A 57671-nucleotide genomic window follows, 5' to 3' on the forward strand; every position below is an offset into this window, starting at 1 on the left:
CAGTTATAGTCGTATAAAAATTGTCCCGCTGTTCCAAGTTTGAACTCCGGATCATAGCAATGGCATATCTCAACAGAATTCCAGGTTTTTTCCTGGTATGGGTGGTTATGAGAGTTATAAACAACTACCTCATAACCTTTTTTGGCCAAGCCAACGGCAAGGTACTCAGCGCATTGTTCAAAACCGCCGTAATGGTTTGGAATACCCCTGGTTCCAATGATAGCTATACGCATAATAATATATTTTTAATATTTTCATCAATAATTTATCAATATTTTAGGGTCATGGCCATCAGCTATATCTTCTGATAGAACCATGTATAATTATACGTAGAAACACAGGTAAAAGCTTCGTCAAAAGCCGATGTGAACAAACAGATTGTTGAAAAAATGAATGAATAAAATAAACAGAAAAGTATAGGTAATTATGAAAAAACATTATACTTTTTAATAAAGAATTATTATACTTATGTGTATAAAACCCCTAAATAATAATTAAACAATGATCAAAGTATTCAAATTTCTGAGCAGGATCAATTTAAAGAGCATCATTTTTAACTTCAGATATTTCCCTTTTAAAACCGCCATCAAATTCCCGGTATTAATATCACGTAACGTGTTTCTGCACAAAACAAAAGGCAGGGTAATTATCAACGCGCCCATCAGAACCGCCCTGATACAAATTGGTTACGGCGCTATTGGAATTACCGACTTTAAAAGATCAAGAGCAGTATGGGAAGTAGACGGGGATGTTGTTTTTAATGGCAGGGCATTTATTATGCATGGCTGCAAAATCAACGTTTTTAAAAATGCCGAGCTTATTTTTGGCGATGATTTTAACATGAGCACCGAGTGTGCCATTGTTGCTGCCAAAAAAATAACAATTGGCGATCATAGCGGCATATCATGGGAATCATTAGTAATGGATACCGACTTTCATCATATAGCCGACGAAACTACAGGTGAGGTTTTTAATCATCCTAAAGAGATCATCATTGGCGATAACGTTTGGGTAGGCTGTAAGTGCACTATATTGAAGGGGGCGGTAATACCATCGGGCAGTGTAGTGGCAGCCAACTCCATGGTAACCAAAACGTTGAGTGGCGAAAACTCTATTTTTGGGGGCAATCCTATGCGGGTGCTCAAAACAGGAATCAAATGGTGGTATTAAATAATGGGTAAAACCGCATCGCTCAGATCATAAGTTAGATTTTCATTGCGTTTGGCTATGGGTTTGGCCGGCACACCACCAACCACTGTATAAGGCTGTACATTACGGGTAACCACAGCGCCGGCAGCAACTACAGCGCCTTTACCAATGGTAACACCGGGTAAAATAACTGTACGGGAACACAACCAAACATAATCCTCAATAATTACCGGTTGCCCGGTTTGCGTAAAATCGGTGCTATTATAGTCGTGATGCAGGGTCCAGATCATAACCTCATTGCTGATGTTCACATTATTGCCAATGGTTAAACCCATTCGCGCATCCAACAAGGCGTTATGCCCGATAATGGTACCCGCGCCAATGCTCAACTTCCATGGGCTTCTTACTTCAAACCCTCTGTACAAACCGGTCTTCCAGCTTATTTTTGCTTTCAGCACCCGTAATAAAAATATCCGCAGCGTATGAAAAGGTAACCAGCCTATGATACCGCATACCATGTAAAGTACCGAACCTTTAAACTTATTAAAATTATTTCTGAGCATGGTTGTTATTTTATACCGGTACTTCCTGACTAATCAATTCGCCGCGTTTTTTTAAAACTTTCGCGGGCACGCCGGCTACTACTGAATGCGGTGCCACTGTTTTGGTAACAATACTGCCTGCAGCTATAACGCAGCCTTCACCTATGGTTACACCGGCCAATATGGTTACACCTGCGCCTATCCAGCAGTTGTCATGGATAAAAACGCCGTTCCGGGTTACGCCCTGATCCTTAATATTGATGTTAAAGTCGGCAAAGTTGTGGTTTTCTGAAAATATTTTAACTCCCGGGCCAATAATCACATTATCGCCAATTTCAATACCACCCTGACCGCCTAAATAAGTGCCAGCGTTAATACCACTACAGTTACCTACAATAATTCCCTTACCTTTTTGCGCGATAACACCTGTACAGATCAGGGTGCAATTGCGGGCAATGGAAACATTATTTTTGATGGTAATACCTTCGGACGATAAAGCGTTGATATAAACATGATCTTCAATAATAAGATTTTTACCCGCCGAAAACAGGTAAGCGTGCTTGATATTGACGTGCGAGCCGATGAATACGAGGCCATCTGATCTTTTAAAAAACATCCGCTTCCATACACCGCGGGATAATTGCCGGCCCCTGCCCCACAAAATAACCGACAGCTCCCGCAAACTATAATCGTTCTCGAACTTATAATCGGGGTTATTTTTAAGCTTGCGAATTACCTTTTCAATTAATGTATGCATCGCCTATTAGTTTTAATATTCCATTTGCCGACACCTGCCAGGAGAATTTCTTAGCATGATCAATCCCTTCCAGTACCTTTTTTTGGTATAACACCTCATCATTCAACAAAAAATTAATTTTTTCGGCAATATCTTCGGGATGATCAGGATCAATATAGATAGCTGCGTCTCCGCAAACTTCGGGCATAGCAGTACGCTGTGATACTACCACGGGTACTCCGCATTGCATGGCCTCCAGTGGCGGCAGGCCAAAACCTTCGGCATATGAGGGGAAGCAGAAAACGGTAGCATTGGCATAGATCAGATACAGATCTTCCTCGGGTACATGCCCGGTGAATATCACCCGGTGCGAAACACCTTCTGCCTGGATATGATCTTTCAATAAATTGATATCGCTGCCTAATTCCCCGGCAACAACCAGTTTAATAGCTTTGTCATCCAGCTGGTTCAGGGCGCTAACCAGATGAAATATATTTTTGCGGATATTAACGCGCCCAACATACAACAAGTATTTGGCGGGCAGGTTATACCTATGCATGAAACTATTGATACTGTCGCCGCTATAATTTTCCCGTGTTTTAAATGCATGGTTGATACCATGATAAACAACAGCTATCCTGTTTTCGCCGGCAACGTTGTTTTTGATCAACCGCTCCTTTTCTGAATTGGATATGGTAATGATCATATCGGCTTTGGCGGCTAAACGTTTCATTTTACTGAAATACGCGATCTCAGAACCCGAATAATACTGCGGATAATCCAAAAACAACACATCGTGGATATAAACTATCTTACGTAACCTATTGGGCCACAAACTGCTGAAGTTTTGAAAAAGCACCGCCTGCAAACCGTATACACTGGCTATTAAAGGCACCAGTAGCATGTTGGATAACATATTGGGAATAGCCGGTAAAAAAATGAGTTTTACGGATGAAGGAAAATATTCAACCGCCTGTTTTTTACAATCGCGGGTAATGAGCAGGTAAAGCTGAAACTGATCATTAGGGTTATTCACCATCTCGTTCACCAGGTTTTTCACCACCATGTTCCCGCTCGGCGGCCCTTTGAAGAACCACTTAGCATCAATACCTAATTTGATTGTTTTATGTTGACCGTTGGCAAGCATATCAGGCAGTTAATGTGGTTAGCGAGGATGACGAATGGTAACGTTTTTCACGTATCCGGATAGCCTCCTCATACATATTGTTCAGTTGCACAAGCCGCTTATCCCAGTTATGTTCGGCGGCGCACGCTATGGTGGTTTGAGCCAGATCAACCAGTTTATGCGGATTTGCTAGCACATCCTCAAGGGCAGCGCTCATATTATTAACAATGTTATCGTAGGTATCCAGATCTATTTTGATGCCGCATTTATTACAGATCACGTTACCCATGCCACAATGATCCATAGTCAATGTAGGTACGCCGTACGTTAAAGCTTCAAATATCACAGCCGGGTTATCTTCGGCTATACTGGTGATGATGTGCAGATGAGCTCCCGACATTACACGGATAGCTTCTGGCCGGGGTATGTGCCCATACCATATTATGCGATTACTTAATTTTAATTCGATGGCCTTTTGCTGTAATTTTTCTTTCATCGGGCCATTGCCGAGTATGTGCAGCATCCAATTATTCTGTTTAACCATTGCCAGCACATCCAGGCACATACCGAAGTTTTTACGCTCGATAAGCGTGCCCGACCATACCAATTGAACCTGCTGGTTAATATGATCAAATTTTGATTCGTCCAAAAAAGCATGGCTGATGATGCCTTGTTCAGACAGGTAATAACTATTCACGCCGAACTTTTCGCGAATGGTTTGCTGCCCGGCCGATGTGGCGGCTATCAGCACATCGGCTTGCAAAAATGCCTCCCTGATGCGCCTGGAGTAATTGAGCTGGATATGGTTGATGGCGTTTTTAACCTTGAATTTCAATCTGGTTGAAAAAGGTTTCCCTTTCAGCAACTCTTTATTGATGATGTTCATCCCCCCTATCGGGCCCCACACCATGGGTTTATTCAGTTTCCATAAAAAACCGGGCTCCCGGTATCCGATTGGCCCTAACTGGTGTACCACATCAATATCAACGGTTTTTAAAACCTCGCGGGCAGCCTTCAAGGCTTTTTTTTGCCACAGGTAATAAGCAAAATAAAAAAACCAGCCCAGGCCGGCCTTATCCAACAGGGTAATAGCTTTAGCCAAACGCCCAGGCTGTACCTCAATAAAATGTACAGAAGCTAAAAGAGTTTCCTCCACATATTTCCGCATGGTTTGGGTATCGCCCATGAAATTATCAGACATACCATAAAGCACCCATACCTCATGCTGAGTAGCCAAATGCATTACCGTATTCCAGGCAGCGCCATACTCAGATCCTCTAAAAGGAGATATTGCATAAGCTGATATAAGTATCTTTTTTTTCATGACAGGGGGATCAGGTTTTCGCTTATCTCAATTTAATTGTGTCCTTAGCGGGTCTTTATAAAAATATTTCCAGCGCAAGCGGTTCAAATAATTAAACAGCCAGGAGTTAAAATAATCCAGACCTTTTAAGTGCCGGCGCATTACAGCAAGTTCCTCGTGGTGCATTTTCACGGTATCATTACTTACTCCATCCATACGCATATAAGCCACGGTTTTGTCGATGTGAGCGATTTCAAAACCGTTATACTTTATCCGCAGGAACATATCAAAGTCCATCGCTATTTTGAGGCTGATATCGTACTTACCTGTTTTCTGATAAACTTCTTTTCGGATAAAACATGTGGGGTGCATAATGTACATACCAAAATTCAACCAACCCACCTTGCTCTTTTTTTCCCGCTCAAATCCATTTTTACCTATCAGCATAATGTTGCCGCAGCGTACATCATTTTTTTCCGAACCATTAAACATCATCACCTCTACCGCATCAATTGCATACCAATCATCGGCATTGATCATCCCGATCCAATCGCCCGTAGCCATGGCAATACCCTTGTTAAAGCCGTCGGCTATACCTTTGTCAGGCTCGCTGATAAAACGGGTTATGCGCTCCTTATACCTATCGATCACTTGTAAAGTACCATCGGTTGAGCCACCATCCACAATAATGTATTCTATATTACTATAGGTTTGATTGATCACACTCAGTATGGTATCTTCAATAGTGGTAACCGCATTATATACAACAGTAATAATGGTAACCTTAGGAATAGTTAAATGTGTTTCCATATCCATTAAGCTGCTTTAAACTGATAGGCTTGTATTTTTTCTTTTTCACGTTCCTCCTGCTTAAAAACCAACGCGTTGAAATTGAGGTAACTATAGCCCAGTGTTATCATCATGATGCACATTTCGGTATTAAACAACGCGGTAACAATATAATTGGTAAGCAGCAGACTAAATATGCAACCGATACTCAAAGCAGCGAATAACCTGATAGCCGGTTTAGCTGTGCTATCGGCATACTTTCGCCAGTTTTTAATGATCTGTCCAAAAAATATCACGATATAGGTAAACACGCCTGCTATTCCCATTTTTACCAGCAGGTAAAGCCAGCCATTATGCAAAACCGGGATAAATTGAAAATCGGTATCCTCACCCAGGCGCACAAATGTTTTCAGGTCGACGGTTTTACCCAGGCCACCAAATATCCAATCTTTGGTATCACCCTCCATATAACTCTTGAGCGCCATGAACGATTCATAACCGCGGTATTTCATATTGATATCCTGCTCGGTATTATAATCGCCCATTTTTAGCTCATTAAATGAACCCAGCAATTTGCTCATAAAGGTCTCGGACGAAGTAGCCTGAAAAATATCGGTCGGTATCAGCGCGATGATCATAACCAGGAAAAAAATGGTTGGAATTATCCAGATCTTCTTCACCTTATCAGCCACCATGAGCAAAGCAAAGCATACCATGATAATAAAGTAAGTACGGGAGGCGCACATATAAATACCAAATGCGTTTACCGCTGTAAATAACTTAAACCAATGTGGTTTAAACAAGCGGATATTAAACTTCCAGGTAAACAGTAAACAGGCCAGCCCCATTGGCGGACCAGGTGCCCCCACAATACCCATGGCATAATGTGCCGAGTACGGATCGAACAAAGCGCTGACGCCCATATAGGATACCGATATGGCTGTTACCAATACAGATGTGATCAGCCCCGCGTAAACCAGCGTTTTCAAAAACTTTTCAATATCAAGCCTGCAGGCCAGCACAATTCCCGACAGTATAAATAACACAGGTATGCTGAAGTAGTAAAAATCTTTTAAAATAAGATAGTTATCATTCTTATAGCCAACTATCAGGGCAAATAGCACAGGCAGTAACAAAATAGCAAAAATACGGGCCACCTTTACCGCTGCCAAACGATGCTTTAAAGGCATAAAAATGATCAACAACGCAATAGCTAACACAATAGCCTGCATATGAAAAAACGAGGCTACAATGAGTATCAACAATAAAAGCGGATATATACGATTGATCATTTCCTTAAATTAGTTAAGCCGTAGTTGCATAAACAAAGTTGTCGCGTACGTACCTGGCGGGGTTTCCTGCCCAAACCTGTTCGTCGGGTATATCTTCAAACACCACCGAGCCTGCCCCTACTATAGAGTTTTTCCCAATAGTTACTCCTTTTAAAATAGTACTGTGTCCGCCTATAAAGGCGCCGTCACGAATAATAACCGGTTTTGTTTTTACGCCATCCAGCCGTTCCGGATAACTGTTTCTCATCCGCGCGTCGAGCGAATGGAAGTCGGTATCATAGATAACCGTATTGATACCTATTTTTACATTGTTACCGATGCTTATCTTATTGTGGCAAATGATGGCTACCGAAGTAACGCCTACATTATCGCCAATAGTTAACTCACCACCTTTGGCTACCACAAAATAGCATTGCTGCTGGCGTCCGCCCATCGCATGATATTTACCGCTATTGAACCAAAATCTTTTACCAATGGAGAAAGTCCCCTGCAGGTTAATGTCCAGTATGGGAATGCCGAAACCAACAAAATCACGGTGATATTTTACGTTATTCAAATAAAATTTAAAACTGGTAATGAGCCACGAGTATTGCCGTGCCATTTGATAGTACAGCACCCGTAACAACCTGTAAAATTTTCTGATATAATACATGATCAACCTGATAATTATATTTCAACCGCTGGCTTGTATCAGGCATTAAAAATGCCGGTAGCCGTTTTATTGATTATTTTTTTTGTTTGTATTGAAAACAATACTCCCATGATGATAAATAAAATAACATTGGATAGTGTTACTCCAGCTACCCCTATCTTTTTACCTAAAAACACCGATAAGGGTACGTTCACTATGGAACCAATAATACCCACATACAATTGCAGTTTGATTTTACCTATTCCGTTTAAAAGCTGAACATGTATGGCCTGCCATATAATGGTTATGGTATACAGGCACATAGCTATAGACAGAAAAACGGGCACCGTTATAGTTTTACCCAGCCACAATTTATATAACCAGGGAGATACGATGAGCAGGCAAATAGCACAAACGCTAAGAGCTATCCATAGTTTATTTATTTTGAGCACCGCGTTCTTGATCCATTCCAGGTCATTTTTGGTATAGGCCTCGGTAAAAGCGCTCCAAAACGGCGTTATTACGATAACAAAGAACATCAGGATAATTGAAAACAGCTTGTAGGCTACATTAAATGTAGTTACCTCTTTTGGACCAAATAACTGGGTGATCACAATATTATCTGTTTCGTAAAGTACCAGGGCATTTATTTGAATAATAAAAAATCCGCCACCTACACCCAGCAGCTCTTTAGCGTATTTTAAATTGATGGACCTAAAACTGGGTGACAATTCTTTATAACTCCCGTTGTAGTACCAGATACTGCCAGCAATTAATACCAGTAAAGGCAAACCTGCAATGATTATAACCACATCAAGCAATTCGCCCTGTTTAACCCGCATTAAAAACAATACCGCCAAAAGCGATAATATTTGCCCCATGAGGCTTAAAAAAGCGGTTTTGGCCGGGGCCTGGTTGGCTGTTAATACGTTATTGATCAGCTGTATCACAAACTGGAAACAAAAAAACGCGAACACAATCAATACGGTCATGCTCAGATAGCCTGCCGGGGTGTTATGCGCGTTTAAGATCTGCTGCCATTTGATGTAAGGATTAACAAAATAAAACACCACAAACATGATGCTTGATATGATCAGCAACAAGGCGTAGGTTGAGCTTACATAACTTTTTGCCGATGAAACATCGCCCAATGATATCATGGCGGCCAGCTTGTTCCGCAATCCGTTTCCGAGCCCCATATCAAACAAACCGGCCCAGGTAATGATCGAACTTAGTGTAAGCCAGATACCATATTGCGTTGGGTTAATGTATTTAATAGTAAGCGGGATGAGTAACAACGAAATAGCTACACTGCCTCCCTTTAATAAAACCGACTGAATGATATTTTTTTTGGTTTTCAAAGAACGCTCGTGTCCCTTTGTAAAAAAGCGCTGAACATGAGTTTGTATAGCCTGCAGCATAAATTATTTAATACTATTTATGTGGTAGGTTCTTTTGTTTTATTGAAGATAGAGGCCAATCCGTTAGTTTTTTCCTCGATACCTTCATAGCCGTAACCATAGTTTCCATAGCCGTGACCGTAACCGGTAATGCTATTCTTTTTAAGCTCAATATCATTTACAATAAGATAAAGATGCTTGGCTTTTTTTGATTTGTGCAGATCGTTTACGATACCCAGTTGCGATTTATAGGTATAGTTTTGCCTTACCACATAGCAGGTGATATCCACAAACTCCTCAATGATGAGAGCGTCAGAGACCAGGCCTACCGGCGCGCTGTCAATAATTACATAGTCAAACCTCTTACGCAGTTCTTCTATCAGGGTTTTTAACCTGTCGTGCATTAATAGCTCGGTCGGGTTTGGCGGGATCGGCCCGGAAGAGATAAAGAAGAAGTTTTCATTAAAAGTAGAAGGCTTGATCAGATTATCAATACTTTCCTCTTCGTTTGAAATTACATAATTAGTAAAACCATGATCGTTCTCCACACCGATATTTTTCAGTAACCGGGGCTTGCGTAAATCCAGTTCAAGCAATACTACTTTTTTGCCAGACATGGCTATAGAGTTACCCAGGTTAAGCGAGATAAATGATTTACCCTCCCCGCTCATACTTGACGTAAACAGGATCACGTTCGACTTACCCTTCTCTGTAACATATTTCAGATTGGTACGTACCGCCCTGATCTCTTCCGAAACGATGGAGCGGAAATCATTGTATATCAAAAGCTTGTTACGATTGGTATTCCGGCTTATTTCACCCAGTAAGGGCACACTCGTATGTTTTTCAATATCAGCCTTACTATTGATCTTGATATTCATCATTTCTTTTATACTCAAGCCGGTAGCCGGTAAAAAGATGCCTGCAAACAAAGCAATAAGGTATATCAACGATTGTTTTGGTGCAAAAGGTTTTTCGCTGCTTTCAGCATTATCCAATATCCGCACGCTTGACATGGTAGCATTTTGAGAAATAGCTGTCTCCTCCTTTTTCTGCAACAGGAATAAATAAAGGTCCTGCTTTAAGCTTTGCTGTCTGGAATAATCCAGGTAGATCCGCTCTTTTACAGGGGCATCAGATATTTTGTTTTCGATAAATGAGTTTTGCTTCTTAAATGCCTGCTGCGAAACCTCCAAACTATTTCGATAGTTTTTAATACTCGCCATCAGCGACCGGCGGGCCAGTTCAATCTGCTGGTTAAGGTTTTGTATAATGGTACTGTTATCGGTAAGGTTTAGCTTGAGCTGTTCCTTCCGTAAAAGCATTTCGTTATAGGCATTAATGGCTGTACCAAAGGCAACATCCTTGGTTATTAAGGAGCTGGGTACAACCTGCGGGTTATTGGCATCATTTACATATCTGTACAGATCATTTACCACCGCCAATTGTACGGAGTTATCATTCAGCTTACTTTGATACTGATTAGCACCTTCAACAAGCGCTTTTGATTGCGCGTTGATATCTGATATCTTATTCTGAACTTTATACTGCTCCAGATTTTTCTCAACTTTACCCAGTTCGTCTCCAACAACCAACAGGCGGGCGTTGATGAATTTCATGGTGCTATCGGCCTTACGTATCTTGTTGGATAGGTTGCTTTGCAGGTACATCTCCATCAACGTTTGCAAAATTAATTCGCCATGATCAGGGTTTTCATAACTTAACTGCAGATTTATCACCGTGGCCTGTTTATCATCAAGCCCGGCAGCCAGGTTATCAGTCAGGTCTTTTGCCGCTTGTTTTTTCGACTGGATATTTAATTTGTAATATCCGGAAGGTTTAAACTTATCGGTTTTGTTGATGGTAAGATTATACTGGCTAAGCTGAATCGGTTTCCCAAACTCCCCGGTGATATCCAGGTCCTCTTTACTGTTTTTAATGCGAAAAGTTGTGTTGTTGAGAATAGCGATTTTGAATTTACTTAAACGAATATCCTTCTTTTTATAATCAACCGATACAGCAATTGGTGAGTTTTCATGTATTTCAAAACTTTTCCAGCCATTGTTATCCAGGATATGAATATTGAGGCTTAGCTTGGCAACCGTACGGTTTATCAAACTGGTTGATTTTAATATTTTAACCTCATTATCGGCATTGCTTTTTACATCAAACAGCGAAGCCAGATCGGCATTCAGCCCATTGGTCAGCGCTTTTTCCGGTGTGCCTTGCTCATCTTCAACAATTACTTTACCCAATATGCTCCATTGATTCGGACTGTACTGAATATAAACAAACCCGGCTATAAGGCAAGCAATGATGCTTAATGCAAATACATACCAATAATTAAGGCATAATGCGATCAAACCTCTTACATCGCTGGGCCCTTCTTCCTTTTTGTATGTAAAATCAAGTTTTTCGGCCAAAATGTCTGTGTTGTCCATCTGTCTATTTTAATATAAAGTACAAGGTGTTATGGTGTTCTTTTAATTTATTAACTCTCCGGAATTATCGATCCGGACGCAGGTAGCAAATTGTAAATTAATACGGGTTTAGCTATAGGAAAGTTAAGTCCAAAATGTTGGCTTAAAGGAGAAGTAGCCAGAATGAATAATGTGAACACTTAAATAATAATGAACAAAATAAACAAACAGCATATATAAGCATTATACATAACTATGTATAATATTATAGGCCCCCAAAGCGGATCTTGACCAAAAAAACCGACGTATGATTAATGGTATTATAAACGATAAGGTGGCGGCATTTGTCGTTATCTTAGCAGCCATAACCGGTATTTATGGCTTCGTAAAATTAAAAAAACTAAGCATCAAAGCACCAGGAAATATCCTGACCGACGAACAATCAGACCTATTGGTAATGGGCGTTTTCCATGTATTGATCTGTGCTGTATCTATTTTCTCGCTTCTTTGATAGATGAACACCAAAGCATCTGTCAACTATAAAATTAACCCATAATTAATCGACTGGGTTATCTATACAACAGCTGTAACTCCCCCGAACAGCAAAACAGAAATCCCCCCTGGGATAGTTGTTCATTCAACAGTGTAAATGAACAAAACCGCAGGAAATATTCATTTTATTCATTAAAAGCAGAAATAAAATCTAAGGTCATAAAATTACATACATTCATAAACTTATAATTAACCTACTGATTAACTAAAACTTATAATACAGGGTTATAGGGCTTTGATTTATCAGTAAAACGGTCATTAGAAGCTATATATCCGATACTTTTTAATAATATGACAGCCTTTTCATCACAGCTATTTGAATTATTAAAATCGTATGTTTTAGAAATCTCAAACCTTACACGCATCCAGGCAAGTGATTGTAAAATACTTTCGGCTCGGATCAGTGATAAAACGAGCCATACTGTAAGCGAAACCACCTTAAAAAGGATCTATGGCTTCGCTTTAAGTAAGTTTAAACCGTCGTTATTTACTATTGATGTATTATCAAATTACTGCGGATATAATGGATGGGATGATTTCTGTAAAAAACAGGACAAACAACATACTAACAGCAACCATAAAAATGCTGATTGGGACTCCCTGAGTCAAAAAGCCGCCAAGATCACTAATTTCACCCTGCAGGCCTTAAAAAACAAATCGGGCATTCCGTTTAATCAAAGCATCAAAAGGAGCTTTCTCGAAAAACATTTTGATGAGTTTTTAAAAGGCGATTATGCAGCAACCGTGTTGCTTGCCCCTCCATCCTATGGCAAAACCATAGCCCTGTGTCATTGGGTAGATGAAAGACTGGCGCTAAACATTACATCGGGCAGCAATGATATCATCCTGTTTTTCAGCAGTAATGCCTTAATGAATGTTTTGATCAGCGGGAAGGATTTTAACGACTGGCTATTGGCCTTATTAGGCTATACGCTCGAAGAGGATATCATATCGCTTCTTGATGATACTAAGCGTAAAGAGGGTAATTTTTACCTGATTATTGATGGCCTGGATGAACATATGTTTAAGAATAACTGGTTTCAATTATTACTTGACCAGTTAATGGACATCTTTTCATTTTATCAATCGCAAAAATGGTTCAGGATGGTTTTAACCATGCGGTCAGCTAACTGGATCAATAACCGGCATGTACTGGACCATGATCATCCAAAATGGTTCATTGGGACTATTACTGATCAGCAAGTAAATAGTAATGTACCGCTATTCAATTTACAGGAAATAAAAGACCTGTGCCTCAACATCAACCCGGAAATGCATACACCTATACCGGCTGATGTTGCCGCCAGTTTTAATCTCCCGCTTTATTTTCAGTTTTATTATAAACAACACAAGGATAATTTTTCGCTTAATAATGTCGACCATACTTCTATTTACGACCTGATCTCCAACTTTATACTCAATAAAATTTATATGGGGCACCACGCAACAGACAAAACCCTGTTGCTAAAAGGTCTTATTGAAAATATGGATTTTAAAAAACGTGAGTATGATATAGACAAATTAAAGGTAAATGATTTATTCAGCCAGTACAATCAGGCATATAAAGAGTTATTAAGTATTGGTTTTTTAAAAGAGATCAATACCAGCAGTGATGCTCAGTTTAATACATATGTTCAATTTGGAAACAATAATTTTTTAGAACTGGCTATTGCCCATAAATTATTGTACGACAATGATAACATTTTTGACGAAAACCTGGTAAAGGCTATTAACCTGTTATTTTTAAATAATGAACTTAAGGTGCCCATTATTAAGTGGTGCATTATGCACGCCATGAAAAACGGGCAGCAGGAAAATTTTTCGTCACTATCCAAAACCGACCTTAATCCCAGAGAGAAATCAGAAATGATTGTGTTTTTGGGTGATTTGTTTCATAAAGCTCATTTAGGTCAAAGCAATACAGGTACTATGGCCAATTATTTTAAACAGGATTGCAGTGATGGCCTGTTTTATTATTTTTTTGGACTGGAACTGATAACCCCCGACTACAAAAGATCTTTACAATCCCTGTTAAAATTCGAACTATCCAATTATAAAAAGATCCTCACCTATAGCACACTGGCCATTATATCGGTACTGCAATTAGATCTGCCTTCGTTAGAGGCATATTTAATAAAACTCAGCGTTTTTTCACACGAAGATTATCAGGAGTTTACCATAAGTCCATTAGAATGCCTTAATACCATATATTACTTTTTCAAATATGGCATCATCAAAAAGGACTTTTTTGTAACTATTACCAGATTTTATTTTAATCCGCCAAAACAAACCGGTAATCTTCATTACAGCCAGGGGAATGATCTTATTTATTTATTGGCAGGTTTTGTGCTCTTAATATGTCAAAAACCCCGAAAAATGTTCAGGTATATAAACGCGCTCAAAAAAGTTCATTTTAAAGATACCACTGAGCCTACCGGTTATAATTTCTTCCTGAAAATGTTACTGGCCGACTCGCACTTTTTATTGGGCAGAGTAAAAGAACTTAAAACCATTCATGATCAGGCTTCTGAGTTATTTAAAACAAAAGAGAATTTGTTTACACCAGCCATGAAACAGGCCTTTTACAGTCTTAAAATTAAGAAAGCTGTCCTTAACGGCGAATACAATGCTATCCCGGGATATTATAAATATTTAAACCAGGCTACAGAAAAATCAGGAAATAAGTTTTCAAAGGTGTTTACTATAAACTTTTTGATCAATAATCCAGCAGTTGTAAGCCAGGATGAGACATTTTATAAACAACTGGCTTATAATAACGCCAGAGCTCTGCGCGAATGCGGATTAAGCCCTGAGATATTTTCCAATCAAGATTTTTCTAATTAAGGTAAAAAACCAAAAACCGGTTCAATCTAAATTACTTTTAAACAAAAAACGTTTAAGTATTTTGCCGGCGTAATTTAAAATCTATTTTTAAACTATTGTAACCGTTACTTCTTTAACTATTACATTATAAACCAATACTAAACTTACTGAATTTATAAGCTTCAGCAACAGGCAATAAACCTTTTTATTACCTTATTAAAGTTGTTTAAACTGATATTAAACTAATTTTAATAATTAGTTTTTTCCATATAACCAATTTATGGCACATCTAACCTATTTCATACATTAAAAACGCTGTAAATCAATAAATTAATACAAAAAATATTGAAAATTAACCAAATCACTCACCTTAACCTAAACAAAAAAGCTAATGTTCACTTGATGATTTCCTAACATGCGCATCATTCCTTTGCAGCGGAAAAATGCGATTCCTGAATTTAGTTAAATTAATTGTCCAAAACACACATTATGAAAAAAATTTACCACTGTTTTTTCCAGAAAACACATCATTTATCCAGGTATGGCTTGCTCATTGCCTGCGCCATATTACTTACCGCGTTACAAGCTTTTTCGCAAACCGGCAGGCTTGTAAAAGGAACGGTAACAGACGAAACCAACACGCCATTACCAGGTGTTGTAGTAACCGTTAAAAGCACGGGCAAAGCAACTACTACTAACAGCAATGGTGGTTATTCCGTTACAGTTAACGGCCCAAATGATGTTTTAAAATTCACCTTCCTGGGTTCTGTACCAAAAGAGGTTACTGTAGGTGATAAATCATCATTCAATGTTAGCCTTGTAACTGATACCAAACAGTTAAAAGATGTGGTAGTAATTGGCTACGGTACGGCAAGCCGTAAGGATGTTACAGGCGCTATCACCTCGGTAAAGGCAGAGGATTTTAATGCGGGTGTGTTAACTACCCCTGCTGAGCTATTACAAGGTAAAGTAGCGGGTTTAAACATTACCAAAAGCGGTGACCCTAACAAACAACCCTCAACTATATTAAGAGGGCCTTCAACTTTACGTGAAGGGGCCGCACAGCAACCATTTTATGTAATTGATGGTGTACCTGGCGCCTCTATTGATCTTTTAGCTCCTGCCGATATTGAAAGCATAGACGTATTAAAAGATGCGTCATCAACAGCTATATACGGATCGCGTGCTGCAAACGGTGTAATCATTGTTACAACCCGCAAAGCCAAAGCTGGTCAAACCAGGCTAACCTACAGTGCTTATGGTGCTGTTGAAAATGTTTCAAAAAATATTGACGTACTTACAGGCGATGAATTACGTAAATACTTAGCTGACAATAAAGTATCCCCTTTATTAAAACCAATAGATGACGATGGATCAAACACCAACTGGCAAAAATTAGCCGAAAAAACCGGCTATTCTCAAAACCACAACCTTTCTTATGGCGGCGCAGGTACCAATTCAGAGTATGGTGCAAGTGTAAATTATATGAAAAACAATGGTATATTAAAAAACACCAGCCTTGAGCGTACAATTTACAAGGGTTATATCAATCAGCGCTTTTTTAATGATCGTTTAAAACTGGGCATCACCCTAACCAATAGCGTTACTAAGAATAACGATATATTCCAAAGCCAGGTATTACCAGGTATATTATTCTATTTACCAACAGTAAGTCCTTTTAATCCTGACGGCACTTATAAAGAAAATCTAAAGAGAACTGGAAGTGGCCCATTAAACCCATTGTCGTTAATAGATAATAACTTTACCAAAACAGAAAATAACAAAACCCTGATCAATGGTTTTGCTTCTGTTGACATTGTAAACGGTTTAAAGTTTACCATAACAGGATCAACCCAAAAAGAACAAAACAACGTTAACACCTATTCTAACAGCCAATCGGGCATATATGTTAACCAAAATGGTGTAGCCGTGCGCAGTGCTTATACCAATACCAGTAACGTTGTAGAAGCTTATTTTAACTACGATCGTACTTTTGGCCAGCATTCATTGAAATTATTAGGCGGTTATTCTTATCAACAAAATCGTGATAATGATGGCTTTGGCGTACAAACCCAAAATTTCTCTAATGATGCTCTGGCTTACAATTATTTAGCATTTTCCAACCCAACCCAACTTTCACAGATTATTTTTAACCCTAATTATAATGTTAACGGTACTACACCGCCAACTTATATATCTACATTACGCTTAGTATCCTTTTATACACGTGCACAATACCAATTCTCAGATAAATACCTTTTACAAGCGTCGATCCGTGAAGATGGTTCATCAGCATTTGGTATTAATCAACGCCATGGCTACTTCCCTGCGGTTTCTGCCGGATGGAAGATCACCAGCGAAGACTTTATGAAATCAGTTCCGGTTATCAGCGATTTGAAATTAAGAGCTGGTTACGGTGTATCGGGTAATAGTTTAGGGTTCGACGCCTTCACCGCCCAATTAATTTACGGTGTGCCTCCCGGTGGTGGTAAATTTTTAAGCAACGGTAATATTGTTAACCCTATAGGTCCAGTGCGTAATGATAACCCAGACCTGAAATGGGAAAGTACCTCTACTACCAACATTGGTTTGGATTTTGGTATACTCAACAATCGCATTACCGGTTCTGTTGATTATTATATCAAGAAAACATCCGATTTGATCTATACATACCCCGTATCAACCACAAAATATTTTTATCCATTCTATACGGCCAACGTAGGCAAAATAAAAAACAGTGGCATCGAGGTTGTTCTAAACGCTATCCCTGTAAAATCACAAAGCTTTACCTGGCGTACTTCATTAAACTTTTCACATAACAAAAACGTTGTACAGAGTATATCAAACAGTAATTTCGGACTAAACTTTATTCAAACCGCCCAATTAGGTGGTCAAGGGCAATCTGGTAACTATAGCCAGATCATTCAGCCAGGTTATGCTATCGGCACATTTGACCTATGGCATTATATGGGTAAAAACGCCAATGGTGTAAGTACCTTTCAAACAGCCAATGGCTCGGTTATAGCTGCCCAACCATCTACCAACGATCAGTTTATTAAATACGATGCACAGCCTAAGCTAATTTATGGTTGGAGCAACAGCTTCTTTTATAAAAACTTTGATCTTAATTTTTTAATTCGTGGTGTGTACGGTAATAAAATTTTAAACGCGACGCTTGCAGGTTTAAATAACCCTGCCGCCACTAAACTGCAAAACATCCCGAGATTTACTTTAGGCGAATCCTTCAACGATGTTAATGCTTACCTGATCTCTGATCGCTTCCTCGAAAGCGGCTCATACCTGCGTTTAGATAACGCTACCATTGGTTATACTATTAAGCCACACATCCAGGCTATTAAGAGCTTACGTTTTTATGCTTCAGGTAATAACATTTTCATCATCACCAAATACCGCGGTGTTGACCCGGAAATTGACATGGGTGGTTTAACCCCGGGTATCGATAACAAGAACTTTTATCCTAAAACACGCACCTTTAGCTTAGGTATAAACGCATCATTTTAATAACAGTTAAACAAACAAAAATGAAAAAGATATTCATACTATGTGCCGCGATAGTTGTGACGATGGGCACATTCTCCTGTACAAAACTAAATGTACCTGTTGAGTCGCAGTACGTAAAATCAAACTTCCCGGTAACCGATGCAGATTATATCGCATTATTGGGTACCATTTACTCCAACCTGTCATCAAGTTATGCAGTGCCGTACTGGCGTATGCAAGACATGTCGACAGACGAGGCTATTTTACCAGCCCGTGATGGTAACTTTGACGATGGCGGTCAATACAGGCAGTTACATTATCATACCTGGACCTTTGACCACCCAAATGTAATAGGTGTATGGCAATGGGGTTTTGGAGGTATTAACACTTGTAACCGTATCATCACCGTTATTAACTCATCTCCGTCATCTGATGCAAAAAAACAATCATCAATTGCCGAGGTTAAAGCGATGCGTGCACTGTATCTGTATTTCATGATGGACCTGTACGGTAACGTACCGATCATTACCGATTTCCCGGTGACCACACAACCTGCAACACAACCGCGTGCTAAAGTATACGCATTTATTGAAAGCGAGTTAAAAGCTGTTTTACCTTTATTGCCAGCTAAAAGCAGCAATGCGGCAACAAACGTATCACAATACGGCCGCCCAACAAAAGGAATGGTATTTGCTTTGCTGGCAAAAATGTATCTGAACTCAGGCGTATACGTTGGAACCAATCGTTACCAGGAAACGGTAACTATGTGTGATAGCGTACAAGCCAATACCAACTATTCACTGGATGCTAAATACAGGGATATATTCTTACCAACCAATGGCTCGCAGGTCAACGAAACCATATTTGCTGTTCCTTATGACCAGCAAATACCAGGTAACCAGTTTACCCGTTTTGGTTTCTTTTACTACCTGGTACAGGCCTACGGTTTTAACGTAGGTTTGAGTATTGCCATGAGCACTACACCTGAGTTTTACAACCGCTTTAACATTCCTGGAGATGACCGTACCAAAACCTGGCTGGCAGGTCCGCAATTTTATCCTGACGGTAATGGCGGCTTTACTAATCAGCCCGTTTACTATCCTGCGGGAACTGCAGGGGTTCCCGCAAATACACAAATTAATATAATACCTACACTGACCCTTACCGGAAAAAAACCCATGGATTTGGGTAATGATGTGCTTACCTCGCAATCAGAAGGTGTAAGATCTATCAAATACTATCCCGATGCTAACATTATCCAGGCAACCCGTTTAAACAGTAACGACGTACCGGTATTCCGCTTAGCCGATGTGTTGCTGATGAAAGCCGAAGCTATATTACGCGGGGCTACCCCAACTATCATCAACGGCGAAACGCAGCTTCCGCTTACCCTGGTAAATAAATTGCGTACACGTGCCCACGCACAGGCCGCTGCATCAATTGATCTGGATGGTTTGTTAGATGAGCGTGCACGTGAGCTTTCATGGGAAGCATGGCGCCGTAATGACCTGATCCGTTTTGGCTTGTTTGAAAAAGAATATCCACTACCGGTAGCTGGCGGAAAAACAGATGATCTGAAAATGAATACCGATCCAACCCGCAGGTTGTATCCTATTCCATCAACCGAATTAAAAACCAATCCAAACCTGGTTCAGAACCCTGGTTATTAATTCTTAGAGCAAGGATTTTCCTTTAGATCAAGGATAAAAGGAACAAGGAGCAAGGATAAAGATCTTGCTCCTTGTTCTTTTTTGTATTTTACTCTTCTCGCTTTCATTTTTGCTCTTTATTCACTAAATCCTTGTTCCTTGCTCCAAAAATATTTGTTCCAAAAGTCCTTACTCCTTGCTCCCCAAATCCTTGTTCCCTAAATCTCCTTCACACAACCTTAACATCAATAAAAAATTTGTTAACCGTAGGCTAATATTTATAACACATTGAACAGGTAGCTTTGTGCAACAAAAACAATTAATGATGCAAGCCGCAAGCTTTTGCCTAAAGCACCTAAAATTATTGTTCTTAGTTCTCCTCGCATTTACTGCCCTTAAATCCTACTCCCAAAATGTCCCGCTCGCCAACGCCTTTGCCCATAATGATTACTGGCACAAACGGCCCTTGTATGATGCTTTGGATAACGGATATACCCATATTGAAGCCGATATATATTTAAGGCATGGCAGACTCATTGTAGCCCATCTGCTCCCGCTTTTTAAAAGGCACCGCACACTGGAGCGTCTTTACCTTGATCCGCTGGCCAGTTGTATCAATGGCTCAAACGGGCAGGAATCACGTATTGTTTATCCCATTACGCTGATGATCGATATTAAATCAAACGCGGCTAAAACGTACGAGGTACTGTCGGAAGTGCTCGAAAAATATAAAAATATACTTTCTGGTTATGAGGATGGCGTATTTGTTCAGCGTCAGATCACCATAGTGATAACCGGGCACAAACCATTTGAGATCCTGAAAAAACAACAAAACCGTTTGGCCTTTATTGACGAGGACCTGATGAAGGTTCAGCAGGATACTTCGTCAGCAAATATTTACCGCACAGCAAGCTGTAAATACTCCAAATTGGTAAACTGGACTGGCAGCGGCGTTTTCCCTGTTTCACAAAAACAACGTTTATGTAAATACGTCGGCATGGCACACCGCTTTGGCAAAAAAGTACGACTATGGGCATCGCCCGAAAATCCGGCTGTTTGGAATGAATTGCTTGATTGCGGTGTCGACCTGATCAATACAGATAAACTTCCGGAGCTTAAAAACTTCCTGACCAGGAGGGTAGCTTTTTCCGCGAATGCTAAATAATATAAAGCATTAAGCTTGAATGTATTAAGTTAAAATTACCCTAATACATAATTAACTATTTCATAACCTTAAATTAGCATTATATAAAAGTAACAGCCATACTTTTAATCCATTGCGATGGTTTTAATATATGATGTATAATTTATTATAAAATATTTATATCAGTTAAGTTAAGCATACCATAACAGAAAACATTTGCCTTAACAATTAGTCATCAAACTATAAATGCAGAAAATACTGTTTATTACCGGTTCTGTAAACCAAACATCACAAATGCACCAGATAGCAAACGAACTGCCAGAGTTTGATTGCTGGTTTAGTCAGCTATTTACAGACAGCTATATATTAAATTTATTGATCAATCATACTTCGCTGCTCAACGGCACTATACTATCAAATTACTATCGTACCAATTCAGAAAAATACCTTTATCAGCACGGGCTGCAAATTGATTATGGAGCAAGATTAAACCAGTATGACCTGGTGGTTTTTTGTTCGGATATACTGGTGCCTAACCGCATGCGTAAAATCAAAACAGTATGGGTACAGGAAGGCATGGTTGATAAATATACCCTGTTAAGCAAAATAGTAAAAATGCTAAGATTGCCCACTTTTTTATGCGGCAATACTTCATTGAACGGCTCATCAAACGTGTGCGACATTTATTGTTCAGCCTCATCGGGTTATCGCCAATACTTCATTAAAAACGGCACCGACGGTAATAAGATCGCCGTTACCGGTATGCCGAATTATGATGACCTGGAACAATTTCTGGATAATGACTTCCCTCACCGTGATTACGTGATGGTAGCCACTACAGACATGCGTGAAACCTATCGTTTCGAGAACCGGCCGGCCTTTATTAAAAGTGCCGTAAAAATAGCCAATGGGAGGCCCCTGCTGTTTAAACTACACCCCAATGAAAAAGCGGAACGTGCCGAAAAAGAGATCCGAAAACATGCCCCGGCTGATGCTATGATCTTCAAATCGGGCAATACCAACCATATGATCGCTAATTGCTGCGAACTGATCACCCAATATTCAACCGTAGTGTATACCGGCATTGCTTTAGGCAAAAAGGTGCATTCGTGGTTTGATGTGGATGAGCTTAAAAGGTTGGCTCCGGTTCAGAACGGCGGCATCTCGGCAAATAAAATAGCACAGGTGTGCCGTGCTTACATTAATCATAAAGGCAGGCAGGAGAATTTTGATGTACAAAAAGCTTTAAATACGAAAGGTATCCCTTTTTACACCGAACAATTAGTGGCTAACTACTAAGGAACAAAGAACAAGGATAGAAAGAGCAAGGAACAAGAACTTTTGAAGCAAAGACAAATTCAATAAATCAATAATTCAGTAATTCAATAATTAAAAAATGGTGATCATTGTACAAGCCCGTATGGCATCCACCCGTTTACCTGGGAAGGTGATGTTACCTGTTTTGGGTAAAACTATACTGGCAATGATGATAGAACGCCTGCAAATGATAAAGCATCAGGCCGTTTTTGTAATAGCAACATCTGTTAATCCAGAAGATGATATTATTGAGCAGGAAGCCCGATTGTTGAATATTCCTTGTTACCGCGGCGATCAGAATAACCTGCTCGACCGCCATTATCAGGCTGCTCTGCTGCATAATGCCGATGTAGTATTAAAAATCCCTTCGGATTGCCCGCTGATAGATCCGCGGATTATTGACCAGACGCTTACTTACTTTTTTGAACATACCATTGCGCATGACTATGTGAGCAACCTGCATCCCGCTACCTGGCCGGATGGTAACGATGTGGAGATCATGACCATGGCTTGCTTAAAGCAAACCTGGGAAAATGCCCGGCAAAACCTGGAACTGGAACATACCACGCCTTATATCTGGGAAAACCCGCAATTGTTCAGTATCGGTAATGTAAGCTGGGAAACCGGCTTGGATTATTCCATGTCGCATCGCTTCACCATAGACTACCAGGAAGATTACCTGTTTATCAAAAGGGTGTTTGAAGAGTTGTACCCGGTAAACAAAAGCTTTTCGTGTGAGGATATCCTGGATCTGCTGGATAGAAAACCGGAGATCTACCAGATCAATGCCAGCTATGCCGGTGTAAACTGGTACCGCAATCACCTAAATGAGTTAAAAACCATACAACCGGAGCAAACCAAACAAGCGCCGGTTAGCCAATAAATATTCAATTTAATTATAACCATTACCCCGTGGAAAATACAAAACGTAGCGAACAGGAACTACAAGCCATAGCGCTGAAAGTGCGCGAGCATATTGTGCGCATGTCAACCGCAGGCGGCTGCTTTACAGGAGCCTCGTTATCGGCAGTTGATATGATTGTTTATCTGTACAGCGAATTCCTGAACCTCACACCCTCGAATTTAAAAGATGCCGAACGTGACTATCTGTTCCTGTCAAAAGGCCATGATGTACCGGCCCTGTACGGCACTTTAGTCGAATTGGGTTTCATGGAAAAAGAAAGACTGGACAATCACCTTTCTTTGAATGACCATATTTACTGGCATCCCAACACCCATATCCCGGGAGTTGAATTTCATTCGGGCTCATTAGGTCATTTACCATCGGTGGCCATGGGTGTTGCTATGGATCTCAAAATCAGCGGCAGCAAGAACAAAGTGATCTGCATTATGGGCGATGGCGAACTGAACGAGGGTACCTGCTGGGAAGCGGCACTGGTAGCCAATGCCTATCATCTGGATAACCTGATCTTTGTGATCGACCGTAACCATTTCCAGGCCAATATGCGCACCGAGGATCTGATACCATTGGAACCACTGGTACAAAAATTTGAATCATTTGGCGCGGCGGTACATCGCATCAACGGCCATAGCTATACCGAACTGCACGAAGCCTTTAGCGCCTACCCTTTTCAACAAGGTAAACTCAATGTAGTGATAGCCGATACGGTTAGAGGTAAAGGCCTGCCGAGTATCCAGGAACGCGCCGACCGCTGGTTCTGTAATTTCTCGGCCGATGAAGTTGAGCAGCTTTTACTGGAATTACATGGTGAGCATACCACCTCATTAACATCAGAAACTTTAATTGTCAGATAAGTCCATGACCTACGAAGAATTATTAACCGAAACGGCCCTGAACGATGAGCAGGTAGTAGTGATGACAGCCGAAAACCGCGCACTGGTGCGTAATCTGCCTGCTGTTTTGGGTAAGCGTTTTATTGATACCGGCATCACCGAGCAAACCATGATCGGCGCATCGGCCGGCTTGGCTTTACGTGGCCGCAAACCTATAGTACATGCCCTGGCCGCGTTTTTAACCATGCGTGCTTTTGAATTTGTACGCACCGACCTTGGTATTGCCAATTTACCGGCAAAGCTAAGCGGTTTTATCCCTGGTTTTTTATCAGATGCTAACGGTCCTACGCACCAGGCTATCGAAGATATTTCCATTATGCGGGGCATTCCCAATGTAACCGTATTTGCTCCTGCTGATGAAGACGACCTTGTAAAAATGCTGCCCGAGATCTGGAAATCGCCAAACCCGGCCTATACCCGTATCAACACCCGCAAAACCAATCACGTGCATGAGCCTTTTGAATTGGGCAAGGCCGAAGTGATCAGTACAGGCAGCGATGTAACCATTTTAACCTACGGCTTGATGTTCGAGCAGGCGCTTATTGCTGTTGAGGCATTACAAAGCGAAGGATTATCCGTTGGCCTGGTAAATATGCGCAGCCTTAAACCGGTTGATGAAGCCATCATCCTGCAAGTAGCAGCCAGCAGCAACCTTATAGTTACCCTCGAAGATCATTTCCTGACCGGCGGTTTATACACTATTGTAGCTGAAGTACTATTACAATACCAAACCACCGCCAAAGTAATGCCTATCGCCTTAAAAGAAAGATGGTTTAAACCAGCCTTATTACCTGATGTATTACAAAACGAAGGTTTCTCGGGCAAGCAAATAGCCGAAAGGATATTGGGCTATCAAACCGGTTACTCCCAACCTTCTATATTAACCCCAGAGTTTTCAGAATAAAAAAGATTTCACCATGGCTAATAAAATACAGTTAAGCAACAACTATCCCGATATCACCGAGTCGGACAAAATATATGAGCGCGCGTTAAAAGTTCAGAAACCGGTAACACAGACCCTGGCTAAAGGTCCGGGTCAGTTTAGCAAAGGCGTAGCACCCAAATACCTGGTTAAAGGTAAAGGCTCGCACGTTTGGGATGCTGATGGTAATGAATTTATCGACTATAACTCGGCTATTGGCCCTATTTCTTTAGGTTACGCCTACCCTGCTGTTGACGAGGCCATCCGTAAGCAACTGAACGATGGTATTACCTTTTCGCTGATGCACCCGTTAGAAGTAGAGCTCTCAGAACTGGTACAACAGGTGATCCCGAATGCCGAGGCCGTTAAAATAGCCAAAACAGGGGCCGATGTTTGCTCGGCTGCCATACGTGTGGCTCGTGCATTTACAGGCAGGGATAAAGTATTTTGCTGCGGCTATCACGGCTGGCACGACTGGTATATCGGTATTACCAGCCGTAACGCGGGTATTCCCGAAGCCATACAGGACCTTACCTACACTTTTGAATACAACGACATCGAATCGATAAAAGCAGCCTTAGACGAAAGCGTGGCTGCCCTGATATTAGAGCCTTTCATATTTGAAGCACCCAAACCTGGCTTTTTACAACAACTGGCTGAGGCCTGCCGCGAAAACGGCACCCTGCTTATTTTTGATGAAATGTGGACAGGCTTCCGTATTGCCCTGGGCGGTGCGCAGGAATATTTCAATGTAAAGGCCGATCTGGCAGTATTTTCCAAAGCTTGTGCCAATGGCATGCCTATAGCCCTGCTTACCGGCAGAGCGGATGTGATGGAGCTCTTCAACTCAGAAGTGTTCAGTTATACCACCTTTGGCGGCGAAGCTTTATCATTAGCAGCCTGTATAGCCACCATCAATGAGCTGCGCGATAAAAAGGTACCTCAATATCTTGATCAGCATGGCGCCTTATTAAAAGATGATTATAACCAAATTGCCATATCATTAGGGATGGATCAATATACCCGCTGCATAGGTTATAACTGCCGCAGTATGGTAACTTTTACTCCGGAGGCGGGCAATGTTTTGGAGTTAAAAACCCTGATGCAGCAGGAAATGATCAAACGCGGTATCCTTTGGGCCGGTTTCCATAACATGTGTTTCAGTCATACTTCCGAAGATATTGATTACACCCTTTTAGCTTACCGCGACGTACTCCAACTGGTTAAAGAAGCCATTTTAAGCGGCGATGTAAAAAGCTATTTAAAAGGCGAAGTACTGGAGGCCGTTTTCCGTAAGGTGAGCAATTATAACATTAAGCCAAAAACAGCGGCATTATAAATAAGAGACAAGAGTTAAGAACCAAGAGTCAAGAAAGTAAAAAGGAAGAACAGTAATCGGTAGCAACTAAGGTTCTGTCTTTTGTCTTGATTCCTGACTCTTATATCTTGACTCTCATTACAAAAGTATATGGAACTATTTTCATTACAAGGGAAAACGGCTATCGTGACCGGGGCGCTGGGTCTTATCGGGCAAAAGCATTGCGAAGCGCTGGCCATGGCCGGGGCCAACGTGGTAGCTGCCGATATGGACGAGAAAAGGGTTGAAGCTTTCGCCGCAAACCTGGGCCAACAGCACGGTGGACTAAAGATCGACGTGACCAGCAAACACTCCCTGGAAATTGCCCGCGAGCAGATACTCACCCGCTATGGCAGCATTGATATATTGGTAAATAACGCCGCCATTAACGATATGTTCGAGAACCCGGCTATGGCTAAAGAGCTTTCGGCATTTGAAAATTATCCGCTTGCGGCCTTTCAGCAATCGCTGAATGTAAACGTGACCGGGGTGTTCCTTTGCTCACAGGTATTTGGTTCGGTGATGGCCGGACAGGGTTCGGGCAGTATCATCAACGTAGCATCCACCTATGGTATGGTAGGGCCCGATCAATCGATCTACAAAAACCCGCAGGGCGAACAGGATTTTTATAAATCGGCCGCCTATCCGGTAACCAAGGGCGCTGTTATCAACTTCACCCGCTTTTTAGCTGCTTATTGGGGTAATAAAGGGGTGCGGGTAAATACCCTTTCGCCGGGTGGTGTGGAGAACAATCAGAATGATTTTTTTGTACAGAACTATTCAGCCAAAACATTATTGGGCCGGATGGCTAAAGCTAACGATTACCAGGGCGCGCTGATATTTTTAGCCAGCGACGCCTCCGCCTACATGACCGGTGCCAATCTGGTAGTTGACGGCGGATGGACAGCGATATAAAATAGTGAGTTGTAAGTAGTGAGTGGTGAGTAGTTTTTTAAATTTGATTAACCGCTCCCAACTCACCACTCACCACTCATTACTCACAACTAAAAAAAATGCCACAGGAAAAACTGCTTACCGTTACCACTACGATACTGGTTTTGTGGGTGATATTCATTATTACCTGGGAACGGGTATCGCCTTACCGTAAAGGGTTAAAATTTTTCAGGGAAGGTTTCTGGATCGATCTGGTTTGGTATACCCTGATACAAAGCTATTTTTTAAAGATCCTGATATTTGATTATATCATAGCTCCCATTCAGCACCATTTCAATTGGTCGGCCTTTCAGTTTGTAACTCATTGGCCGGTGGCCGTGCAGGTATTATTTTTCCTGGTAACGCATGATCTGTACATTTACCTGTTCCACCGCCTACAGCACCACAGCAAGTTTCTTTGGCGAACACATGAGGCGCACCATTCGGGCAAGGAGGTTGATTTTTTGTCGGGTTCACGCTCACACATCATCGAGATCATCATCAACCAAACCATTGAATTTGCACCCATTATTTTATTAGGCGCCGATCCGGCTGTGATACCTATTAAAGCCTTGCTCGATGCCATGTTTGGTATGTTTATCCATGCCAATGTAAATGTAAAGCTGGGCAAGTTCAAATATATCCTCAACACACCCGAGCTGCATCTGTGGCACCATGCCAACTACCAGGAGGTTTTCCATGCCAACTTTGCTACCAAATTTTCGATATGGGACCACTTGTTTAAATCTGCTTACGATCCGGGCCATGCACCCGGCAACGAACGCGAAAACTGGGGGCTGGGTTATGAATACCCCAGGGATTATTTTATGCAGCATGCCTTTTCGGTAAAACGCTTTGACGAAAAAAAGCTATTGAAATATAAATGGTTTGAGCGCTACTATAATCTGCGACCGAATATTTTGTCGATATTGCTGTCACCATTTGATAAAAAACGTTCAAAAGCAACTACCAATACAACGTCACAAACTATCAACACAACCATAACCACTCACCCGCAAGAAGAAATTTTGCAATAACCCCATAACCTTTGGCCTGGATATACATCATTATAGCAGCAGTATTTGAAACCGCGTGGACGTTTTCGGTCAAGTACTTTAAACTAAGCGATCTTAAACTGCTTACCTGGCACAACTTTTACCGGGTTGATGTGAGCTTCCCCTTGTTGGCACCATTGCTGGGCTATATCCTGTTTGGGGTATGTAACGTATATTTCTTCTCCCTGGCCATCAAAGAGCTCTCTACGGCCACTGCATACGCCATCTGGACCGCCGCCACACTGGTCTTCATCAAAATAGCCGAGATGGCCTTTTTCAACAAAACCATCACCTGGATGGAGGTTTTCTTTATCTCTCTCATTATGATCGGTATTATGGGTTTAAAATTTTCGGTGTCGCATATTAATCAGGTACCTTAGGGGATTGGACGGATTTTGGGAGTAAGGATCAAAGACAAAAAATAAAAACCATGTCATTGCGAGAAGGAACGACGAAGCAATCTCGTCGTATGTATGAACGCGATGAGATTGCCACGCTATTGCTCGTAATGACATGATTGTTTAGTTTGTAGTGGTGTTATCACACCTTGCCAATTTCCTGCGCCACTCGCTGTGCCGAACGGATGCAGGACTCCATTCCCCGGCTCATGTTATCGGCATAAGTACCTGCAAAATAGATGCGTCCTTCGGGCAGCATCACCTGCGGCCAGAATTTGCGCATGGTACCTATCGGGAAGGGCTGCATTTCGCAGGCCGGGGCAAACCTATCCTTTGTCCAGTCGAACGTTAAAGCCTGTTCTATTGTATCATGCTTACCCGGGTAAACTGCCCGGAAAGCAGCCAGAACACGCTCCGGCGAGATGCCTCCGGGACCAAAGGCCTTCAGAATCACCCGCTGGGTATCTACCTCATTGGTTTCTTCCCAAATAGAGGAAATATCAGGGTGTTCAAACTCCATATTGATGGTTTTAAACCCATCATCGAGCCAGAATTTTGAACTGGCCTCGAACACATAAAACGGATGCGAAGAATAACCCATGCGGTTAACCACATATTGCTTGGCCGGTGACAAGGGCGGGCTAACCGGAATATTTTTAAAAATCGGCAAGGCGATACAATTCACCAGGAAATCGGCTTTCATTTCCCCGATCTGGGCTGTACCGTAGGCTTTGTAGGATACCGTTACACCCGTGGCATCGTGTTTAATGGCTGTAACCGGATGATTGAGTTTAACCCGTGCGCTCAGGCGTTTGGCAAAAGCGATCGGCAGCTGCTCATTACCGTCTTTCAAGTGATAAGTATCGCCTTCTGATGCCGGGATGCCCCGTGATTTCATAATGGCCGATCGCCACAGCGCGTACAGGGCATTGGTAGTACTTCCGCCCAAAAACCTGAGCGCACCAGCTGAAGCACCTTCTTTTTTATAGATATGGGCTATGGGTATCTGGTCATAATCATCATAACCAACGCCAAAGGGATTATATGGATCGGTAAACTTATCGAGGTATGGTTTCAGGTAGAAATCGCTCAGGGCATGCATCGGATTTTCTGCCAGAAATTTGATCTCCTTTTCATTAAACCCGAATTTGGCCAGCACCGTAGGGTCCTTCATCATTTCGGGCGTATAAAATTTACCGCCTATCATTTTTAAGGTATGGTTATCCGGCGCGGCCTCAGAACCCTCGGCATGCGGATATGGGATGGCCTTGAGCTTAAATTCATCCACATATTCAAAAAAACGCTCGTAGCCCGGCTTGGTGATATGGTCGGCCCCGAAATCGGCATACAGGTCATCTGATAAACCATCGCGTCCGGTAAATACATGGCCACCATAACGGCCACTGGCCTCCAGTACAACTACCTCATGCCCGGCCTTCATCAGCTCATAGGCGCAACAAAGTCCAGTTATGCCCGCGCCTGCCACAATAACTTTTTTACCACTTGCTGCTATTGGCTTTTCGGCCGGTTTTGCGCTGCCTACTTCTGCCGCCCTGATGATCTGTGGACCAATAACAGCGCCGGCACCGGTCATCAGCGTGTTTTTGATAAACACCCTTCTTTTAATGTTAGTCATTCTTTTGTTTTTATGGTATCCGATAAAATGCTTAACCTGATAGGAAATTTAGCTAAATATATTATGCAAAAGGCTTTATAAAAAGCAATAAAAAAATTTATTCATATTCAATATGAATTTCATATTTCATTTAAAACCGAACTGTATTGCTTTGGCAGGCGGTATCTTTGCGTTGTAAGTCAAATACATCTATCATGGAAGAGACGGCAATAAGAAAGGGATACCCAACAAAATCACCATTTATTTTTATAGTGGGTACTACCAGCCTGGCATTTGTAGTATCGCAGTTGGATGTATCCATCGTAAACATCGCGCTGCCGCAAATATCCACCTCGTTTAAGGCCGATATCAGCGCGCTGCAATGGATAGTTGATGCCTATACCATCGCTTTCGCGGTGCTGATGCTTTCGGCCGGCGGCATGAGCGACCTGTTGGGTTCAAAAAGGCTTTTCCAGTTTGGCTTATTGGTATTTGGCATAGCATCTGCGGGTTGTGGTTTTGCATGGAACCCTTTTAGTTTGATCGTTTTCCGGGTATTGCAGGGCGTTGGCGCGGCAGCCATGATCCCCAGTTCCTTATCTATCCTAAACCAAAGCTTTGCCCATGAAGCCACCCAGCGCAGCAAGGCCGTAGCCTGGTGGACGGCCGCTGGTGGTGTATCCATAGCCGCAGGCCCGATCCTGGGCGGCCTGCTAATGCACCTAAGCAACTGGCGAATGATATTTTTTGTGAACGTTCCTATTTGTTTGATTGGCATATTGCTAAGCATCAAACTCACCGAAAGCGAAAAACACGCCAATAAAGGCTTTGATATTCCCGGTCAGTTTACCTGGATGCTGGCCCTTACCGCGCTTATTGCCGCTATTATCGAACTGCACCACCTCGGTTTTAATAATCCTGTTATTTACAGCGCGTTGATATTCAGCGCCATCATGTTCATCATTTTTCTGCAGATAGAAAGAAAAGCCAGGTCCCCTATCCTGCCGCTTGATTTGTTTAAGTCGCCAGTTTTTAATGTACTGGTATTACAGGGTATTGTATTGAATGCCACTTATTACGGAACCGTGTTTGTGCTGAGCCTTTATCTTCAAAATGTGCTTAATTACCCTTCGCTTACCGCGGGGTTGGCTTTTTTACCGCTTACTGCCGGGTTTATCATCTCCAACCTTATCAGCGGCAAACTTATGGCCAAATATGGTACGCGCGTGCCCATCATCACTGGGCTTACTATTGGCGCCATTGGTTATGCAGGCCTGCTCATTGCCCATGCCCATACACCCTACTGGCAATTGTTTATTCCTTTTATTATCATTCCAATGGGTATGGGGCTCGCCGTACCCGCCATGACCACAGGTATCTTATCCACCGTGGCTAAAACACGCTCGGGCACGGCATCGGCTGTACTAAATACCACCCGGCAGGCGGCAGGCGCCATGGGTGTAGCTGTATTTGGCGCCATGACCAACGGCGGCCCCAAGGCTATTGTGCATGCCATAACGGTGAGTTCCATTATTTCGGCCGCGGGTATATTTTGTATCCTTTTGTTGATTTATAAGTATTTGAAGATAAGTAAGTAAGATTTAGAGCTTTTTAATGGTATGTCATCCTGAACTTGTTTCACTGTTGTTCGGCATGACTTGATTTTATGGATTGATATTCTACCCAAAATTTCGTATCTTTATGTCCATACCAGCCCTGGTGTCTTATAAAAAGACACCAGGGCTGTTTTATTAAGACAGAAACAGGACCCAAAACTGACCATTTTGAATTCGGCTATTTAACAATCAATCATTTAATACTTTTTAAACTTTTTAAAACATGCAAAAAATTTGTTAAAAAGTGTTAAAATGGCGTTAAAGCTTAGTTAAAACGCATAAAAACAAAGCCTTTTTATCCTGTTTTGACTAAAAAAATGTTAAAATTAAAGGTTTAAAAAGTTTTTTACCACCATATTCATCCGATCACCAAACGCAAGCGAATCACCATGCCCGATAAAAGAGTAGTTTTTGATTTCGATATTTCCTTCACCAATGGCGGCGGCATACAAGGCCAGGATTTCCGGCTGGATATTGCCGGCGATACTATCAGCGACCAGGAGCTGGCCGACTATATAGTAAACGATATGCAGCTGCTTATGGTAGGCAAAGTTGATATCCTGAACAAATATCACATCGAAGAAAAACACAAGCGTCAACCAGTTAATATTCAGCCTAATGACAAATATATCGACCTGAGTCACACCATTTTCGATGGCCTGGTAACCTATAAAGGTCTGCCTTCGCCCATTATTTGCGATTACCTGAGCCGGGAACAATCCAAAGCCAACTATGAACCGGGAACAGAATTCCAGATAGGAAAAATAGAAATGGTGACCAATACGGGTACCTATATCGATTGTCCTTTTCACCGTTTTGAACATGGTAAAGATCTATCTGAAATAGAACTGGAACGGTTTGCAGATCTCGATGCTATCACCATCAACGCCGAAAACGCAACCGAAATCGGTAAAGACTATTTTACCGGTAAAGAGATCAGAAACAAAGCTGTATTGGTTTATACCGGCTGGGCAAGACACTGGAACACAACACAATACTTTGAAAACCACCCCTACCTTACAGCCGATGCAGCCGAATATTTAAAAGAGTGCAATGTAAAACTGGTGGGTATAGATAGCCATAACATTGATGACACCCAGGGTAAAAGTCGACCTGTACATACCATTTTACTGGGAGCCGAAATCCTGATATCCGAGCATTTATGTAATCTGGATAAATTACCCGAGAGCGGCTACAAATTTAACGCTGTACCTCCAAAATTTAAGGGAGCTGGCACATTCCCGGTAAGGGCGTATGCCAGCTTTTAAAGGCAAAAATTAACCTATAGACCTTAACTTATTTGAAACTGTTAAACAGCTTGATCACCGCGTCTTTGAATCCTGGCAAAATGGTAAGATCGGTATCCCAAAGTTCGGTATTTGTCAAAATCTGGTGTATGGCTATATTAGTTTCTGCATTTGCCCAAACCGTGGCAAAATACCCGGCAAAACTGTCGGTAACTTGATACTCCCGGTTGTTTATTATTCCGGTATAATGACCATCGTTAGTTGATTTAATCTGCATAAAGCGGATAAAGGCAGCAAAACCAAGTACCATATGTTCAGGAACAGTATTATGTAGTTTATAGTGATTCAATAATAAAGGGATCACCCTCATTTTGATCTTAGTGGTGTATTGTACCGAAATGCTCAACCATTCATGTCTGATGTACGGATTACGAAACCTATCGAGCACTTTGCCGGCAAAATCGGTCGCTATGTTTTCATCGACTTTATACGGAATGGCAGGCAAGATCTCCTTAAACATCAATGGTGTGATGAAACTTATAAAAGATTCATTACTCATGGCTTCTTTCACCGTAGTAAAACCTTGCAAAATGGCCCAGGCACAGCTTAAAGTGTGCGTTCCGTTCAGCAAACGCAGTTTAAGCTCTCTGAATAATTCAATATCAGACGTTATAACAACACTTTCATCAACCTCATGAAATGACAATACGGACCTGATATGATCATCCCCTTCAATGGCCCATAGGCTATATGGTTCTGCTATAATGCTCAGATTGTCTGTATAGCCACTTTTTGCTTCCAGCTCATCGTTTAGTGTCTTATCGGGCCTTCCGGGTACTATACGATCAACCAATGAATTGCAAAAGCGGTTATGACTTTCCAGCCAATCCATAAACGCCGGCTCCAGCTTATTCAGATGTGCCAGTTCAAGTACAATCGACTCTAATTTTTTACCATTATCTGTTATCAGCTCAGTTGGAATAATGACCAGTCCGCTATCTGCACTGCCATTAAAAGCCTGGTATCGTTTATATAAAACGGCCAGTAATTTTCCAGGATAGGATTCAGGAGGATGCTTGCTGATGTCTTCTTTTACAAGTTTAATACCAACCTCTGTGGTATTTGAAATGATCACCTGTAAATGAGGGCTTTGGGCAACTTCCAAAATAGCATTCCAATCGATTGCGGCTGATAATACACGACTAATGGCCGAGCATATAACCTGCTCATTTATTTCTTGTCCGTTTTCAATGCCTTTTGTGTAGATAGTGTATAAACCATCCTGTTTATCAAAATCAGTTGCCGAACCCGTGTCGGTTGATTTTACAACTACTATCCTGCCGTTAAAAACACCTTTACAATTGGCTTTATCAATAAAATAATCGGGCAAACCGCGTAAAAGCACTCCGGTGCCAAATTGCAATACTTTTTCAGGCAATTCAAATATTTGTCCGTCAGGAAGGCCTGGTACAGGCAAATTAATTTTGTTTAAATTATATCTTGATAAGATCATGTACTCAGTAAAAAAGATGGATTTATCGGTTCTTGTTGGTTTATGGTTATTGGGATAATAAGCATTACAGCTCAATTACCAAACAAGGTTAAGTACAAGTAAGTAATAAAAAAAAGATATGGCGTACTAAAACCATGCAAACGTTCCCGGAAACGTTTGCATAACTTAACGAGTTCAATTGTACCCAAACAGGCATGGGAGATCTGTAATTTTACACTAACTTAGCCTTGTAACAGTGAATCCTTATTGTAAACCAACGTTCATGCTGGCCCTTGAAACACCAGTGCGCTAAATTATGTTTGAATCTTATACCATTAAAGATATAGCAAAGGCCCTGGGCCTGTCAACATCAACTGTATCAAGGGCCTTAAATGGCAGTTACGAAATAGGTGCAGAAACCAAGAAATTGGTGCTGGAGTACGCTGAAAAGGTAAATTACCGGCCAAATCCTATAGCGCTTAGCCTGAAAGAACAAAAAAGTCACTCTATTGGTGTTGTAGTATGTGAAGTGGCCAATACTTATTTTTCGCAGGCTATTAATGGTATTGAATCAATCGCCTACAATCGCGGGTACCATGTTATTATAACCCAAACGCATGAGTCATTTGACCGCGAGTGCACCAATGTAAAGCACCTCTTGTCGCGACATGTAGATGGTTTATTAGTTTCCTTATCTGCCGAGACAACCGATACTTCACAATACCAGTATCTGCATGAAAAGGGGTTTCCCATTGTGTTTTTTGATCGCGTTGCGGCAGATGTCCACACACACAAAATAATAGCCAATAACTTTAAAGGATCATTTGATGCGGCCGAACTCTTAATCAGTACAGGTTTCAGAAAAATAGCCCATTTAACCAGCTCCAATAACCTGCTGATCAGCAGGGACAGGTTTAGTGGTTTTAAGGCGGCCCTTGACAAACATAACCTTGATTTTAAAGCAGGTTATTTAAAGCACTGCAATCACGGCGGTATGATACAGGACGAGGTTGAATTTGCTATTAAAGAACTACTGAGCATGGAAGAGCGCCCTGAAGCTATTTTTGTAGCCAGTGACCGCCTTACCATTAGCTGTATGCACATACTTAAAAAGCTGGGGATTAAGGTTCCTGACGATATAGCCATTGCAGGCTTTACCAACTCTGATGTGGCTGAGCTGTTTGATCCGCCGTTAACTGTAATACGGCAACCGGCCTTTCAAATAGGTCAGCTGGCTACCGAAATGCTGATCAAAACCATTGAAAGCAAATGGCCTGTTGAGGAATTTACTACAGAACTGGTAGAAACCGAGCTGATTGCCCGGGCATCATCTCAAAAGCTCCGTTAAGCTTATTGTTCGGCAAAAAATCCTCAACAGACCAATAGTCACTTAAAAAGCATTGATAATTAATTGCAATGCGCCATATTTATGCTCCGGGCTAAACATAGCTGTCGCGGAAATTGGCATGTGGTAATTGAAAAGTACCAGATCTTTATTAAACGTTAAACCTGCGTTCACAATATTGGGCTTTGACCCGTAAAAATTTTGATCGCGGCCAAAGGCGAAAGCGCCTGCTGCAAAAATGTGCACATCAGAATTGCCCTCTTTCCATAGCCTGTAATCCAGTATAACATAATTGGAATAGGCATTACCTAAATCGCCATTGCTTTTTACATAGGTATCCCGTCCCTGCACAATAGTACTCCAATTGATACTTAGCGGAAACGAGTCTTTAAACTGATAACCTACTGTAACGTCAATAAAGTGCGATGTACTTGCTTTATTATAGTTAAACAGATCGGCATTGGGATAATTGGTAAAGTTATTGATATCCCATACAGAAGCGCTAAAGCCCGATTTTTTATCTTTATAGCTTACGTAATAGTCAAACTCTTTGTAATCGCCAGTAAAACCGGTACCACCCCAAAAACCAACGGCAAAGCTGCCATCGCGGGTGGTATAATGCATATCTACGTCTGTAATGGGCGCGTTTGATACCTTAAACCCGCGCCATATATACAATGACCTTATCTGTAAGTTAACATCAAGCGGTCGGTATTTTTTTACAACAACTGAGTCTTTTTTTCTTGCTGTAGTATCCTGGGCCCTGCTTTGAAGACAAAGGCATAGCCCAAGTATGGCCAAAAGGCCAACTTTATAAATCGTTTTCATAAAACTCGGTTTTAAAAAGAAATAATAATTAGTTTATATGTTAATGGCTCATGGCCAGGCTGGTGTATAAAAAAGCAGCTATAGCGGCACCAATAACAGGGCCGATAACAGGTATCCAGGCATATGCCCAATCACTGGTACCTTTGCTTTTAATGGGTAAAATAGCGTGCATAATGCGTGGACCCAGATCTCGGGCAGGATTAATGGCATAACCTGTGGTACCACCAAGGGATAAACCAATTACCCAAACCAACAAAGCTACAGGCAATGCTCCTACCGATCCTAATCCAACAGGCGTTTTGCTTGGCGTGATCTCTGCACCGGAGATATAAAAAATGGTGAATAGCAGCACAAATGCGCCAATGATCTCGCTTGCTATATTTGATTTATAGTTACGGACTGCCGGTCCGGTGCAAAAAACAGCTAATATCCCACCTGGGTTATCGGTGCGTTGAAAGTGGTCGTAATACATCAGCCACACTAAAAAAGCGCCTATACAAGCCCCTAAAAGCTGCGCTGCTATATACATTGGCACGCTGGCCCAGGCAAATTTACCGGCTATAGCCAGGGCTATAGTTACTGCCGGATTTAAGTGCGCCCCGCTGTATGGCCCTGCAACAACTACGCCTACAAAAACAGCCAGCCCCCATGCGGTGGTGATAACTATCCAGCCGCTATTATTCCCTTTGGTATCATTTAAAACAACGTTGGCAACTACGCCATCGCCTAAAAGTATAAGCAACATGGTGCCTAACAACTCAGCTATGAATGGTGACATATTGATATTAAAATTAATGGTGAATAATCAAGTTAATTAAGCATCAGGCAGTTCATCGGTCCAGGATTGAGCAGCGTGAATAGCTTTTTTCCAGCCTTTAATACCTTGTTTAATTGCAGGCAGATCAGCTTCGGGAGTAAATTCCTTTTCTGATTTCCACAGCTGTTGTATTTCCTCTACGCTTTCCCAGTAACCAACCGCCAAACCTGCCAGGTATGCGGCTCCCAGGGCCGTTGTTTCAACCACATTCGGCCTGATCACTTTACAATTAAGCAGGTTTGATTGAAACTGCATCAACAGGTCATTCGCTGTAGCGCCACCATCAACCCTTAATTCTTTAATCTCCATCCCACTATCAGCCTCCATCGCTTTTAATACATCCATAGTTTGGTATGCTATCGATTCTAACGCCGCACGTGCTATGTGAGATGCGGTACTTCCCCTACTCAAACCGACAATAGTACCACGTACATCGGGTTTCCAGTAAGGTGCGCCCAGGCCGGCAAAGGCTGGTACAAAATATACACCCTGCGTATCCTCAACAGCCAAAGCCAGTTTTTCTACGTCGGCAGATGTTTTGATAATGCCCAAGCCATCGCGCAGCCATTGTACAACCGCACCACCAATAAATATACTGCCCTCAAAAGCGTATTGGATCTTCCCGTTAATTTTCCAGGCGATGGTGGTTAACAGATTATTTTTTGATTCGATAAATTTATCGCCAATATTCATTAACATAAAACAGCCTGTTCCATAGGTATTTTTAACCATGGCCTTCTCAATACACATCTGACCAAAAAGCGCAGCATGCTGATCGCCCGCGATACCAGCGATAGGAACTTTGGATGCAAAAATAGTTGTTGCTGTTTCGCCATATACCTCACTGGATTGTTTTACCTCTGGCAACATACTTTTAGGTATATCCAATAAAGCGATGAGTTCATCATCCCATTGCTGGGTTTGGATATTGAAAAGCATGGTTCGGCAAGCATTGGTCACATCAGTAATGTGTACATGGCCACGGGTAAATTTCCATACCAGCCAGCTGTCTACAGTACCAAATGCCAGTTCGCCTTTTTCGGCTTTTGCACGGGCACCTTCTACATTGTCCAGTATCCACCTGATCTTTGATCCGGAAAAATAAGCGTCGATCACCAGTCCCGTTTTGGAACGGATCATATCCTCATGGCCATCATGTTTTAATTTGTCGCAAAAAGCAGCAGTACGGCGATCCTGCCAAACAATGGCATTATATACCGGTTCGCCTGTATTACGATCCCATACAATAGTAGTTTCACGCTGATTAGTGATGCCTATAGCTTTCAGATTGGTACCGTTTATACCCATCTTAACGGTGGCTTCTGCTGCTACACTGGCCTGTGTCGACCAGATCTCGTTCGGATCATGCTCAACCCAACCCGATTGCGGAAATATCTGTTTAAATTCTTTTTGGGCAACCGATTTAATTTGCCCCTTGTGATCAAATACGATAGCTCTTGAACTGGTAGTTCCCTGGTCTAATGCTAAAATGTAATCTTCCATAATTTACGTTTTTCACTGGTTTTAATTTGGTTATTTATTCAACTTCCCCCTAACCCTCTCCACCCCGGTAATTATCGGGAGAGGGTTCAAAAAGCAATTTACATCCTCTCTTTTGGAGAAGATTTAGGTGAGGCTTGATAAGGTTCAAGCAGGTAGCCGTTGGCTAAAAAGGTAAAAGATGCTACCTGCTCCTTCTCCCAGGCGGCATCTTTGTTTAATTCTTTGGCTATCAGGCTGGCCACAAGCGGGGCCATATCAATAGCCGCACGGGCATTGAGAAATAAGGACCTTACACGGCGCGCCAGGATATCTTCCACATTGCGGGCCATTTCGTGTCTTACTCCCCATACCACCTCTGCCTGTATATAAGGCATATCTGGGTGCATTTTTTTGCCCCATTCCGCGTTTTCATTTACCAATGCCAGCAAAGCATTCTCATCGCTGCCATACACATATAAATGATCATTGCGGTTTACATCGAGCTTACTACCGTGTATCGACAGATCTTTGGTCATACTTGGTTTGGGATCCAGCTTACCTACCTCGATAGCTTTATTAATCGTATCTTCTCCCATCCTGCGGTAAGTTGTCCATTTACCCCCTGTAATCGTGATCAAGCCAGAATCAGATACCAGCAGTTTATGGCTCCGGGAAATTTCCTTTGTTTTGGATGAGTCGCCTTCCGGGGCAGCCAGTGGACGTAAACCGGCAAATACACTGAGTACATCATGGCGTGTTGGCGCTTTGGACAGGTATTTTTCAGCTGTCCGTATAATAAAGTCTATCTCTTCTTCCAATGCCCGTGGTTCCAGGCTATGCTCATTGAGCGGGGTATCTGTTGTACCTACTACCAATTTATCGTGCCATGGAACGGCAAACAGCACCCGGCCATCTTCTGTTTTAGGGATCATAATAGCATCCTCACCTGGCATAAATGACCGGTCGAGTACCAAATGCACACCCTGACTTGGCCTAACCATTGGTTTTTTGCCAGGCTTATCCATCTGCAGCAGATCATCAACAAATACACCTGTGGCGTTAATAACCGTTTTACATTTGATGGTATAAGTTTGATCAGTTTCCATGTCAGTAGTAATTACCCCGGCTATTTTCTGCTGATCATCTTTAATCAGGCTAACCACGCGAAAGTAATTCAGTACGGTCGCGCCTTGCTCAAGCGCGGTTTGCGCAAGATTTACCGCAAGCCTGGAGTCATCAAATTGGCCGTCGTGATATACTACACCACCCCGTAAACCTTTTTGATTGATGGTAGGCAGCTTATTGATCACTTCTTTTTTGGAGATATGTTTTGCACGCCCAAATCCAAGTTTACCGGCCAACAGATCATACAGAGTTAAGCCGATAGTATAAAAAGCCCCTCCCCACCATTCATAGTTCGGAATAACAAATGATTCGTTTTTTACCAGGTGAGGTGCATTTTTAAGCAGCAGACCGCGTTCATGCAAGGCTTCACGCACCAGGCCAATATCACCCTGGGCAAGATAACGCACACCGCCGTGCACCAGTTTAGTGCTCCGGCTGGATGTGCCTTTTGCAAAATCAGCCTGTTCTAATAACAATGTTTTATAGCCCCTGGAGGCAGCATCAACCGCGGCACCTAAACCGGTGGCACCACCACCTACTATAACCACATCCCAAATTTTATTAGGATCGGTTATGGATTTTACAATATCGCTTCTGTTAATTGCAACCATGATCTTTATATTTTTGTATTTTATCAATCAGTTTCGATTCACATATCAAAATTATAAATAATAACAATTAGAAACAAAACAAAACTAACTAATAATTAATTTTTCACAAAAATCGAATACAAACTCCATTTTATAATAAATTTTCCATCAAAACAATACAAATTGAAATATAATTGAAATTAAACGAAACAAAACGAACAAACAAATCAGAATTTATTTTAATAAAATGAAGCGTATCATAAATCAAATTGACCACCTAACTCAATAGATGCAAGGCGCATTGGTCTAACAGAATCAAGACTTTATATATTACACGCATTTCACTACATTTATCATAAATCATTAAACCTATGGATCTTATTATCAAAATACTTATTGGTCTGGTAGCCCTTATACACTGTTATATATTATGGCTGGAAATGTTCGCCTGGACAACACGCGGACCTAAAGCCTTTAACAAACCACTACAGGAATTGGAAAAGAGCAAAGTTTTAGCCGCAAACCAAGGTTTATACAATGGTTTTTTAGCGGCAGGCTTGATCTGGACATTTTTTATCAGTGATGCCCGCTGGCATACCAATGTTGCCTTATTCTTCCTGATCTGCATAGCCGTGGCTGGAGTTTACGGGGCACTTACCGTAACCAAAAAGATATTCTTTATCCAGGCGGTGCCCGCGTTGCTGGCCATCATTCTTATCCTGACCAGGTAAGAAAAACTTTTTAAACCTTAAATTTTAACACTTTCCGGCTCAAAAACGAGGCAAGACAGCTTATAAGCTATCGAAAAAACCTCATTTTAACACTTTTTAACAAATTTCAACCCAGTTTTGACGAGTTTTTAAAACTTTAAAAAGTATTAAATAATTGGCCATCAAATATGACATGGTTTTTATATTTCGTCCTGGCTCCTTGTTCCAAAAATCCTTGCTTCTAAAACCTTACCTGATCTGTACCCAGGTGTAACTTTCGGGTTTCAGGGTAATGGTGCAGGTTATTTTGTAGTCCCGGCTTAGTGAGTATTTCTTTACAGGCCCCTCCTGTTCCTGAACGGTAGCAGTACTGGTTAGCCCTGTATAATACAAGGGAATACTGATGGTACGAGTGATAGCTTGCTTTAACGGATTGTACAACATCAGCATACCTTTGGTTTGTAAATTCGGGTTCACGTGCAATATGCCATCCCAATCGCGGCCATCAGCCCGGCGCAGGTGGATGATCTGCGAGTTGAGGATATCGCGGTATTTTTTGTACCAGTTAATTACTTTGATGACGGTTTGCTTAGTGACCTCCGTATCATATAAACGCGGACCACGATAACAAGCTTGCACCCCTGCCCCGTAATACTGGATCATCAATTGTTCGTAATCTTTCAGGTGATCTTTCAAAGGTTCTAACACAGCCTCCGGGCCGCCGCCCTGGTATTTCGTGAGCGGCACAAATCCCCAGCTCATGGACGCCGTTTTTTCCCAGGTACCGTCAAAAATGTTCTGCCGGTTCAGGATCATCTGATCTTCGCGCGGCAGCGAGAAATTCACTTCGCGATAGCCGATCGCTATTTTATTGGTACCATCTAAAAAATACCAATCGGGCGCATTGATATATACCCCTTTTTGGTGCAGAGAATGGTACAGCTCCTTTTGGATCTCCATTTGCCGCCATTGCGAATCGTCCAGCCCCCTATGGCCTGGATGGGTTGTTGACGCGCATACGTCGCCGGGATAAGGGCCATCATTTTCCCAGATATCAAAATCTGTTTGCGCATAAAAGGTTTTGATCTTATCGCGGTAAGCCAGTCCCCATTTACTGCCAAAACAGGGTGCATTGCCAAAGAAAGCACCGCCCGGTTTTCCCGTTTTGGGGTCGATCACATCATCCGCATCACTTATCCTGCGCGAGCTGAACAGGGAATATCCGCCTATGAAAATCCCTTTACTATGCGCGTATGCAGCCAGTTGTTTCCATCTTTTGATATTTGCGGCAGAGGTATCCTCCATATTACAATGGCTGCCGAAACTCAGTATCAGGGCCTCGTACCCGGTTGCCGCGCATTGGTCTATCGCGGCGCGTACCTCCTCATCATTGCGACTCACCAGGTGCATAAATATGGGGTTAGCGGTTGTCCAGGGAACTACGGTATTGTACATGGTACGAATGGCCAGCCCACGGCGTTCCCTGTCATAACTATCCATCAGCAGTTCATTGGTACGTACTGAGTTAAAAACCTCCCCTTTTTGCAGATCGATACCGGGCGCTTTATCAGGGTAGATCTCCAGCAGGCACGGGGTCTGATAATCATAATTTACCTGCGAGGTATAGGTTGAATCGGCTTTCCAGTGCGTGGTTTGATCGCTCAGATCGTACCGCATGGCATTGTTAAAGGCGTAATTTGTTTCGAGATAGATACCCTGTGGCTTGGCCATATTGGCGGGCGTACCCACCACGGCGCTCTGTTCTTCAACCATACCCAGCACCTCGCTAACCACCCGGTTGATCTTAAATGACTGATCGCCACTATTTTTTATACTAAGCGATTTAATAATCAGTGGTAATCCATCATACAGCTCGTAACTTACGATAACTTCCAGGCACGCTAACTCAGGCGCGCCGGACTGATAGTAAAAATCTATCTGCCGGCCACCAGGTTGTTGATGATTGCTTGCCCAGAACTTACTTTTCCAGTTAAGCCGGGACGCCAACATCTTGATCTCGAAACGCTTAAACTGAAAATCATTTATACCGGCGCTGAAATGATCGATCCACTCGGGCAAAAGATAAGCGTTCTCTTTCTGCCCTACCAGCCCACCTACATTATAAGTTTTGCCGTTAATGGTTAAACGAGCCTCGGGCTTAACCGACCGTAACAACTGCTGCCCGTTAATGAGGTTGGTATAATCGGTACAAACCAAATTAGAGCTCAGCCTGAAGGTTCTTTTAACCAACCCATTATTCAGCACGATCTCTTTACCAGAGGCTGTAGCTTTGATCACTGCCTTATAAGCGGTTGGGTTGAGCAGCCAATCGGTCTGCGGTTTTGTTTGAGCATTAACGGGAACGCGCGACCATGTCAGCACCAGGAACATCATCACCACGGCGAATGCGTATTTCAAATGGTTATTGGAGTATATCTTCATCATTAAGGATTTATTTATCATTCGCGATTTCCTGATCGGATAGCGCCCTGCTCCAGATCTGCAGCTCATCTATTTTTCCATGGAAACCACCTATTTCTTGCAAGGGAAAAAACAGGGTTTCTACCTTGCGCACCTTTGTTTTTTCTTTATCGGCAAACTGGATCCAGTTGCCGTACAGTTTCTTTTGCAGCTGACCATTGATATACAGACTGGTGCCTTTATTAGTACCGGAAATCACTACGTGAGTCCAAACGTTTTCGGGAAGGGCATAACCAAAATCGAAGTTGTAACCGTCCCGCGAGAAGCCTAATTTACCGGTGCTGCCCTGTTTTAATTTCACTACAGAGTTGGGGCCTTTGAATAGTAACACATCCTCCGAAATATTCTCGGCAGGATTGATCCAGAAGGAAACAGTATAATTATAACCGATCTCGGGATAAGGCAATACGGCCAGACTATTTTCGCCCGAGAATTCCAGGGCCTGCCCTTTCACGCCTTTAACATAGATAGCTCCCTTAAGCTTTACCAAGTGGCCGGCCTTATCAAAAGTAAAACGGGTAACCGCGTTTGTGTCTGCGCAGATTCTGCCCCTGATATTTACAGACGGCCCCTCATTAATTTGCTTGCTGGCTACGGCAAAATCGCGATAGGCATACGCTGTATGGTTTCCATCCCACATTTTTTGCGATAAAACCTGCATAGCCGGGAATACACGGTCGTGCACATCTTTTTCGCTGATACCATTACCCACAATATCGTTCCAGGCTGCAAAAGAGCCGCCGATAATGGTTGGGTCGCCAGCCGGGAAACGCACATCGCCGATCATGGATGGTGTCCAGTTTTCATAAATGTTTTTATAATCCAGGTAATCATAATAATAACCTGCGGCAGGTACAATATATAGCCAGCCATCGGGTGTGCTGATCTGCTTATAACCCAGCTTTTTCATTTCGACGGGGTTGGCGTAACCATTATACCAGGTATTCATGGTAACATTTTTAACAGTCACCGACGTAGTACCGGCCGCGTGGGTCAGCGCTCCCCAAACCCGTATATCTTTACCGAAACCTTGTACATATTTAATAAAATGATCGGTAAAAGCGCGGAAAGCTTCCGCGTCTTTCCTGGCGTATTCATCGGTACCAATGTGAACCTCTTTACCTGTAAATACCGGGTGATCACCGCCTATGTACTCTTTCAGTATATTTTCGATGACCGTATAGGTAAGCGGGTTATGCAAATCGAGGTGATCCATGCCGTATTGTTTACTCCCGATTTCGGGAACTACTTTGGTAAAAGCCAGGGCATGCGCGGGTACATCAATTTCGGGAATGATGCGTACGGCATAATCGTTAGCTAATTGCTGCAATTCGATAAACTCCTTTTTGGTGTAGGAACCATCTTTGGCGGTAAGACCAGGATAAGTTGCATTCTCCAACCGAAAGGCCGAATAGGTGCTATCCCAGCTATTATTAAAATATTTTTTGAAGCCATTATCATTCAAATGGATCTGAAAATCGTTCATTTTATAGTAGGACATCAGTTTTACGTAATCGCGCAGAAACCGGAGAGAAAAAAACTTGCGGCCATCATCCAGTACAAAACCCCGCACCTTAAATTCAGGATAATCGCGGGCAACGCCTTTGGGGATGCTGGTTTGGTGTTCCAGCAATTGCAGCAGGGTACGTGTACCCCAAAACAAGCCCTGGTATTTTAACGCGCTGATGGTGATATATTGATCAACCTTAAAATAATAGCCTTCTTCGCCTATGCTTTTATCCGGCTCGTGAAGAGTTAAAAAAACATCTCCCTTTTCTGGCTTACCGGTTACTATGGCTAAGCTCAACCCCGTTTGTTCTTTGATCTCTCTTTTTAAAATGGCAGCTACTTTTTGCAGGGCGGTTCTATTGGCTGTATTAATCACTATCCGGTCGGATGCTGTCAAAACATAATTTCCCTTACTACCATGCCACTCGCGGAGGGCGGGGATTACGAAGGGTTGTGGATTGATGCCCTTGTCAGCAAATTTCCCGGGAACGGTTACCTGTTTGGAAACATCATACTTAAGGGTATCTATTTGATTGCTGATCAGTTGAAAATACAGGTTCACTTTACTCTCCACCAAAGGAGTAATAATTACACCCATGCTATCAATGATGGGTGAACGATCGCTGCCTTTAAACTGCAGGTGATACCCTTCCGGACTTTGTGGTGAAACGATCTTTTTATCGCCTGGTTGTATAGCGCGAACCTCCGGTACCGGAGGAGCTGTTTTATTATTGGTTTGGGCAAAGCCAGGCGCTGACATGAGCAGGATTGCGGGTAATAAAGCTTTGGAAAGATGTGATAGTTTTAGTGCGGCCATGCTGTTGTTTAATGTTTCTGTTGATGATGATCAGGGGGGAAAAATAATGTTTAAATTTTGCTATGCAGCGGATAGCCCGGCTTGGATATGCTTTTGCTCCATCCCGGCAGCTGTATGGTGACTAAGCCTGCGGTCAGGAGGCTTGTTTGTTTAATAAAGTCTCTGCGTCTGATGAATTTCTTTTGCATGTTTTAGCAGGTTATTATGATTTAAACCATTACGATTTAAACAAGATATTGGCGTTTTCTAATATCCATATTATCAGCTGGATAAATTGAGTTTACACAAACGTTTGCGTGACCTTAAACATCGAGATCTTAACCAATGCGATCAATGAATACAAGGGCATACTACTGATTATATCGCACGATGAATATTTTTTAAAACAGGCGACGTTAAACGTGCTATTGAATTAGGCCGATTTATATTCAGTAAATTTTTTATAATATTGTTATATGAACCAGCCTGAACCAGAACGTCCTTTAGTTAACTACCCTGTTACTGATACGCCAATTCTTTCTCAATTTGCCTACCCCGATGCAAGATCGATTTTCACCCTATTTTTTGTAACCATCGGCTTTATGTTTACCGGTGGAATATTAGGGGCAATTTTATTGGAAGCACTTAAATATTGGGGCTTTAAATCACCATTAGCAAAGTCATTTGTGAATTTAGTGGCCTATATCATTGGTTTCTTACTAACTATTTGGTATGCCGTTAAAAAAAGTAAAAAGCAGCAGGTTTCTGTTTTCCATATCAGTTTTAATAAAATACAAGGCTGGCTTGTACCGGTAATTATCATTTGTTCCATAGCCTTAAATATTGGTTTAGAGCGTGTTTCTGAAATTATACCGATGCCTTTATCCGTACAGAAATTTTTTGAGGAGATGCTCACAAAAGATACTTTTTCCATTATCGCCATAGTTATCGCGGCTCCCATTCTGGAAGAAATATTATGCCGTGGAATAATTTTAAAAGGCCTGTTAAAAAATTACTCCCCGCGTAAAGCTATATTGATCTCGGCCCTATTTTTCGCGTTAATGCATATGAATCCCTGGCAGGCATTCCCGGCTTTTTTTGGAGGCCTGTTCATAGGTTGGGTTTACTATAAAACTCAATCAGTTATCCCCGGGATGATCATACATGCAACCAATAATGCAGCTGCTTCCTTATTTTTATTTCTACCCAAAAACAAACAAGATTTTTTATCCTTATTGGGCGAACCCTATTATATTATACTATGCTTATTTGCAGCGCTTATCTTTATCGGCGGGTGTGTGATCATTCAAAAAAAGGTTTCAGCTGCTTTCAATCAACCGGAAGTTGTGTTTGACCAGGATAGTCTCACTAACACAAAGCCATCAATAGAATGAAATAAATTTAAATCTATATGAACTAAGCGATTATTATAGTATGAAAGAGGCCATTATCAAATCACTTTTTAATAACCATTTGAAGCAACAACTACATACGGATAACTGGCAACATAAAGATCATTTGATTTATTCAGAAATCGCATCAGGTTTGTTAAAAGGATTTTGCTTCAATAGTTCGTCTTTTGACAAAGATAAGTTTGAGCTGACTGCCTTTGTTATGCCACTTTATACACCCAAAAATTACCTGGCATTATCTTTTGGCGATATGCTGCCAGACCCTGACAAACGCCAATGGTGGGATTATAACGAAAGCCAGGTTGAGCCGCTTAGCCAGCAATTGGCAGCGATAATGAATCGGGCCGAAAAGAAATTTCTCTCCAGGATAAATAATGCTACCGATTTTTATAAATATTACAGGAGTGATAAAAAAAATACTTTCCGCTATTTTGAAGCAGTGGCCTATTCGTTAGCTTATTCGGGGTCAAAAAGAGCAGACAAAGAGTTAAAAAATCTACTGGCCTATATCAGAAAAAAGGAAGACCTGAGCATCCCGCTTGTTAGCCAAACCTATAACAATACAGAAAGACTATTTTGGAGCGATGATAGAAAAGCGGTATTAAACGAGTGGGAGTTATATACCAGGACTGCATTAAAGGTTTGAGGTATCAAACTGCCATTATTCGATAATCAACTGTAACGAAGTAAAATAAATTAGCGTCATTTATACAAAAAATGAATACAAAATGGATCACTCCGCATTTTGCATGAAAAAACTGTTTGTCTTTATCACCTTTTTATTAATTTCCTCTTTTGCACAGGCACAAACTTTGCAGGATACCCTGACGCAGATAGATAAAATATTCAGCGCATGTAAGCCTCAAAATCCGGGCTATGAACTGGCTATCAGCAGGAATGGAGTGATTATTTATTCCAAAGCATGGGGCATGGCCGATCTGGAGCACCAGGTACCTTTAACCCCAGTATCAGTAACCGAAGCAGGTTCAGTATCCAAACAATTCACCGCCGCGGCCATTTTGCTGTTGGCGCAACAAGGTAAGCTTTCACTTAACGATGATATCCGCAAGTACCTCCCCGAAATACCGGATTATGGTACAGTGATCAGGATAAGCAACCTGCTCCATCATACCAGCGGGCTGCGCGATTGGGGTTCTGTAATGGACATTGCAGGTTGGCCCCGATCTACCAAAACGTACAGCAACGATGATGTGTTGTATATAGTATCGCACCAAAAAGCGCTGAATAATAAGCCTGGCGATGAGTTTATTTACAGCAATTCGAACTTTAACCTGCAGGCGCTTATTATTAAACGCATCACCGGCATGGAGCTGGCTGAATTTACCCGAAAATACATTTTTGAACCAGCAGGGATGACACATACCCAGTGGCGCGACAATTTTAAACGCATTGTTTTAAACCGGGCCATAGCCTATCATACAACGGATACTGGCTACGAAACCGATATGCCTAATGAAAACGCTTATGGCAATGGTGGCTTGTTAACAACTGCCGAAGATCTTTTAAAATGGAACGAATACTATTGGGGAGGCAAATTTGGCAGCCCTTCCCTGCTATCGCAGCAAATAGCTATTGATCACCTGAACAGTGGTGCGGAAAATTCTTACGGGATAGGATTATTTATACAAAAGCACCGCGGATGGGATTATATTTTCCATGACGGCGCTACGGCGGGTTACCGTTCATTGCTTTTTCATTACCCTCAACTACATCTGTCTGTCGCTTTTTTAAGCAATGTTTCCAATGCGGATTTTAGTTTAGTCCGACGGGTTGAGGACCTTCTGGTTCCGGATAATGAAAAACACTCATCGCCAAAAACAACGCCTGCTAAAACCTATCCTATTTCGCCCGGTCAGTTAAAAGTATTTACAGGCTGGTATCAAAATTCCAAAAATGGCAGCGGTACGCAATTGATGTTAAAAAATGACACCCTGTGTACTGCACGCTTTAAATTCCGGCCTGTTGGGCACAATTCTTTTAGTATTAACGGGGAGCAGGCGTTATTTAATGATAAAGGTTTTATTCACATCTCAAAAACAAAGGATACTACCCTTTACAAAAAGGTAAAAGAACCAGGCAGTAGCGAGGATTACCTTAAAGCCTATACCGGTGTATATTACTCTTCCGAAACAGAAAGTAAGTACACAGTTATACTCCAAAACGGGAAACTTACCCTCCATATCGCCCCGGTAAACGATCAATCCATCAGCCCTACTTATTATGATGGCTTCAAAAGTGCCGACGGGGGCGCTGACATATATTTTACAAGGAACGCTACTAATAATAAAATCAACGGATTTAAAATATCAGTTAACCGTGCCAGAAATGTAACGTTTGTAAAAATGCAATAAGTTGGTATATAACGTTGTAACAAAACCTGCTGATGACCATCCAATAACCAAATTATAAATTTTCTGCAATGGGTAAAAAAGAATCATTTTCCATAAGTGGCGAGGCCATGCTGGGAAAAATAAAAGAATTGGTTCATGAAGGTAATATAAGCCGCATCACGATCACTGATAAGACAGGCAAAGAACTGATGAGCTTTCCTTTAAGCGTTGGTCTGCTGGGCGTTATACTGGCCCCTATTTTCGCGGCTATAGGTACGCTGGCTGCCCTGGTAACAGAATGTACCATCACCGTGGAAAGGGAAGACGACGACAATACCGAAAAAGGTGTTGAGCCTACTGAATAAATGCACTTATTCCTGGGCGAACGCTTTTATTTATGGCCCAGCCAGTAACCCAGGATCAATGCGATAAGGATCAAAGCCCACCAAATATACTGACGGGTCTTATAGCTATTAACCTGTTTTTCCAGCCTGGAAATTTCGGACTGGTTGGCCAGTTTTTCGGTTTGCAGACGCATATTTTGCTGTTGTAGTTTAACCAGCGTACCGCCAACCTCCACGGGTTTTTGCTGTTCCAGCTGATAACGACGGCTAAAACCGCCATCTTTAAGGAATTTCTCGCCTTTAGGCTTCAGTATCAATTTCTCTGGCAGTTCATAATCGCCATGATTGCCCGACTCCTTGATCAGCCCTTCCCATGTTAATATTTGTACCATGGCAAAAGCCGTAGCTTCATCACCGTCAAAAAGCTTGAGCAATTGCGTGCGCGTCAGGCTGTCTGGTATACCAAAGGCTTCCAGCATCGCATCCAGCATTTCACACTCGTATTCGTTCAATTCCGTCATCACCACAAATTTCGTAATAATTTACGATTATTTTGCTTTCACTAATATCTCAGGAGTAACGGTTTTTACACGAAGGATTTTGGAAACACAAGCTTAATCGTATTACATATCAATGCGCCCTGTCCTGTTCACTGCTGGCGCCGCCAGTATCGCGTTTATGCGGTATAGTGATCGATTTTCCAAAGCTATAGGTAAATGAAAGGGTTGCCACCTGTGTATCTACAAAATTATGATAGGTAGCGGTAGCATCTGCAATATTGGTAATAGTACCGCTTGGACTAAACGTTTTAAGAACATCGCGCACATTCAACTTGATGGAAGCCTTGTTGTTCAATATTTTTTTCTGAACGGCGGCATTAAGCATACCAGTAGGTATAGAAACAAACTGCCCATAAGTACCACCACTATTATACCAGCCGCTTAACTCAGCGCTCCAGGTTTTGGATATCGTGAATTGATTGTTCCCGTTGGCGCTAAAGGTATATTGCGATTGATTCAGGTACCCGGTGTAAAATTGCCCCTGGTAAGTATTTTTATATACCTCCGCATATAAGTTAACCGACCACCATTTGGCAGGCTGAAGATTGCTGTTGACCGAAAAATTCCATGTTTTTTGTTGCCCTATGTTACCTGTAGTACTCACAAACACATTACCATCTTTATGAATGGTTTCGTTTTGAACATCCGTTGTATAATTATAAGTAACTGCCACTGTAAATAAACTTTTGAAACTGTAGGCCAGCTTATAATTATCCGTAAACTGTGGTTTCAGAAAAGGGTTGCCAGAGAAATACGTAAACTTATCTACAAAAAAGGTAAAGGGATTTAAACTTCCATAGCTTGGTCTGCCAATCCTGCGGCCATAAGAAGCAACCAACACGTTATGCCCGGCTGTATCCAGGTTATAGGAAAAATAAGCAGTTGGGAAAAGATTGGTATAATGCTTAACAAATGATGAATCTGCCTTTTGCGCGTTTCCCAACTGGTGCCCGTCACCATTGGTATTCTCTAATCGCAAGCCTGTTTGTACAGAAAACCGGCCGAAGGTTTTATTGAAATTAATATACGTGGCGTTTATATTTTCTTTGTATAAAAACCGGTTGGTATTGTTATAGTCGATAGTACCTACACCATCAATCACATTAAAGTAATTAGCTGCATTATCTGTATTCACATAGCTGCTTTTAACCCCGGCTTCCAGTTTCGCCTTGCCTTTAAGTGGGTGGGCATAATCAACCTTTGCCGAATAAATATTAATGGTTGATGGTAAATTATCGCTTATGGTTTGCGTATTTGTTAAAGTACCATCGGGCAAAAAAGTGTTGTTTACAAACAGCTGGTTGCTGCCTGATATATCATGAATGTAGTCCAGATCGAACGTAAGGGTACGGCCTATACTATCAAACTTATGGGTATAGTTCAGGTTGATGCCTTTGCTGTCAAACTTATTTTTGGATGTATTAAGCGTGTTAATGGTTGAGTCCAATCCGCCGCTTTTATCATATAGTAAGCTGTATACCGGACTGCTGTCATGATCGCGGGATATGTTGCCGGTAAATACAACTCCCCAGGTTGTTTTTGGAGATATAAAATAATCTAAGCCCGCTTTAATGTTAGTATTGTTACCGGATGGCCTGAAATAGGAAATATCTTTTAAAGAAGAAGCAATATCCCCGTTAGCATCCAAATAATTGCGGTCTATTTCGAGCCTTCTGAAGGTTTTCTGCTTGTTATAAGCAACATTGGCAAAAAAGTTAACCTTGTCTATACGATAGTTAAAGTTAATGCTCTCATCCATCCTGCCGTAAAAACCCTGGGCAAAATTTGCCGATACTACGGCATTAAACCCCCTGGTGGTATTTTTTTTAGTTTTGATATTGATCACACCCGCGTTTCCAGCGGCATCATACTTGGCGGGCGGGTTATCCATTAGCTCTATCTGATCCAATGCCGAAGATGGCAGTGAACGCAGGTATGTAGCCAGGTTAGCAGCCGGAAGATAGGTTGGTTTGTCATCGATCATGACCATTACCCCGCTTTTGCCCTTAAAAGTAATATTACCATCGGCATCAACCTGAACGCCTGGAGTCTTTGACAACACTTCCAGGGCATTAGCACCGGTATTAGATATCAGCGCCCCAACATTAACTACTGTGCGGTCAATTTTTTGTTGTACGTATGATTTTTGGGCGGTAACGTTTACTTCGGCCAACTTTTTCCCTATTGACGATAAAATAAAAGGTGACAGAATAACCGCTTTTTGCCCGCTGATCAGTACAGGGCTGCTCCTATAATTTTTATAGCCGATATAAGTTACCTTGAGAAGGTAAGTGTTATCTTTTAAATTTTGAAAAGCAAAGCTACCATCGGGGTTAGCCAGTTTGGTACCTAAAACCACCGAATCTTTTGCGGTAAGTAAAATTACTGTAGCCCCGTCCAGCGGTTTTTTGGCGTCATCTAAAACCGCGCCCGAAATTTTGCCCTCTTTTGTTTGAGCATTAGCAGGATTGGATAGAAATAATGTGAATAAAAATAAAAATAAAAAAGACAAGTACAGTAATTTCATGCCTACAAGACAGCATTGAAGCTAAAAAGGTTACATGATCGCTATAGTATCAACTGTAATTATATTGTTACATATATATATTTTGTCATCCAATTGCCATCATGCTCATATCCTTAAAATCTTTTGAGGGCATATTCGTCATAGCCATATATGAAGACACGAATCCTCGCCATCATCCTTTTATGGCTTATTGTTGATATTTACTTTTTTTCGGTTGTTACCACGCTTACCGTCAATACATCCGTATACCTGGCCTACTGGTTATTTGATGCTTTACTGGCCGGTACCATTATATTAGGTGCATTTACGCGTAATACCAAACTCATATCCTGGCTAATGGCTTCGATGCTGTTATCCTTTATACCCAAGCTGGTGAGCTCCACTGTATTAGTATTGGAAGATTTCACTCGTCTGTTTCGTGGTTTTCCGCCGCGCAGCTATGCGGTGAGTGAGTTAGCATTGGTAATAGCGGTTATGTTTTTCGGGCTTTTACTGTTTGGCATCACACGTGGACGACACTACTATAAAGTACGCCGGGAAACGCTGTTTTTTGATGATCTTCCGGAGCGGTTCGATGGTTTTACAATCACCCAATTATCCGATATTCATTCCGGCAGTTTCAGCGATGCTAAGGGTGTAAAAAAAGGACTCGACCTGGTTAATGCTCAGCGAAGTGATATGATATTGTTTACCGGCGACCTGGTTAATAACCAGGCTACCGAAATGGATCCCTGGATACCGGCATTTGCCGGGCTGGAAGCGCCTTATGGTAAATACTCGGTATTGGGCAATCATGATTATGGCGATTATATGCGGTGGGAAAATGAGGCCGATCAACAGGCCAATCTCAGCCGGCTGAAACAAGTGCACCAGGAGATCGGGTTCAAGTTGCTGCTGAACGAGGCTACGCCTATTCAAAAAGACAACCAGGCTATCGCGCTCATTGGCGTTGAAAACTGGGGCAAAGGCGGCTTTCATAAATACGGCGATCTTAAAAAAGCGACAGCCAATGTACCGAACGAGGCCTTCAAGATCCTGATGTCACATGATCCCTCGCACTGGGATGCCGTAACGCTTGGTCACCATCAACCTATCCATCTCACACTTTCGGGCCATACACACGGCGCGCAATTTGGCTTTGAGCTGTTTGGCTTTAAATGGAGCCCCATTAAATATGTTTATAAACAATGGGCGGGCCTTTATCAAAAAAGCGGTCTTTACCTTTATGTAAACCGGGGTTTTGGTTTCTTAGGATTAAAAGGCCGCATAGGTATCTGGCCCGAGATCGCTGTGCTTACCTTAAAACGCAGAGCCTTGGTTTAACAGGGTAAACAGCATAAAGGCCCGCAATCGTTTGATTGCGGGCCTTTATGCTGTTTGTATATAACTCAGGGTATCTGGCGGATTTAAGTTAACCCATAAAAATTCGCCAATCTAAAATTTCAACAGGAGGCGCCTACGGAGCCAAAAAGCGTGTTGTTTTAGAGCTATAAACACGTGGCCCCGTCGGGGCTGGCAGTGCGATTATACTATAATGGTGTACCCGGACTACTATTCGGCCTCAGAGAGGCCTCCTGTTTATAGATAAAGTTTAAAGAAATTGGACTCCTGAGGAGTCTCCTGACCGTGAACATGCCTTCCGGATACTCTTTAGTTCTCATTTAGATTTTACGGGTTAACTTAAATGAGAGAGGATCAGAATTGTATTGGAGGTAAAGCCGCTAACTAATTTTTACAAAGTCAGGTAACCATATACCAAAAGCACCGTATAATAAGCCACTTTGCCAGGCCGGAAGCCTGATATATATGATAACGCTTTGAATCCAGTACATTTTTTTCAGCCGCTCCTAAATTAATACATGAAAAATATAAATCACCTGATCCGCATAATGGCTGGCGCGCTGGCTATATCATCCTTCGCCATGTGTACTAAAAGCAACATTGAAAAACCGGTAAATCTTACAGCAAATACAGAATCCGTAAGTGCGCAAACCCAAGCGGTTTCTACCTTTACCTATACAGTTAAGCCTTCGGAATGGATGGTTGACGGCACCAATATACCAGCAGGAGCTACTATATTTATACCTGCCGGAACACGGAGTTCTTTGCTGTTTAAAAACCTTAAAGGAACCATAGCAGCTCCTATTACTATTACTAATCAAGGCGGTAAAGCAATTATCTCTGCATCCGTTACGGCTTCATACGCGTTTAAAACACAAAATTGCAGCTATTTTAAAGTAATAGGCAAAGGTACTGCCTCAGTTAAGAATGGGTTGGTTGTAAATGGTGGAAACATCGGTATGACAATGGATGATCTGAGCTCAGATTTTGAGATTGCCGGGGTTGAAGTTTGTAACAGCGGTTTTGCCGGTATTATGGCAAAAACAGACCCATCCTGCGATGCAGCAACATGGCGTGGTCATTTTACAATGAAAAATGTACTTGTTCACAACAATTATGTTCATAAAACGGGTGGCGAGGGACTTTATATAGGCAATTCTTTTTATGCCGACGGGGTATCACTTTCCTGTGGCACGGTTTTACCTCACGATGTGGTAAACGCTAAAATATATGCCAACTTTGTTGATTCTACCGGTTCTGAGGGAATCCAGGTTGGCAGCGCCGTTTCTGGATGCGAGATCTATAATAATATGGTTATAAACTCAGGAATGAGCCCTTTTTCGGCATACCAGGATAACGGCATACAAATAGGCGAAGGAACCGGGGGCAGGTGTTATAATAACCTGATCAGTAATGCCCCGGGTAACGGCATTATTGTGCTTGGACTGGGAAACAACCAGGTGTTTAATAACTATATTTTAAATTCAAAGGGCTATGGCATTTTTGCCGATTCAAGATATACGCCGGGCCCCTACTTTCGGTTTATAAATAATGCCATTATCGCTTCTAAACTGGGGGGTATAAAATTAAATTCAGAAACTATACCAATGAATACCGTTATCAATAACGTTATTGTTCAATCGGGAGCAGAAAGCCTTGCCATCATCAGAAAGAGCAGCAGTGTTAAACTTACAGCCTTAAATAATTACATCACTAACAATGTTGATAACGTTAAATATGTAAATTATTATGGAGGCGATTTCCATTTATCATCATCATCACCCCTTATTAAGGCGGGACAAAACACTACCGCTTATGGCGTAAGTTTTGATTATTTTAGTACTCCGCGCCCGCTTATCGGTGCTTTTGATATAGGTGCTGCCAAATATTGATATTATCCAAGGAAACCCTTATGCTCCTTTTCAGTGTGAACGAACGCCTAAGGGGCTTTTTTGCCATCCGGAATATACCGGATATCTATCGCTACTGATCTGTTACCTGAGCTGCTCGCTTAATCCGACGATGATGCTTTCCGGACCGCGGAGGTAGGCGAGTTTATACGTGTCTCCGTATTGTACAACTTCACCTACCAGTTCGGCACCATTGGCAAGCAGGCGTGTAACTACTTCATCGATGTTATCGACGGCTAACATAATGCGGCGGATTCCAAGTTCGTTCACCTGGACCTTCTCTGGCCCGGTTCTTATCGCGTCAGGCGTATGAAACTTGTCAAGTTCAAGCCGTCCATGGCCATCTGGCGTGCGTAAGAACACAAGGGTAGCGCGAACATTCTGAAGCCCAATGAGACGATCTACAGCAGGTCCCTCCACTATCGTTTCGCCTTCCAGTTCAAATCCGAGCTGGATAAAGAAGGCTTTCACGGCTTCAAGATCGTCGACAACTATAAGGACGTTGTCCATTCGCAACAGATTATTTTTTGTCATGGTTATACAGTAGCATTTATCGAATACGATACATTAAAAAGTACTTTGTTCAGTTTTCGCTCGACCGGCTGGCATATCCTCAGGGGACGGAAGAAGCTTTTTCCCTGAAATTATTGCACGTTCTTAAGCGCCAATAGTACCTGTTTCTACTTTTCCAGCTCGCTTGTAATTGGCAAAAATCACCC

The 57671-nt window shown here is 42.0% G+C and carries 46 protein-coding genes and 1 pseudogene (2 of these 47 running past the window's edge); 24 read left to right on the forward strand and 23 right to left on the reverse strand.

What is annotated here, in order from left to right:
* On the reverse strand, positions 1 to 233 hold the beginning of the coding sequence (locus ACNURT_RS18175) for a DUF1972 domain-containing protein (RefSeq protein WP_419698918.1). The gene continues 928 nt to the left of window position 1, outside the view; the window shows 233 of its 1161 coding nt (coding positions 1–233); its start codon is at positions 231 to 233; its stop codon lies off the left edge, out of view.
* A 268-nt stretch (positions 234 to 501) separates the two neighbouring features.
* Between ACNURT_RS18175 and ACNURT_RS18180 the strand changes: the two genes are divergently transcribed.
* Positions 502 to 1170: an acyltransferase gene (locus ACNURT_RS18180; protein ID WP_419698919.1), complete on the forward strand. Its 669-nt coding sequence runs from the start codon at positions 502 to 504 to the stop codon at positions 1168 to 1170.
* Between the two features lie 47 nt (positions 1171 to 1217).
* On the opposite strand, the pseudogene ACNURT_RS18185 reads toward ACNURT_RS18180, so the two are convergent.
* The 9 genes and pseudogenes from ACNURT_RS18185 to ACNURT_RS18225 form a co-directional block, all read right to left on the reverse strand.
* Positions 1218 to 1379, reverse strand: a pseudogene (locus ACNURT_RS18185) (acyltransferase); the annotation flags it as partial.
* Positions 1380 to 1722: 343 nt separating this feature from the next.
* Positions 1723 to 2448: an acyltransferase gene (locus ACNURT_RS18190; RefSeq protein WP_419698920.1), complete on the reverse strand. Its 726-nt coding sequence runs from the start codon at positions 2446 to 2448 to the stop codon at positions 1723 to 1725.
* Positions 2432 to 3574: a glycosyltransferase family 4 protein gene (locus ACNURT_RS18195; protein WP_419698921.1), complete on the reverse strand. Its 1143-nt coding sequence runs from the start codon at positions 3572 to 3574 to the stop codon at positions 2432 to 2434. Before ACNURT_RS18195 ends, ACNURT_RS18190 begins: the two co-directional genes overlap by 17 nt.
* Position 3575: 1 nt before the next feature.
* Complete coding sequence (locus ACNURT_RS18200) at positions 3576 to 4877, reverse strand: glycosyltransferase (protein WP_419698922.1); 1302 nt, start codon at positions 4875 to 4877, stop codon at positions 3576 to 3578.
* A 27-nt stretch (positions 4878 to 4904) separates the two neighbouring features.
* Entirely contained in the window at positions 4905 to 5666 is a 762-nt protein-coding gene (locus tag ACNURT_RS18205; RefSeq protein ID WP_419698923.1) for a glycosyltransferase family 2 protein, read from the reverse strand.
* 5 nt (positions 5667 to 5671) lie between these two features.
* Complete coding sequence (locus ACNURT_RS18210; protein WP_419698924.1) at positions 5672 to 6937, reverse strand: hypothetical protein; 1266 nt, start codon at positions 6935 to 6937, stop codon at positions 5672 to 5674.
* A gap of 13 nt (positions 6938 to 6950) precedes the next feature.
* Positions 6951 to 7589, reverse strand: coding sequence for an acyltransferase (locus ACNURT_RS18215; RefSeq protein ID WP_419698925.1), 639 nt, complete (start codon positions 7587 to 7589; stop codon positions 6951 to 6953).
* Positions 7590 to 7627: 38 nt separating this feature from the next.
* Positions 7628 to 8989: a lipopolysaccharide biosynthesis protein gene (locus ACNURT_RS18220; protein ID WP_419698926.1), complete on the reverse strand. Its 1362-nt coding sequence runs from the start codon at positions 8987 to 8989 to the stop codon at positions 7628 to 7630.
* A 17-nt stretch (positions 8990 to 9006) separates the two neighbouring features.
* Positions 9007 to 11409: a GumC family protein gene (locus ACNURT_RS18225; protein ID WP_419698927.1), complete on the reverse strand. Its 2403-nt coding sequence runs from the start codon at positions 11407 to 11409 to the stop codon at positions 9007 to 9009.
* A gap of 286 nt (positions 11410 to 11695) precedes the next feature.
* Here ACNURT_RS18225 and ACNURT_RS18230 point away from each other — a divergent pair, with 286 nt between their 5' ends.
* The 13 genes from ACNURT_RS18230 to ACNURT_RS18290 all read left to right on the forward strand — a co-directional run bounded on the left by ACNURT_RS18230 (position 11696) and on the right by ACNURT_RS18290 (position 28836).
* Positions 11696 to 11899, forward strand: coding sequence for a hypothetical protein (locus ACNURT_RS18230; protein WP_370995408.1), 204 nt, complete (start codon positions 11696 to 11698; stop codon positions 11897 to 11899).
* A 332-nt stretch (positions 11900 to 12231) separates the two neighbouring features.
* Entirely contained in the window at positions 12232 to 14784 is a 2553-nt protein-coding gene (locus tag ACNURT_RS18235; RefSeq protein ID WP_419698928.1) for a hypothetical protein, read from the forward strand.
* A 468-nt stretch (positions 14785 to 15252) separates the two neighbouring features.
* On the forward strand, positions 15253 to 18285 hold the full coding sequence (locus ACNURT_RS18240) for a SusC/RagA family TonB-linked outer membrane protein (RefSeq protein WP_419698929.1): 3033 nt from the start codon (positions 15253 to 15255) through the stop codon (positions 18283 to 18285).
* A 20-nt stretch (positions 18286 to 18305) separates the two neighbouring features.
* The gene (locus ACNURT_RS18245; protein ID WP_419698930.1) at positions 18306 to 19934 is read left to right on the forward strand and encodes a RagB/SusD family nutrient uptake outer membrane protein; all 1629 of its coding nucleotides are present in this window, start codon (positions 18306 to 18308) and stop codon (positions 19932 to 19934) included.
* A 343-nt stretch (positions 19935 to 20277) separates the two neighbouring features.
* Complete coding sequence (locus ACNURT_RS18250) at positions 20278 to 21078, forward strand: phosphatidylinositol-specific phospholipase C/glycerophosphodiester phosphodiesterase family protein (RefSeq protein ID WP_419698931.1); 801 nt, start codon at positions 20278 to 20280, stop codon at positions 21076 to 21078.
* 225 nt (positions 21079 to 21303) lie between these two features.
* Positions 21304 to 22356, forward strand: a complete 1053-nt coding sequence (locus ACNURT_RS18255) for a hypothetical protein (protein WP_419698932.1) — start codon at positions 21304 to 21306, stop codon at positions 22354 to 22356.
* A 97-nt stretch (positions 22357 to 22453) separates the two neighbouring features.
* On the forward strand, positions 22454 to 23257 hold the full coding sequence (locus tag ACNURT_RS18260; protein ID WP_419698933.1) for a cytidylyltransferase domain-containing protein: 804 nt from the start codon (positions 22454 to 22456) through the stop codon (positions 23255 to 23257).
* A gap of 29 nt (positions 23258 to 23286) precedes the next feature.
* Positions 23287 to 24150 carry a transketolase gene (locus ACNURT_RS18265; RefSeq protein WP_419698934.1) on the forward strand — a complete coding sequence of 288 codons (864 nt, stop codon included), beginning with the start codon at positions 23287 to 23289 and terminating at the stop codon, positions 24148 to 24150.
* A gap of 4 nt (positions 24151 to 24154) precedes the next feature.
* Positions 24155 to 25093 (forward strand): transketolase family protein, encoded by a 939-nt coding sequence (locus ACNURT_RS18270; RefSeq protein WP_419698935.1) that lies wholly within the window; start codon positions 24155 to 24157, stop codon positions 25091 to 25093.
* Positions 25094 to 25106: 13 nt separating this feature from the next.
* Entirely contained in the window at positions 25107 to 26450 is a 1344-nt protein-coding gene (locus ACNURT_RS18275; protein WP_419698936.1) for an aminotransferase class III-fold pyridoxal phosphate-dependent enzyme, read from the forward strand.
* Positions 26451 to 26579: 129 nt separating this feature from the next.
* Positions 26580 to 27383, forward strand: a complete 804-nt coding sequence (locus tag ACNURT_RS18280) for an SDR family oxidoreductase (RefSeq protein ID WP_419698937.1) — start codon at positions 26580 to 26582, stop codon at positions 27381 to 27383.
* Positions 27384 to 27481: 98 nt separating this feature from the next.
* Complete coding sequence (locus tag ACNURT_RS18285; protein WP_419698938.1) at positions 27482 to 28438, forward strand: sterol desaturase family protein; 957 nt, start codon at positions 27482 to 27484, stop codon at positions 28436 to 28438.
* Positions 28439 to 28449: 11 nt separating this feature from the next.
* Complete coding sequence (locus ACNURT_RS18290) at positions 28450 to 28836, forward strand: DMT family transporter (RefSeq protein WP_172335073.1); 387 nt, start codon at positions 28450 to 28452, stop codon at positions 28834 to 28836.
* A gap of 160 nt (positions 28837 to 28996) precedes the next feature.
* Here ACNURT_RS18290 and ACNURT_RS18295 read toward each other — a convergent pair whose 3' ends face one another.
* Positions 28997 to 30490, reverse strand: a complete 1494-nt coding sequence (locus tag ACNURT_RS18295; protein ID WP_419698939.1) for a flavin monoamine oxidase family protein — start codon at positions 30488 to 30490, stop codon at positions 28997 to 28999.
* Positions 30491 to 30684: 194 nt separating this feature from the next.
* Between ACNURT_RS18295 and ACNURT_RS18300 the strand changes: the two genes are divergently transcribed.
* Both ACNURT_RS18300 and ACNURT_RS18305 read left to right on the forward strand, forming a co-directional pair.
* The gene (locus tag ACNURT_RS18300; protein WP_419698940.1) at positions 30685 to 32067 is read left to right on the forward strand and encodes an MFS transporter; all 1383 of its coding nucleotides are present in this window, start codon (positions 30685 to 30687) and stop codon (positions 32065 to 32067) included.
* Between the two features lie 407 nt (positions 32068 to 32474).
* Positions 32475 to 33353 carry a cyclase family protein gene (locus tag ACNURT_RS18305; protein WP_419698941.1) on the forward strand — a complete coding sequence of 293 codons (879 nt, stop codon included), beginning with the start codon at positions 32475 to 32477 and terminating at the stop codon, positions 33351 to 33353.
* Between the two features lie 28 nt (positions 33354 to 33381).
* Here ACNURT_RS18305 and ACNURT_RS18310 read toward each other — a convergent pair whose 3' ends face one another.
* Positions 33382 to 34845, reverse strand: a complete 1464-nt coding sequence (locus ACNURT_RS18310; RefSeq protein WP_419698942.1) for a tagaturonate reductase — start codon at positions 34843 to 34845, stop codon at positions 33382 to 33384.
* A gap of 295 nt (positions 34846 to 35140) precedes the next feature.
* On the opposite strand from ACNURT_RS18310, the gene ACNURT_RS18315 reads away from it, so the two are divergent.
* The gene (locus tag ACNURT_RS18315) at positions 35141 to 36172 is read left to right on the forward strand and encodes a LacI family DNA-binding transcriptional regulator (RefSeq protein ID WP_419698943.1); all 1032 of its coding nucleotides are present in this window, start codon (positions 35141 to 35143) and stop codon (positions 36170 to 36172) included.
* Between the two features lie 42 nt (positions 36173 to 36214).
* On the opposite strand, the gene ACNURT_RS18320 is transcribed toward ACNURT_RS18315, so the two are convergent.
* The 4 genes from ACNURT_RS18320 to ACNURT_RS18335 form a co-directional block, all read right to left on the reverse strand.
* On the reverse strand, positions 36215 to 36997 hold the full coding sequence (locus ACNURT_RS18320; protein ID WP_419698944.1) for a hypothetical protein: 783 nt from the start codon (positions 36995 to 36997) through the stop codon (positions 36215 to 36217).
* Between the two features lie 40 nt (positions 36998 to 37037).
* The gene (locus ACNURT_RS18325; RefSeq protein ID WP_370995427.1) at positions 37038 to 37775 is read right to left on the reverse strand and encodes an MIP/aquaporin family protein; all 738 of its coding nucleotides are present in this window, start codon (positions 37773 to 37775) and stop codon (positions 37038 to 37040) included.
* A gap of 36 nt (positions 37776 to 37811) precedes the next feature.
* A complete protein-coding gene (glpK, locus tag ACNURT_RS18330) occupies positions 37812 to 39317 on the reverse strand; it encodes a glycerol kinase GlpK (protein WP_419698945.1) in 1506 nt (501 codons plus the stop codon).
* 98 nt (positions 39318 to 39415) lie between these two features.
* Positions 39416 to 41032, reverse strand: coding sequence for a glycerol-3-phosphate dehydrogenase/oxidase (locus tag ACNURT_RS18335; protein WP_419698946.1), 1617 nt, complete (start codon positions 41030 to 41032; stop codon positions 39416 to 39418).
* Between the two features lie 350 nt (positions 41033 to 41382).
* Between ACNURT_RS18335 and ACNURT_RS18340 the strand changes: the two genes are divergently transcribed.
* Positions 41383 to 41742 carry a DUF1304 domain-containing protein gene (locus ACNURT_RS18340; RefSeq protein WP_419698947.1) on the forward strand — a complete coding sequence of 120 codons (360 nt, stop codon included), beginning with the start codon at positions 41383 to 41385 and terminating at the stop codon, positions 41740 to 41742.
* Positions 41743 to 41970: 228 nt separating this feature from the next.
* Here the strand turns inward: ACNURT_RS18340 and ACNURT_RS18345 are convergent, their stop codons facing one another.
* From ACNURT_RS18345 to ACNURT_RS18355, 3 genes are read right to left on the reverse strand one after another with little or no spacing between them, the layout of a single operon-like run.
* Positions 41971 to 44166 (reverse strand): alpha-galactosidase, encoded by a 2196-nt coding sequence (locus ACNURT_RS18345; RefSeq protein WP_419698948.1) that lies wholly within the window; start codon positions 44164 to 44166, stop codon positions 41971 to 41973.
* Between the two features lie 7 nt (positions 44167 to 44173).
* The gene (locus ACNURT_RS18350; RefSeq protein ID WP_419698949.1) at positions 44174 to 46528 is read right to left on the reverse strand and encodes a family 20 glycosylhydrolase; all 2355 of its coding nucleotides are present in this window, start codon (positions 46526 to 46528) and stop codon (positions 44174 to 44176) included.
* A gap of 50 nt (positions 46529 to 46578) precedes the next feature.
* A complete protein-coding gene (locus tag ACNURT_RS18355) occupies positions 46579 to 46716 on the reverse strand; it encodes a twin-arginine translocation signal domain-containing protein (RefSeq protein WP_419698950.1) in 138 nt (45 codons plus the stop codon).
* A 267-nt stretch (positions 46717 to 46983) separates the two neighbouring features.
* Between ACNURT_RS18355 and ACNURT_RS18360 the strand changes: the two genes are divergently transcribed.
* From ACNURT_RS18360 to ACNURT_RS18375, 4 genes are all read left to right on the forward strand, one after another.
* Entirely contained in the window at positions 46984 to 47901 is a 918-nt protein-coding gene (locus ACNURT_RS18360) for a CPBP family intramembrane glutamic endopeptidase (protein WP_419698951.1), read from the forward strand.
* Positions 47902 to 47941: 40 nt separating this feature from the next.
* Entirely contained in the window at positions 47942 to 48565 is a 624-nt protein-coding gene (locus ACNURT_RS18365) for a hypothetical protein (protein ID WP_419698952.1), read from the forward strand.
* Positions 48566 to 48668: 103 nt separating this feature from the next.
* Positions 48669 to 50291 carry a serine hydrolase domain-containing protein gene (locus ACNURT_RS18370; protein ID WP_419698953.1) on the forward strand — a complete coding sequence of 541 codons (1623 nt, stop codon included), beginning with the start codon at positions 48669 to 48671 and terminating at the stop codon, positions 50289 to 50291.
* 68 nt (positions 50292 to 50359) lie between these two features.
* On the forward strand, positions 50360 to 50635 hold the full coding sequence (locus ACNURT_RS18375) for a DUF4342 domain-containing protein (RefSeq protein ID WP_419698954.1): 276 nt from the start codon (positions 50360 to 50362) through the stop codon (positions 50633 to 50635).
* A 26-nt stretch (positions 50636 to 50661) separates the two neighbouring features.
* On the opposite strand, the gene ACNURT_RS18380 is transcribed toward ACNURT_RS18375, so the two are convergent.
* Both ACNURT_RS18380 and ACNURT_RS18385 read right to left on the reverse strand, forming a co-directional pair.
* A complete protein-coding gene (locus ACNURT_RS18380) occupies positions 50662 to 51135 on the reverse strand; it encodes a hypothetical protein (protein ID WP_419698955.1) in 474 nt (157 codons plus the stop codon).
* Between the two features lie 109 nt (positions 51136 to 51244).
* On the reverse strand, positions 51245 to 53701 hold the full coding sequence (locus ACNURT_RS18385) for an outer membrane beta-barrel protein (RefSeq protein ID WP_419698956.1): 2457 nt from the start codon (positions 53699 to 53701) through the stop codon (positions 51245 to 51247).
* Positions 53702 to 53851: 150 nt separating this feature from the next.
* Here ACNURT_RS18385 and ACNURT_RS18390 point away from each other — a divergent pair, with 150 nt between their 5' ends.
* Both ACNURT_RS18390 and ACNURT_RS18395 read left to right on the forward strand, forming a co-directional pair.
* Entirely contained in the window at positions 53852 to 55024 is a 1173-nt protein-coding gene (locus tag ACNURT_RS18390; protein WP_419698957.1) for a metallophosphoesterase, read from the forward strand.
* A gap of 536 nt (positions 55025 to 55560) precedes the next feature.
* Positions 55561 to 56934, forward strand: a complete 1374-nt coding sequence (locus ACNURT_RS18395; protein WP_419698958.1) for a right-handed parallel beta-helix repeat-containing protein — start codon at positions 55561 to 55563, stop codon at positions 56932 to 56934.
* 102 nt (positions 56935 to 57036) lie between these two features.
* On the opposite strand, the gene ACNURT_RS18400 is transcribed toward ACNURT_RS18395, so the two are convergent.
* Complete coding sequence (locus ACNURT_RS18400) at positions 57037 to 57486, reverse strand: VOC family protein (RefSeq protein ID WP_370995442.1); 450 nt, start codon at positions 57484 to 57486, stop codon at positions 57037 to 57039.
* Positions 57487 to 57609: 123 nt separating this feature from the next.
* Positions 57610 to 57671, reverse strand: partial view of a dihydrofolate reductase family protein gene (locus tag ACNURT_RS18405; protein WP_419698959.1) — the end only. Its footprint extends 532 nt past the window's final position; the window shows 62 of its 594 coding nt (coding positions 533–594); its start codon lies off the right edge, out of view — the gene reads right to left on this strand; the stop codon is at positions 57610 to 57612.

Source organism: Mucilaginibacter sp. NFX135 (assembly GCF_048565145.1).
GTDB lineage: Bacteria > Bacteroidota > Bacteroidia > Sphingobacteriales > Sphingobacteriaceae > Mucilaginibacter.

Excerpts from the sequence above, each read along its gene's own strand:
- ACNURT_RS18180 (WP_419698919.1), top strand. The coding sequence starts at position 502 with ATGATCAAAGTATTCAAATTTCTGAGCAGGATCAATTTAAAGAGCATC.
- ACNURT_RS18190 (WP_419698920.1), bottom strand. The coding sequence starts at position 2,448 with ATGCATACATTAATTGAAAAGGTAATTCGCAAGCTTAAAAATAACCCC.
- ACNURT_RS18195 (WP_419698921.1), bottom strand. The coding sequence starts at position 3,574 with ATGCTTGCCAACGGTCAACATAAAACAATCAAATTAGGTATTGATGCT.
- ACNURT_RS18200 (WP_419698922.1), bottom strand. The coding sequence starts at position 4,877 with ATGAAAAAAAAGATACTTATATCAGCTTATGCAATATCTCCTTTTAGA.
- ACNURT_RS18205 (WP_419698923.1), bottom strand. The coding sequence starts at position 5,666 with ATGGAAACACATTTAACTATTCCTAAGGTTACCATTATTACTGTTGTA.
- ACNURT_RS18210 (WP_419698924.1), bottom strand. The coding sequence starts at position 6,937 with ATGATCAATCGTATATATCCGCTTTTATTGTTGATACTCATTGTAGCC.
- ACNURT_RS18215 (WP_419698925.1), bottom strand. The coding sequence starts at position 7,589 with ATGTATTATATCAGAAAATTTTACAGGTTGTTACGGGTGCTGTACTAT.
- ACNURT_RS18220 (WP_419698926.1), bottom strand. The coding sequence starts at position 8,989 with ATGCTGCAGGCTATACAAACTCATGTTCAGCGCTTTTTTACAAAGGGA.
- ACNURT_RS18225 (WP_419698927.1), bottom strand. The coding sequence starts at position 11,409 with ATGGACAACACAGACATTTTGGCCGAAAAACTTGATTTTACATACAAA.
- ACNURT_RS18230 (WP_370995408.1), top strand. The coding sequence starts at position 11,696 with ATGATTAATGGTATTATAAACGATAAGGTGGCGGCATTTGTCGTTATC.
- ACNURT_RS18235 (WP_419698928.1), top strand. The coding sequence starts at position 12,232 with ATGACAGCCTTTTCATCACAGCTATTTGAATTATTAAAATCGTATGTT.
- ACNURT_RS18240 (WP_419698929.1), top strand. The coding sequence starts at position 15,253 with ATGAAAAAAATTTACCACTGTTTTTTCCAGAAAACACATCATTTATCC.
- ACNURT_RS18245 (WP_419698930.1), top strand. The coding sequence starts at position 18,306 with ATGAAAAAGATATTCATACTATGTGCCGCGATAGTTGTGACGATGGGC.
- ACNURT_RS18255 (WP_419698932.1), top strand. The coding sequence starts at position 21,304 with ATGCAGAAAATACTGTTTATTACCGGTTCTGTAAACCAAACATCACAA.
- ACNURT_RS18260 (WP_419698933.1), top strand. The coding sequence starts at position 22,454 with ATGGTGATCATTGTACAAGCCCGTATGGCATCCACCCGTTTACCTGGG.
- ACNURT_RS18270 (WP_419698935.1), top strand. The coding sequence starts at position 24,155 with ATGACCTACGAAGAATTATTAACCGAAACGGCCCTGAACGATGAGCAG.
- ACNURT_RS18275 (WP_419698936.1), top strand. The coding sequence starts at position 25,107 with ATGGCTAATAAAATACAGTTAAGCAACAACTATCCCGATATCACCGAG.
- ACNURT_RS18280 (WP_419698937.1), top strand. The coding sequence starts at position 26,580 with ATGGAACTATTTTCATTACAAGGGAAAACGGCTATCGTGACCGGGGCG.
- ACNURT_RS18285 (WP_419698938.1), top strand. The coding sequence starts at position 27,482 with ATGCCACAGGAAAAACTGCTTACCGTTACCACTACGATACTGGTTTTG.
- ACNURT_RS18295 (WP_419698939.1), bottom strand. The coding sequence starts at position 30,490 with ATGACTAACATTAAAAGAAGGGTGTTTATCAAAAACACGCTGATGACC.
- ACNURT_RS18300 (WP_419698940.1), top strand. The coding sequence starts at position 30,685 with ATGGAAGAGACGGCAATAAGAAAGGGATACCCAACAAAATCACCATTT.
- ACNURT_RS18305 (WP_419698941.1), top strand. The coding sequence starts at position 32,475 with ATGCCCGATAAAAGAGTAGTTTTTGATTTCGATATTTCCTTCACCAAT.
- ACNURT_RS18310 (WP_419698942.1), bottom strand. The coding sequence starts at position 34,845 with ATGATCTTATCAAGATATAATTTAAACAAAATTAATTTGCCTGTACCA.
- ACNURT_RS18315 (WP_419698943.1), top strand. The coding sequence starts at position 35,141 with ATGTTTGAATCTTATACCATTAAAGATATAGCAAAGGCCCTGGGCCTG.
- ACNURT_RS18320 (WP_419698944.1), bottom strand. The coding sequence starts at position 36,997 with ATGAAAACGATTTATAAAGTTGGCCTTTTGGCCATACTTGGGCTATGC.
- ACNURT_RS18325 (WP_370995427.1), bottom strand. The coding sequence starts at position 37,775 with ATGTCACCATTCATAGCTGAGTTGTTAGGCACCATGTTGCTTATACTT.
- glpK (WP_419698945.1), bottom strand. The coding sequence starts at position 39,317 with ATGGAAGATTACATTTTAGCATTAGACCAGGGAACTACCAGTTCAAGA.
- ACNURT_RS18335 (WP_419698946.1), bottom strand. The coding sequence starts at position 41,032 with ATGGTTGCAATTAACAGAAGCGATATTGTAAAATCCATAACCGATCCT.
- ACNURT_RS18340 (WP_419698947.1), top strand. The coding sequence starts at position 41,383 with ATGGATCTTATTATCAAAATACTTATTGGTCTGGTAGCCCTTATACAC.
- ACNURT_RS18345 (WP_419698948.1), bottom strand. The coding sequence starts at position 44,166 with ATGATGAAGATATACTCCAATAACCATTTGAAATACGCATTCGCCGTG.
- ACNURT_RS18350 (WP_419698949.1), bottom strand. The coding sequence starts at position 46,528 with ATGGCCGCACTAAAACTATCACATCTTTCCAAAGCTTTATTACCCGCA.
- ACNURT_RS18355 (WP_419698950.1), bottom strand. The coding sequence starts at position 46,716 with ATGCAAAAGAAATTCATCAGACGCAGAGACTTTATTAAACAAACAAGC.
- ACNURT_RS18360 (WP_419698951.1), top strand. The coding sequence starts at position 46,984 with ATGAACCAGCCTGAACCAGAACGTCCTTTAGTTAACTACCCTGTTACT.
- ACNURT_RS18365 (WP_419698952.1), top strand. The coding sequence starts at position 47,942 with ATGAAAGAGGCCATTATCAAATCACTTTTTAATAACCATTTGAAGCAA.
- ACNURT_RS18370 (WP_419698953.1), top strand. The coding sequence starts at position 48,669 with ATGAAAAAACTGTTTGTCTTTATCACCTTTTTATTAATTTCCTCTTTT.
- ACNURT_RS18375 (WP_419698954.1), top strand. The coding sequence starts at position 50,360 with ATGGGTAAAAAAGAATCATTTTCCATAAGTGGCGAGGCCATGCTGGGA.
- ACNURT_RS18380 (WP_419698955.1), bottom strand. The coding sequence starts at position 51,135 with ATGACGGAATTGAACGAATACGAGTGTGAAATGCTGGATGCGATGCTG.
- ACNURT_RS18385 (WP_419698956.1), bottom strand. The coding sequence starts at position 53,701 with ATGAAATTACTGTACTTGTCTTTTTTATTTTTATTTTTATTCACATTA.
- ACNURT_RS18390 (WP_419698957.1), top strand. The coding sequence starts at position 53,852 with ATGAAGACACGAATCCTCGCCATCATCCTTTTATGGCTTATTGTTGAT.
- ACNURT_RS18395 (WP_419698958.1), top strand. The coding sequence starts at position 55,561 with ATGAAAAATATAAATCACCTGATCCGCATAATGGCTGGCGCGCTGGCT.
- ACNURT_RS18400 (WP_370995442.1), bottom strand. The coding sequence starts at position 57,486 with ATGACAAAAAATAATCTGTTGCGAATGGACAACGTCCTTATAGTTGTC.